Below are 54,617 nucleotides of genomic sequence, written 5' to 3' on the forward strand. Positions count from 1 at the left end.
GGGTCTCATCTGCGTTCCTTACGTCACTGCGACGAGACCCAATCCCTCCATTATCCGCAACCCCAGATCTGTGCCAAAGGCGCTGACGCCGAACATTGCGTTGCCGCCCATTCATTGATGGGGAAGATGGCTGGACTGTCGCAGGATGAACTCCGGCTCACGCTCGCGGGTGAAGCGACTGGGAATTCGCAACGTGACGCACTGATCCAGTTTTCGCGTCTATTGGTCAGCACGTCTGGAACCGTGGAGGCCTCTGCCGTCGAGGCCGTGCGGGCAGCCGGCTATTCGGATCGCCAATTGCTGGAGATCGCGTTGGCGATCACCGCCATCACCTTTACCAATCTCGTGAACCGGATCAACGACACGACAGTCGATTTCCCGAAGGTAGTCTGAAGCGAAGATCGGCTTGAACAATACTATTCGTCAGAGAAAGGCGATCCCTATCATGAACGACACAATTGATCCCCATCGGCGAAACGCTCTCAAGACGGCGGCAATGATCGGCGCCGCAAGTCTAGTTACTCTCGGCGCAGGATCCGCGAATGCCGAAAACCAGAGCGTCGCGACTTCCGCGAGACCGGAGCGATTCGATCCGAGAGTCACCGCTCTGGTGTTCACCGACCCGCAGAACGAGGTATTGACGGATAGCGGCGGTGCTTGGCCGCTTGTGCGCGAAGCGATCGAGGCGAACCGCACGGTTGAGAATCTCGAGCGTCTTTTCAAGACGGCGAAAGCTCATGGATACGAAGTCTTCGTCTCGCCGCATTATTACTACCCGACAGACCGAGGATGGCACTTCCATGACCCGCTCGGTCAGGTCATGCATGACGCTCATATGTTCGAGCGGAGCGGCGCACTAGATCTCAAAGGCTTTAAGGGATCGGGTGCCGATTGGGTGCCATCGCTGCAACCTTATATTGAGGACGGCAAGACAATCGTCGTTTCGCCCCACAAAGCATATGGGCCGGAAACGAACGACCTCGTCCTCCAGCTTCGTAAACGAGGGATCAGCCGCGTCATCCTCGGGGGAATGCTTGCGAATATGTGTGTGGAAGCGCACGCACGAGAGCTTATCGAGCAGGGTTTTGAACTTGTCATCGCGAAGGATGCGACTGCTGCGCCGGTTCATCCAGAATGGGGCGACGGCAATGTGGCTGCAGCCATAAACTTCCGCTTCTTGTCCAAGGATGTGCTCACAACGGATGAAATTATCGCGAGAATGGGTTGAGCAAGGCGTCGGAAGTGTGGGAACAACCCCTCAGTCGACTTCAGAGATCAGTAACTGTCTCTCGGCTCCACGCGATTTGGCCGTTTCATCTTCGTAAAAACTCGGCAAATTTCCAGTCATGGATTTCAGGTTCGCGCGCAACCCAGTGTTGCGTGCGAACTCGGAGTTTGTTTGGCTTTCAGCTTCTTGTCTGGACTTTTATACCGGAGCGCTCGTAGCGGCTTTGGTCTATGGAGGTCCCGAATTGCGCATGATTATTAGACTACACCTAATTGTTCGCAAAATTTGCATTATTGATGGTCTCGTTCATCATCTCTACGAACAGAGCAGTTAATCGCGGCTGAGTGGCCGAAGGGCTAACGCAGACGGCCGACGGCGCGCTGCTCGTTGCCGATGACGTCGGGAATATCATTTGGCGCGTGACGCGCGCGGGCTCGTAGCAGCATCCGCGCCGGCGATGCGGCGATCGCTCCGCGAGCCATCTGAGAAGAATGGGTTCGAGCGACGCCGTCGTTTGCGTTTGAGCGCTCCCCCTCGACTGGTCACCCGTTTTAGCCAGCCAGCGAATTCTTGCACCGAAGATCCAGGCGTAATCTGGGGGATTTCGGGTCGACCTACGCCACATCCTAAGCGAGCGCGCCTGCTGTCTTGTTTAGGACGGTCCGTCAAATCGAAAAGGAGATTTCGATGACTGTCGAGAACAGCAATGCGAGCCAAACAAAGGCTCTGCATTTTGCATGCACGGCGAGTTTGTTTGCGATCGCAGGCCCGCCAATAGGGACCGTGAGCGTGCTCCTTGCCATTCTAGCCTTTAGGCTTCCGAGCATATCCCCCGACTTGACCGCTATTCCAGCGCTCTCGGTGCTTGCCATGTCCTATGTGCTCGGTTTTGTTCCGGCGATCATCGCGGGCTTTCTGATCGCATCGCGCGGACTTTGGAATCGCGTCTCGTTTCGCTTCACCCTCGTCACTGCGAGCGTGGCGATTTTTCTTCCCATTTTGGTCTATGGACTGGTTGGGCCTCTTTTCGGTTCGGCGATCGCCATCAATCTGCATCTTCTGCTGCTGTTGGGGCTTGGGATCGGCGCCTATCCGGCCGCAACCATATGCTGGCTGATCGCCCGCCGCGCCGGTTGGCTGGGGCGCCACGCCGCGATGCAGGCGTCTGTGGTGGCCAGCTAGTCAACGGGCTGCGGCGGGATGTGCTGGTTCATCCAGCGAACACCGTCGCGAATGCCTCCGAACGGGTAGAGGTGGAACAGCACGTCACCGAGGTCCTCCCGCGCGAGATTCTCGGTGATGTGGTTCCAATAGCGATCCGGGCCGACACGCACGAGGAGGTTGGTGAGCGAAAGGCCGTAACGACGCACGATCCCTGCCGAGGTCGCGACACCGAACTGGCGGGCGAAGCGCAAGAGTTTTCCGACGTCTGCGGGACCTGGCACGCCGACCCGGATCGGCGCCTGCACCCCTTCCTCGCGCAGAAGCTTTATCCAACGAACAACCGCTTCAGCGTCGAACCCGTATTGCGCCGTGATTTCGACTGTGCATCCGGCCTCACGAAGGAAGTCGTGTTTCCATTTCAAGGCGCTCAGGAGGGCGTCTTCATCGATCTTAGGATGGCCCTCCGGATAGCCGACGATGCCGGCATGGCGAATCGCATGCTTTTCTATAACGCCCGCCTTCAGCAGCGCGATCGAATCCTGAAACGACCCGGCCGGCGTCGCGGGATCTCCCCCGACGAAAATGAACCGTTGGGGTGCCGCTGCGGCGATGAGCCCCTGCATCAGCGTTTCCAGATCCTGCGCGGATCGCAGGCGACGTGAAGAGATGATCGGCACGGGCTCAAACCCGAAGGATCGAATAGTCCGCGCGGCGTTGATCCGCTGCGCGTGATCTTCGTTCCCGAGAAATGCGATGTTAATCGGAGTGCCGGGGCGAAGTTCGTCACGGGCGGCTTCTATCTCCCCGATATCTTTTCCCGTCACCTCCAGGGCATAGGGTGCGGTGTGGAATATCTGCAAAATACGCGTGTCGGATTTGACCTCAGACATCGCCTTCTCCCGGCTGTTCGGATAAATAAAGACTCCGCTTGTCAGGCACGCCATCCATCGCCGCAGCGTCGGTCGGGGGCGGCTTTGCAACCGAAATGTTCGGCCACAGAGCGGCATAGCGCTCATTTAGGTTGATCCAGTCGCTGGCGGCGGGATCGCTGTCGGGCACGATCGCTTCGGCCGGACATTCCGGCTCGCAGACGCCGCAGTCGATACATTCGTCGGGATGAATAACGAGCATGTTCTCACCCTCGTAGAAGCAATCGACAGGGCAGACGTTCACGCAATCCATGTATTTGCAGCGGATGCAGTTTTCGGTGACGACATAAGTCATGCGCGGGTCCTGAGGCGTGTCGCCTTCAGCGGTGATGCACACTGAAGGCCCGAGCGGCGGAGGGCTGGGACCGGGCCTCGAAGACCTCAGGCCGTTGATCCAGTTTCAATCTGCACTTTCCATCGTTAGCCATACATGATAGATAAATTGTATGTCAATCGACCATACAGTTTGAGAGGGCCGCATGTGGAAGCCGAGGCTCGTTGAAACGGCCCGGATGAAATATCTGGGAATCGTAGAGGCGCTGGAGGCGGATATCCGTTCTGGCCGGGTCGCCCGTGGTGATCGCCTGCCCGCACAAAGGGCCATCGCCGAAGCGCTGGGCGTCGACCTGACGACCGTCACGCGCGCTTTCAACGAGGCGCGCCGGCGCGGGCTCGTCGCCGCCCAGGCCGGCCGCGGAACCTTCATCAGCGAGACCGTCGAGGGCGATGGCGGCGCGCAGCCGCACGCCCTGATCGACCTCAGCATGAACATCCCGTCGCAGCCGTCAGCGGTCGACTTCCGCAAGATCTTTCCTTCAGGAGTAGCGGGGGTGCTGGGCAGTCCGAAGGGCTTGCTTCATCTCCACTACCAGGAAAGCACAGGCTCGGAGCCGGACCGATTCGCGGCGGCGAGCTGGCTTGGGACGCGCATCGAAGGCGTAACGCCTGACCGTCTGGTCGTGACCGGCGGTGCCCAATGCGCCCTGTTCGGGGTTTGCGAGTTGCTGCTCGCTCGAGGCGACGTGGTGGCCGCCGGAGCGATGACCTATCCGGGCCTGAAGGCGGTGGCGATCCAGAAAGGGCTGGTGATCGAGCCCCTCGACATGGACGACCGCGGCATCATTCCCGAGGCCTTCGAAAAGGCCTGCCGCGAGCGTCGTCCGAAGGCACTCTATGTTATCCCGACCATCGACAACCCGACCACGGCGACCTTGCCTGAGGATCGCCGACGCGCGTTGAGCGCGATCGCGCGCAAGCACGATGTGACGATCATCGAGGACGATCCGTATGCGCCGCTCCGGCCCGATCGGGCGGCTGCGTTCGCCGAGCTGGCTCCGGACATCACCTGGCATATCGCCACGCTTTCGAAATGCGCGACGCCCGCCCTGCGGGTCGCCTATCTGATCGCACCGTCGTCAACGAAAGCGCTGCGGCTGGCGGGCGTCCTGCGCGCGACGATCCTGATGGCGCCGCCTCTCATGTCGGCGCTTGCCAGCCGCTGGATTGCCGAGGGTTCTCTCGACGAGGTCACCAAGTCGATCGCCGCCGAGAATGCTGAGCGCCAGAAGCTGGCGTCCTCGATCCTCGGTGGATTGACGTTCGCGGCGGACCCCTTCGGCCACCATCTCTGGCTGCCGCTGCCCGATCATTGGCGGGCTCCCGATTTTGCGGAGCATGCCGATCGCGCCGGCGTCTCGATCGTCCCGAGCGCCGCTTTCGCGACGGTGTCTCACCCGATTGAGGCGGTGCGCATTTCACTGGGAGTCGCGCCTGATCGCGGCGATCTCGAAGACGGTCTCACGCTCCTGGCCAACCTGATTTCACAACCCTCCCTCGGCGCGAAGGCCGTTGTGTAGTTTTTGAAGGATCTTCCGATGTCTACGACAATCAAGGCCGCCGTCATCCAGGCCGCTCCCATCCTCTTCGATACGCCGAAGACGCTTTCCAAACTGGCGGATCTTGCTCGCGACGCGGCGCAACAGGGCGCGGATCTGGTGGTCTTTCCCGAGGCGTTCGTGGGCGGCTATCCGAAGGGCCTCGATTTCGGCGCAAGGCTCGGGATGCGCAGCCCGGAAGGACGCGAGGAGTTTCGCCGCTACCATGAGAGCGCGATCGAGCTTTCGGGTCCCGAGGCGCTCCGGCTCGGCGAAATCGCGCGTGACAACAAGATCCATCTCGTTGTCGGCGTGATCGAAAGGGACGGCGGTACGCTCTACTGCACCGCCGTGACCTACGCCCCCTCGGGCAGGCTGCTCTCGAAGCACCGAAAGCTCATGCCGACAGCGCTTGAGCGGCTGGTCTGGGGATTTGGAGACGGCTCGACGATCAGCGTCGTGAACACGCCGCTCGGCCGGCTGGGAAGCGTGATCTGCTGGGAGAACTACATGCCGCTGCTACGGGCGGCAATGTACGCCCAGGGCATCGAGCTCTACTGCGCGCCGACCGTCGACGACCGCGACACGTGGCTGCCGACGATGCGGATGATCGCCCTGGAGGGGCGCTGCTTCGTCATTTCAGCGTGCCAGTACCTCACCCGCGGCGACGGGCCGGCGGACTATTCCCCGATTCAGGGCGACGACCCAGGGACCGTGCTGATCCGGGGCGGCTCCTGCATCATCGATCCCCTCGGCGTCGTTCTCGTCGAGCCGGACTTCAGCGGCGAGACCATCAAGGTCGCCGAGATCGATCGTCGCGTCATCGCGCGCGGCAAATACGACCTCGACGTGGTCGGTCATTATGCACGGCCGGACGTCTTCAGGCTTTTGGTGGATACGCAGTCGAAGGCGCCTGTCTCGTTCACGTCGCAGCCGGCGGAGGCGGACGAAGCGGGCCGGAATACCCCTGCGGCGCAGGAGGCTGCGGCATGTTTGGATTAACTGCGCTCGAACTGGCGCGGATCCAGTTCGGCTTTACCATCTCGTTTCACATCGTCTTTCCGGCCATCACCATCGGGCTCGCCAGTTATCTGGCCGTGCTGGAGGGTCTGTGGCTTTGGAAGAAGGACACGGTCTATCGCGATCTCTATCATTTCTGGTCGAAGATCTTCGCGGTCAACTTCGCGATGGGCGTCGTCTCCGGCCTGGTGATGGCCTACCAGTTCGGCACGAACTGGAGTTATTTCTCGGCCTTCGCCGGGTCGATCACAGGACCGCTGCTCGCCTACGAGGTGCTCACCGCCTTCTTCCTCGAGGCCGGATTTCTCGGGGTGATGCTGTTCGGCTGGAACAAGGTTGGCCCCGGTCTTCATCTCTTCGCCACTATCATGGTGGCGATCGGCACATTGATCTCGGCGACGTGGATTCTTGCCTCGAACAGTTGGATGCAGACCCCGCAGGGGCACGAGATCATCAACGGCGTCGTCGTGCCCGTCGACTGGTTCAAGGTCATCTTCAATCCGTCCTTTCCCTACCGGCTTGCGCATATGACTGTGGCCGCCTTTCTCGCGACCGCGCTTTTCGTTGGTGCGTCCGGAGCCTGGCACCTTCTGCGCGGCAACGACAATCCTCGCGTCAAGACGATGTTCTCGATGGCGATGTGGATGGTGTTGATCGTTGCGCCGCTGCAAATCGCTATCGGCGACGTGCATGGTCTGAACACGCTAAAGCACCAGCCGGCGAAGATCGCCGCGATGGAGGGCCACTGGCGCAACGAGCCCGGGGCCGGCGTGCCTCTTATCCTCTTCGGCGTGCCCGACATGCAGGCCGAGGAAACGCGCTACGCGATCGAGATCCCGCGGCTGGGAAGCGTCATTCTCACCCATAGCCTCGATGGGCAGTTCCCCGGCTTGAGCGAGTTCGCGCGGGAGGACCGGCCAAACTCCCTGGTGGTCTTCTGGTCGTTCCGCGTGATGGTCGGGCTCGGTCTTCTGATGCTCCTGCTGGGCGTGGGAAGCGTCTGGCTGCGGTGGCGCAAAGGCCTCTTCAGCAATCCTTGGTTCCTGCGGTTCGCCACATGTATGGGCCCGTCAGGCCTCATCGCCATTCTCGCCGGCTGGTACACGACAGAGATCGGACGCCAGCCTTGGGTGGTCTATGGCGTCATGCGGACAGAGCACGCGGTTTCGAACCACTCGGCGCTGGTCCTGTCGACGACGCTCATCGCGTTCATCGTAATGTATTTCGCGGTCTTCGGCACTGGCGTCAGCTACATGCTCAAGCTCGTCGCGAAGGGGCCGCATCAGATCGAGGAGGTAAACCCGCCGCAGGATCCGGGGCAGTCGCAGCGGCCGGCTCGACCCTTGTCGGCCGCTCCTGACGACATCGACCCGGCTCTCAACTGAGGAGGAACAACCATGGGTATCGATCTTCCTCTTCTGTGGGCGATCATCATCGGTTTCGGCTTGATGATGTACGTCATCATGGACGGCTTCGACCTCGGCATCGGCATCCTCTTCCCGTTCGTTCGCGACCGGGACGATCGCGATGTCATGGTCAACAGCGTGGCGCCGGTTTGGGACGGCAACGAGACCTGGCTCGTGCTCGGTGGCGCTGCGCTCCTCGCTGCCTTTCCGCTGGCCTACGCCATCATCCTCAGCGCTCTTTATCTGCCCTTGATGTTGATGCTGGCGGGCCTGATCTGGCGCGGGGTGGCTTTCGAGTTTCGCTTCAAGGCGGACGAGGGCCACAAGCCTTTCTGGGACAAGGCCTTCATGTGGGGCTCGTACATAGCGACCTTCTCGCAAGGCGTTGCGCTTGGAGCCTTTATCAACGGCTTCAAGGTCGAGAACGGCGCTTATGCCGGCGGATTCTTCGACTGGCTGACGCCGTTCAGCCTGTTCACGGGCTTCGCCCTTCTGGTGTCCTATGCGCTGCTCGGGTCGACCTGGCTGGTGATGAAGACGGAAGGACCGCTGCAGCAGCGGATGAAGGACCTTGCCAAGCCCGTGACTCTGGTGCTGCTCGGCATCATCGCCGTGGTTAGTCTGTGGACCCCGTTCGCCCATCCGGTCGTGGCGCAGCGCTGGTTCTCGATGCCGAACCTCGTCTTTTTCGCGCCCGTACCGATCTTCGTTGCGCTGGCGACGTTTGCGATCATCAAGACGTTGCAGCGCGAGACGGTCCATGCGGCTCCCTTCCTGCTGGCGCTCTTCATGCTCTTCATGGGCTACAGCGGGCTGGCGATCAGCCTTTGGCCGAATATCATTCCGCCGGACATTTCGATCTGGAGCGCTGCATCGCCGCCGCAAAGCATGGGATTCACGCTCGTCGGCGCGCTGTTCATCATCCCCTTCATCCTCGCCTACACGGCGTGGTCCTACTACGTCTTTCGCGGCAAGGTGAAGGTGGGGGAAGGCTATCACTGATGTCTTCGGGAAGACCTGATCGAAAGCTTTGGCTGCGCCGTGTTGGCTGGCTGGTGCTTATTTGGGCGGGCAGCATCGCGGCTCTCGCCGTGGTTGCCCTGCTCTTCCGACTGCTGATGAACCTCGCCGGCTTGACCGCCTGATCCGGCGAGGAACGCCCCCGCAACTTGCGTTCGCTTCTGAAAGGCGGACGTAGCGCTCTGGAACGCATCCCCAGCATCATGCGGCGACGTTCCAATAGGAACGACCATGACCGACGAAACCACCTCCACCAAAGCCACATCGGATTTTGACGACGCGGCGCTCTTCTATCACCGCCACCCGAAACCCGGGAAGCTCGCCATCCAGGCCACCAAGGCGCTCGGAAACCAGCGTGATCTTGCGCTCGCCTATTCGCCAGGCGTCGCGGCGCCGTGTCTGGCTATTCAGGCCGATCCGGCGTCCGCAGCCGACTATACGGCCCGGGCGAACCTCGTAGCCGTAATCTCCAACGGAACGGCCGTGCTTGGCCTTGGAGATATCGGCGCTCTCGCATCAAAGCCGGTCATGGAGGGCAAGGCTGTCCTGTTCAAGAAGTTCGCGGACATCGACGTGTTCGATATCGAGGTGAATGCCGACGATGCGGAGAAGATGATCGAGACGGTGGCGGCGCTGGAGCCGACATTCGGCGGCATCAATCTGGAAGACATCAAGGCGCCTGAGTGCTTCGAGATCGAGGATGCGCTGCGCCGCCGGATGAGCATTCCCGTCTTTCACGACGATCAGCACGGCACGGCAATTATTGTCGGCGCGGCCGTACTGAATGGCCTCGAACTCGCCGGCAAAGCCATTGAAGAGGTCAAGATCGTCACTTCCGGCGCTGGAGCCGCCGCCTTGGCGTGCCTCAATCTCCTGGTGAGTCTTGGGGCGCGCCGCGAGAATATCTGGGTCTGCGACATCGAAGGCGTGGTCTATCAGGGGCGAAACACCCTGATGGACAAATGGAAGGAGGTCTATGCTCAAGAGACGGATGCGCGCCGCCTCTCCGAGGTCATTGGCGGAGCGGATGTCTTTCTCGGACTGTCTGCGCCGGGGGTGCTCAAGTCTGAGATGCTGACGCAGATGGCCGACACGCCGCTCGTCCTGGCGCTCGCCAATCCCAGACCTGAGATCATGCCGTCAGAAGCCCGCGCTGCGCGACCTGACGCCATCATCTGCACTGGGCGTTCCGACGAGGCGAACCAGGTCAATAATGTCCTTTGTTTCCCCTTCATCTTCCGGGGCGCTCTGGATGTCGGGGCGACAACCATCAACGAGGAAATGAAGCTCGCAGCGGTCCGAGCGATCGCGTCGCTCGCACGAGAGGAACCGTCTGACATCGCGGCTCGGGCCTATTCCGGCGAAACGCCCATATTCGGACCGGCCTACATCATTCCTTCTCCGTTCGATCAGCGGCTGATCCTGCGCATCGCGCCAGCGGTTGCGGAAGCCGCAATGGCGACCGGCGTCGCCACGCGGCCGATTGTCGACATGGACGGCTACCATGATCGCCTGAATCGGTTCGTCTTCCGCTCCGGCCTTATCATGAAACCCGTGTTCGCAGCGGCTCGCGCCGAGCCCCGGCCGAAGCGAGTGATCTATGCCGACGGGGAGGATGAGCGCGTTCTTCGCGCCGCCCAGGTCGTGCGCGAGGAAGGCCTGGCGATGCCGATCCTGATCGGACGTCCGCATGTACTGGACGCCAAGATTAGGCGTCATGGCCTCAAGATTCGACAAGGCGTCGATTTCGAGGTGATCAACCCGGAAGACGATCCGCGTTATCGCGAGTATGTTGATCTCTACCTGTCGTTGGCGGGCCGGCATGGTGTAACGCCTGAAGCGGCTCGGACGATTGTTCGGACGGATACCACAGCCATTGCGGCGCTCGCCGTGAGAAGAGACGATGCGGACGCGATGATCTGCGGGTTGGTCGGTCGCTACGATCATCATCTCGATATCGTGCGTCAGGTGATCGGTGGGCCCAGCGTGGGCGGATACGCGGCGTTGAGTCTGCTGATTTCCGCGCGCGGACCGCTCTTCCTGGCCGACACCTATGTCAACGTCGATCCCGACGCCGAGCAGCTCGCAAACATCACAATTTTGGCGGCAGACGCGATTGCGCGTTTCGGCATTGCTCCGCAGGTTGCGCTGGTATCGCATTCCAGCTTCGGTTCGAAAACGTCTCAGAGCGCCGTCAAGATGCGCGATGCGGCGGCCATTATCGAGCGTCTGGCGCCGAATCTTGTCTTCGACGGAGAAATGCAGGGGGACGCGGCGCTGTCTCAGGGCCTTCGCGATCGAGTCCTGCCCGGCTCGCGACTGAAGGGGCAAGCGAACCTGCTGGTGTTTCCGACGCTGGACGCCGCCAACATCACCTTGAACGTCGTCAAGGAGATGACGGATGCGCTGCATGTCGGTCCGATCCTGCTCGGCGCGCAACGGGCTGTTCATATTCTAAGCGACTCGGTCACTTCGCGGGGCGTCGTCAACATGACTGCTCTGGCGGCCGTGGATTCCAGTGGCGCAACGGGCGGCCGAGGCCAATCCAACCTGACATTTGTCGATGGTCTCCTAGCGGAGTGAGTATCTTGGAGAAGCAAAGCCAGCAGAACTCGCCCTCACGGGCTCCGCGCTATCGAGGCGTCGTCTTCGATCTTGACAGAACGCTTGCGGATTCGGCGCTGGATCTCGCAGCCTCCGTTAACGTGATGCTGCTGCAGATGGGCCGAAAAGCGCTGACCATCGGTGAGGTTCGCGCGCTGTTAGGGGATGGCGTGCGCGAGTTGGTCCGCCGCGCACTGGCTGCGTCGGGGGGTTCTTCCGAAGAGTTGTTCAACGCCCATTTTCCGATTTTCCTGCATCACTACGAGAGCCACATCGCTGACAACAGTCGCGCTTGGCCAGGGGCGAACGAGGCCTTGCATGCGCTCCGATCAGGTGGCGTCGTGCTGGCCTTGTGCACGAACAAGCTGGAGCAACTCACGACGCCGTTGCTGAACAGCCTCGGCTGGACGGAGCTGTTTTCCGTGGTCATTTGCGGCGACACCCTATCGGCAAGGAAGCCGAATCCAGCGCCATTACTCGAGGCCGTGCGACGGGCGGGCGGGGGTCCGGCGCTTTTCGTTGATGACACGAGCGTTGACCTCGCGACCGCGGAAGGCGCCGGTTTGCCTGTCGTGATCATCGACATGATCGGCGGGTCTGCAGCCACGCAGGATCCGCGGGCCCGCACGATCATTTCGGACTTTTCGGTTTTGGTTGAGAGCGTCCTGGGCGTCGAGCCCACAGGGCGATAGACGGTCTTGGCGCCTAAGGCTGCAGCCGGAGGCCAATATCTACGAGGCGGCCGGGTCGCGCCTGGCTTTGGCGAAGCCGCGATCCGTTGCGATGAACCGCTCGAGCATCGGGACGATGAGCTTGATGGGATCGTCGATCTGTTGGCCCTGCTCCCGACCGAGGACGCTCGCATAGGTCGACAGATCGCGATGAAGGCTTGCCGGGAGCTCCAGTGTCACCTTCACGGGCTTGTCGTTGACGATCGGGCCGAGCTTGAGCTTCGCCATCAGGATCCTCCGTATGGTTCGAGGACGAGGTCGCGCGTGACGATCACGCGCACCGGAAATCCGGGGCGGATGGTCAACGTCGGCGCGATATTGAGCTGGCGTCGAATAATCTGCTGGCCGGCATCGTTGATGGTGTCCTGGGCGCCGTTCCGGATCGCCCGGAGCAGGCGGTCGTCGTTGTCAACGGCGAGCTCGGAGCCGATGCTGAGCAAGGTGGACAGTCCCGCAGCCTTGGCCAGGTCCCACCAGTGATAGTCGACGCCGTCCTGCAGACCTGCATAGCCTTCGGCGTCGGCGCCGGGCTGGCGCTCAAGCACGATGGATCGGCCGTTCGGGAAGATCAGGCGGTTCCAGACCAGGAGGACCCGGCTTTGCCCGAACTGGACGTTGTTGTCGTACTGGCCGATGACGCGTGTTCCCTGCGGGACAAGGAGAATGCGGCCGGTCGGGCTGTCGTAGATGTTCTCGGTGACCTGAGCGGTGATCTGTCCGGGCAGATCGGAGCGAATGCCGGTGATCAGCGCCGCCGAGATGACGGCCCCTGCCTGAAGAACGTAGGGCGAGGCTGGTGCGGCGACACGGTCGGGAGTCACGGTCCGGCGATCCGGCGCGGCATCCAGAAAAGCCGCCTGACGCTCCTGCGCCGTCGGGGTCGACGGCTGGGGCGCCAATCCCAGACCGGTCAGGTTCGGAATGGCGCCCGGCGCTTGCGTCGTCGGCGTCGCAGCCGGCTGGACGTTGCCGCGTGTTTCGGTCGAGGCGAAGAGGCGCGCTGTTCGCGCCGCCTCCAGCTCCTGGAGTCGCCGTTGCTCCTCGGGACTGACGCCGGGATTGGGCGTGGAGATCCCGGGCGCCGGAACCGGCTGGCCCCGTTGCTGCGCGTCAAGGATGGGACGTCCGAGGTCTCCGGGGAGCGGCGGTCCGAGTTGGGGGACGCCGCTATAATCGCGCGGGAGCCCGGCGATACCGTCCGCCGTCGGTCGGTTTTCCGTCGAGTAGAGCTCCTCGTTCGGCCGCCCGCCGTCGCGGGTCTGAAGCGCGTAGAGAAGCGCGCCGCCTATGCCGACGCTCGCGACCAGGCCGAGACCGGCGAGCACCTTGCGCGACAGCCGGGTCACACGGGGCGGCTCGGCGCGCAGGCGCATCGCCGCCGGGCCGGCCGGCTCGCCGGTCAGCGGCTGCGCAGCCTCCTCCCGCCGCTCCTCGTTCCGGGAGTCGATCTCGCTCACGATGTCGGCCTCCCGTCGGTGCGGACGATGCGCACGCGCTTCTGGTTGCGACCGGAGCCGAACCGCAGCTCGGCGGCGGCGAAAAGGCGGTCGACGATCATGTGGTGCCCGCGGACACGGTAGTTGACGAGTTCGGAGGTGTTTCCTTCGGGTCCGACGACGAACAAGGGCGGCATCTCTCCCTGGCCGATCCCGCGCGGGAATTCGATGAAGACCTGACGCCCGTCATCGAAGGCGCGCAGCGGGCGCCAGGGCGCTCGATCGCCTTCAATTGCATAGCGGAAATTGACATTCGAAAGATCGATGCCGCTCGCGACGGGCTGAGCCGCCTGCGCCTCCTGATTCTGTCGCCGCAGCGCGATGAGTTGATCTTGCGGATACTGCCAGGAGACCGAGGCCATATAGGTCCGTTCGGTGGAGCGCAGCTCCATATGATAAGTGCGCAGGTTTGTGTTGATGATGAGATTGGTCATCAGATCGGCGCGGGTCGGCTTGACCAGGATATGCACCTGTTGGCTCGCCCCCGTCCCGCTCAGCGTATCGCCGATGATCCAGCGGACGGTGTCGCCGGCGGCGACCGGGCCGGAACCGACGAGTTGCTCTCCCGGTTGAAGCGCGATGTCGGTGATCTGTCCGACGGCGGTGTAAACCTGATAGAGGGCGCCCTGGGTGAAGGGATAGACCTGCATCGAATTGATAAAGCCGTCCCGCACCGGCTGGACGCGCGCCGCCGCATTGGCCTGGTTCACGCGCGCCGCCGGGTCGGTCGGCTCCGGCGTTCGGCGTGACGGTTCCACCGGCTTCATCTGGCCGGGCAGCGGCAAGGGACGCGGCAGCTCGACCACGGTTACCGGGGCTGGCGGTTCGACGGTCTGCACGGCAGGCGCCGCGTTGTCGTAGGAGATTTCAGGCGGCGGGTTCGTCGTCGCGCAGCCGGCGAGAGCCGTGCCTGCAAGGAGCACGAGTGGTAGAGTTACCCTGCGCAGCGGCGGAATGGCGGGTATGTGAGAAGCCGGATTTCCGGCTTTACGGAAAAACGGCTTCATTGCCCAAGCTCCCGTGACCATGAAATTGCGTTGACGTAGATGCCCAGCGGATTCGCCCTGAGCCGATCGCTGTTGCGCGGAACCTGCACCACGATGGTGAGGATGGCGGTCCATCGCTCCGTTGTGGCGAGCTGGCCGTTTTCGTATCGGCGCTCGATCCAGGCGACGCGGAAGCTGTCCGGGGACGCACGGATGACACTCGACACCTCGACAGCCACCTGTTGGCGTCCGACCTTGGTGAAAGGATCATTCGCGCGCGCGTAGTCGTTGAGGGCGGCCGCGCCGCGGTCTGTCGTGAAGTCGTAGGCGCGCAACCAGTTCTGACGAACAATGATGGCGTCGGCCGGGATCGAACGGACCTGCTCGATGAAGCGCGCCAGATGGAAGGCGATCTGGGGATCGGTTGGTCGATAATCGGCGACCGCGGGCGCGACCGCCTGCGCCTGACCGAGGCGGTCGACCTGGACCACCCACGGCACGACTGTTCCCCGCGCAGACTGCCAGACGAGCGCAGCCGCGAAGGCTGCCGACAGGATCAGCGAGCCGAACGCCATGGTGCGCCAGTTCTTCGCCTGGACCCGAGAGGCTCCGATCCTTTCGTCCCAGACTTGCCCGGCACGCTGGTAAGGCGTCTCGGGTTCCGGGGTTTTGCCGTAGTGGGTGGAGGGTCTCTTGAACATCAGCGATCGCTTTCGGAGAGGTTTACGGAAGAGCCGCCGCCATGCGCGTCGCCGGAGCGGACGGCGTGCGCCGTGGTCTGGACGGCGTGAGTCATGTGTTGCGAGCGCCGCATGCGCTTGGCCCAATCGGGAGGGCTGCCGGCGGTCGAAGCGCTCGCCGGCGCGGCTGCCTCGCCAGCGGCTTCGCCGCCGACAGACCCCATGGTAGATGTCCCGCCCGTCGCTTCGAACGCGGCCTTGCCGCCGGCGTTGAAGCTCGACTTCATGCTTTCGGCGGCGCGCGAGGCGGCGCGTCTGAGCGGCGAGACGGCGGCGGCTCCGCCGGCACGGGCGACGCCGCCAAGCCCTGACGCCACGCCGGCCGCGCCGGACTGGCCGGCGGCGCCGAGGCTATAGGCTGTGGACGCACCACCGGCCACGGCTGCGCCGCCACGTGCTGCAGCCGCAGCGCCGCCTGCAAGGCTCGCTCCGCCCGATGCGATCGCTCCGGCGGCGCCGACGCCTGCGGCGACCATGCCGCCCGCCGCGAGACCTGTGCCGACCGCCGCGCCGGCGCTGAGCTGCGGCCCGCCCGAGACGATGCCGCTGGCGATGCCTGGGCCGAAAATGCCCAGGCCGAGTAAGCTCAGTGCGGCGAGCACGATCGCCATCGCCTGGTCGATGGTGGGTGTGGCGCCGCCGAAGCCTGCTGTGAATTCGGAGAAGAGCGTCGAGCCGATGCCGATGATGACGGCGAGGACGAGGACCTTGATGCCGGAAGAGATGACGTTGCCGAGGACGCGCTCGGCCATGAAGGCGGACTTGCCGAATAAGCCAAAGGGGATGAGTACGAAACCAGCGAGCGTGGTGAGCTTGAACTCAATCAACGTCACGAAAAGCTGGATGGCGAGAATGAAGAAGGCGAGCAACACCAGCGCCCAGGCGAGGAACATGCAGGCGATCTGGATGAAGTTCTCGAAGAAGGACCAATAGCCCATGAGGCCCGAGATCGACTCGAGCAGCGGACGCCCGGCGTCCAGTCCGGTCTGGGCCACCTTTCCGGGCCGCAGCAGGTCCGACGTCGAGAAGCCCGTGCCGCTTGCCTTCAGCCCAAGGCCGGCGAACGACTCGAAGACGATGCGCGCGAGATTGTTCCAGTTGCCGATGATGTAGGCAAACACGCCGACAAAAAGAGTTTTCTTCACCAAGCGCGCGATGATGTCGTCGTCGGCGCCCCAGGACCAGAAGAGGGCCGCCAGCGTCACATCGATGACGATCAAGGTCGTTGCGATGAACGCGACCTCGCCGCTCAGCAGTCCGAAACCCGAATCGATGTATCGGGTGAAGACTTCAAGAAAATGATCGATGACGCCGGTATTGCCCATGATGCTACTGCGCGTCTGGCGCCGGCGACGCCGGAGCGGGTTGCGGGGAAATGCCCAGATCCGTCGCCGAGCGGGGCGGCGTCGGCGATTGGGGAAGCTCCTCGGCGGGCCGGGCGCCGGGCGCGAGGAAGCGCTTGCGGTTTTCCGCCCAGATCCGAAGGCAGGAGGGATCTTTCGGCCCCGCTTCGCCAAGGGTCTGGCAGCGGAGCAGCTCGGCGCGGAGAGGATCGACCTGCGCGGTACTCGGTCGGGCGCCGCCCCAGCTCTCGGCCGGTTCGTCGGTACGGTTCATCTCGATCGCAGCGGCGGTGATCGCGACAGCGACGAACACCACGGCAGCCACCCGGGCGATCATTTTCCCATCCATGGCCTGCACTCAGTTCCCGCTGCCGGGGAACATCCGGGCGTTCCCCGCCTGGTAGCCGCTTCCCGGCGTCAGAAAGCGGCGGCGCTGCTCCCGACCTTGCTCGGCGGCGGCCGCCCGCTCCGCCTCGGACAGCGACTGAGCCCGCCCGTTGGCGGCGATGACGGCAGTAAGGTCGGCGAGCTGCTGGGCCTGGAGCGCCAGAAGCTGATTCCCCGCCTGGGTCGCCTGGAGAGCGCCCGTCGCGCCCTGACTTTGGCCGACCAGTGCGGACATCTGGGAGCGGTTGGTGTCGATGTTTCCGACGACGCCGGCCTGCACCCGCATGGCGTCCTGAAGGCCGCCGACCGTATTTTGCCAACGCTCGCGCGCCTGGGTGATGAGTTGCTGATCGGTCGCGGAGATCGAGGCGTTGCCATAGGTGGTCTGGAACGCTTTATCGATGTTCTGCACGTCGTAGGCGATGCGCTGGGCCTGCTGGAGGAGCTGCTGCGTGCGCTGCACGGATTGCTGAAGCTGTTGCAGCGACGAGTAAGGCAAGCTCGCCAGGTTGCGGGCCTGGTTGATCAGCATCGTCGCTTCATTCTGCAGCGAGGTGATCTGATTGTTGATCTGCTCAAGGGCACGCGCCGCCGACAGCACGTTCTGGACGTAGTTGGTGGGATCGTAGACGATCCATTGCGCGGCCGCGGGCGCGGCCAGCATCGGCGACATCGCGATGGGCGCGGTGAATAGAATTGCGGCAATGCGCGTCGCGCGCGAGCGGGAAGAAACAGGGCGGATCATGGTCGTGCCTCCGGATCGGTTTGGGGGATGACGTTGGTGAGATCGGCGACGAGGTCGGCCGCCCAGGCGAGCTGGTTCTCGGCCAGCCATTCAAGGAGGAAGCCGTCCGTGCCGCTGCGCGCGTGAACCTGGGCGATCAGCGCCTGATGCTGTTTTGACGAGGCGGCGCAGAGGGCCAGCGCGACATCGGACAGGCCGAGCTCGAACAGGCGATTGCCGCGCCTCGACTGGCAGTAGTAGTCACGCTTGGGCATGGCCCGCGCGAGGATCTCGATCTGGCGATCGTTCAGCCCGAAGCGGCGATAGATCGCCGTGATCTGCGGCTCGATCGCGCGTTCGTTCGGCAAGAGGATGCGGGTCTGGCAGCTCTCGATGATGGCAGGCGCGATCGCCGACCCGTCGATGTCCGAGAGCGACTGGGTGGCGAAGATGACGCTGGCGTTCTTTTTCCTCAGCGTCTTGAGCCATTCCCGGAGCTGGCCGGCGAAGCCTTCGTCATCGAGCGCGAGCCAGCCTTCGTCGACGATCAGCATCGTCGGACGGCCGTCGAGACGGTCCTCGATGCGATGGAAGAGATAGGCGAGGACGGCGGCGGCCGCGCCTGTTCCGATCAGACCTTCGGTCTCGAACGCCTGGACGGACGCTTCACCAAGATGTTCGGATTCGGCGTCAAGCAGACGGCCGTAAGCGCCGCCGACGCAGAACGGGCGAAGCGCCTGCTTCAGGTCGTTGGACTGGAGCAGAACGGAAAGGCCCGTTAGGGTCCGTTCGCCGATTGGCGCCGATGCGAGAGACGAGAGCGCTGACCAGAGATGTTCCTTGACCTCCGGGGTGATCGGCACGCTTTCCCGCGCAAGGATGGCCGCCAGCCAGTCGGCCGCCCACGCCCGTTCGGCGATGTCGTCGATCCGAGCCAGCGGCTGAAGCGAAACGCTGTCCTCGGAGCCCTCCGTCAGCCCGCCGCCGAGATCGTGCCAATCGCCGCGCATCGCGAGCGCTGCGGCGCGGATCGAACCGCCGAAATCGAATGCGAAGACTTGGGCGCGCTCATAGCGACGGAACTGCAGCGCCATGAGCGCAAGCAGGACGCTCTTGCCGGCGCCCGTCGGCCCGACGATCAGCGTATGGCCGACGTCGCCGACATGGATGGAAAGCCGGAACGGGGTCGAGCCTTCGGTTTTTCCGAAGAGCAGCGGGGGACCTGCCAGATGCTCGTCCCGTTCCGGTCCCGCCCACACCGCTGAAAGCGGGATCATATGGGCGAGATTCAACGTGCTGATCGGCGGCTGCCGCACGTTTGCGTAGACATGTCCGGGAAGGCTGCCGAGCCACGCGTCGACCGCGTTGATGCTCTCCGGCATGGCCGTGAAGTCGCGGCCCTGGACTACCTTCTCGACCAACCGAAGCTTTTCGGCTGCAATTCTTGGATCGTCGTCCCAGACCGTGACCGTCGCGGTGACATAGGCCTGCCCGGCGTAATCGGCGCCGAGCTCCTGCAGCGCCATGTCGGCGTCGGCGGCCTTGTTCGCTGCGTCCGTGTCGACCAGGACGCTGGCCTCGTTAGTCATTACCTCCTTGAGGATGGCCGCGATCGACTTGCGCTTGGCGAACCACTGACGGCGAATCTTGGTCAGCAGCTTGGTGGCGTCGGTCTTGTCGAGCAGGACGGCTCGCGTCGACCAGCGATAGGGAAAGGCCAGCCGGTTCAGCTCGTCGAGAATGCCGGGCGTCGTCGCAGTCGGAAAGCCGACGATGGTCAGAATGCGCAGATGCGTATCGCCAAGCCGTGGCTCGAGCCCGCCGGTGAGCGGCTGATCGGCAAGCAGCGCATCGAGGTACATCGGGGTTTCGGGGACCCGGACGCGATGCCGCTTGGTCGAGACCGCCGAGTGCAGGAACGTGAGCGTCTCGGCGTCATCGAGCCAGGCGCAGTCGGGCATGAAAGCGTCGATGAGCTGGAGGATGCGGTCCGTTCGGTCGACGAAGCCACGCAGGATCTCGTGGGCGTCGACGCCGGCGTGGTCACGCCCCTCATAAAGCCAGGTCTCGGCGCGAGCTGTATCCTCGGCCGGCGGCAGGTACAGGAAGGTCATGAAATAGCTCGACTCGAAATGCGCGCCGGCTTCCTCGAAGTCCGCCTTGCGTTCGGCGTCGACGAGCGCGGACGCGCTGTCGCCGAATTTGCTCGACGGATAGGTGGCCGCGCCATGGCGCTGCGCTTCGACGAAGATCGCCCATCCCGAGCCGAGGCGGCGGAAGGCGTTGTTGAGGCGAGCCGCGACCGCGATCAGCTCCGCCGGCACGGCGCTGTCGAGATCGGGACCACGGAATCGAGCGGTTCGCTGAAGGCTGCCGTCCTTGTTGAGAACGACGCCTTCGCCCACCAAAGCGACCCAAGGCAGGAAGTCGGCGAGCCGGGTGTTGCGATTGCGATATTCGGCGAGGTTCATCATGGCGCCGTCCCTTCAGACCGACAGGTGGCCGGGGATGCGCAGATGCCGGCGCACCACGTCGACGAATTGCGGATCGCGCTTCGCGGCCCACACGGCGGCGAAATGCCCAACGGCCCAAAGCGCCAGGCCGACGAGCCAGAGGCGAAGGCCGAGACCGAGCGCGGCCGCGAGCGTTCCGTTCAGAATGGCGATCGAGCGCGGTGCGCCGCCGAGCAGGATGTGCTCGGTCAGGGCCCGATGGACGGGGACCGAGAAGCCCGGCACCTCATTGGCGGTTTCCCCCGGGCCGGCCATCAGACGAGCGCCCCGCCGCCGAACGAGAAGAAGGACAAAAAGAAGCTGGAGGCTGCGAAGGCGATCGAAAGGCCGAAGACGATCTGGATCAGCCGGCGGAAACCGCCGCTCGTATCGCCGAAAGCCAAGGTCAGGCCGGTGACGATGATGATGATCACCGCCACGATCTTGGCGACCGGTCCTTCGATCGATTGCAGGATCTGCTGGAGTGGTTGCTCCCAGGGCATCGAGGAACCGGAGGCGTGCGCGGCGGGGGCAAGCGCCAGGCTGAGGAACGTGACGGATGCGACCGTCCCGACGTGACGGCGGATGCGCAAAGCATATCGGATCATGAGGGATCTCCTGAGGGGGGCTGGCTGGCGGGAAGGATGCGGTAATCGCCATCCGGACCGATCCCTTCGACGCGGGCGAGCTCAGCGAGACGGCGAGAAGCGCCGCGGCCTGACAGCACCGCCACTATGTCGATGGTTTCGCCGATCAGCGCTTTGGGGACTGTGACGACAGCCTCCTGAATGAGCTGTTCGAGGCGGCGCAGCGCGCCGATGCCGGAACCGGCATGGATGGTGCCGACACCGCCCGGATGGCCGGTCCCCCACAGCTTGAGCAGGTCGAGGGCTTCCGGGCCGCGCACCTCGCCGACGAGAATTCGGTCGGGCCGGAAGCGCATTGACGAGCGCGCCAGTTCAGTGAGGTCCGCCACGCCGTCCTTGGTGCGCATAGGCACCTTGTTTTCCGAGCGGCATTGAAGCTCGCGCGTGTCCTCGATGATGACGACGCGATCCGCGCTCTTTGCGATCTCCGACAGAAGAGCGTTGACGAGCGTAGTCTTGCCGGTCGAAGTGCCGCCCGCGACGAGGATGTTGGCGCGAGACGCGACCGCCTCGCGTAGCGTCGCAGCCTGATCGTCTGTCATGATGTCCGCTGCGACGTAGTCGTCGAGTGTGAACACCGCGACGGCGGGCTTCCTGATCGCGAAAGCCGGGCCGGCGACAATCGGGGGAAGCAAGGCTTCAAAGCGCTCGCCCGTCTCTGGCAGCTCGGCCGAAACCCGAGGCGCGGCAGGGTGAACTTCTGCGCCGACATGGTGCGCGACGAGGCGGACAATGCGTTCGCCATCGGCCGGCGAAAGCCGCTCTCCCGTATCGGCCAGCCCCTCTGAAAGTCGGTCGATCCAGAGCCGCCCATCAGGGTTGAGCATCACCTCGACGATCGCGGGATCTTCCAGAAACCGGGCGATCGCAGGTCCAAGCGCCGTGCGCAGCATGCGCGCGCCACGAAGGATCGCCTCAGATTTCGGATGAGTTGCCGCCACGTCGTCCCCGTTCTCTTGCGGGCCCGCTATGTGCGGCCCTGGATCGGGGATAAGTAGAAGAGGCAGAATTCAGGGCTTTACAACAACCGAAATGTGGTCGTCGTACTGTGGCGTACAAAGACAGGGAAACGGCGGAATTGCTCTGTACTTGTGAACGCGGGGATAATGACTATTCCGCGTCGCGCGCGGGTTCGAGGTCCTCCGGTATCTCTTGCCTGAGCTTTGGCCCCGTCGCGAGTCGACGGCCGAGGGCGGCGATGAAGGCCTCATAGCGCTCGGCCGATTTCGCGCGGGCGGCCTGGGCGACGTGCTCGGGAAGAGCCGGCGTCGTGTTGAACCAGAAGCGCACGAAGATGGCGAGCGTCTCAACCGAGATGCCAACGTCGCGCTCCATGCGGGTCATCCGGCGGTCGAGCTGGTCGAGCCTCTTGGTGATCGCCGCTTCCTGTCGTTCGGCTGCGTCCGGCGAGAGGAACGACGCAATACCGGCCTCTGCGACGAGGGACAGGGAAAGGCCGCGCCGCGCGGCATGCGTCGACAGGGCCTTCATGACATCGGGATCGAGATAGACTGACAGCCGCTGCTTCTTCGGAGCGTTCTTCATGGAGGCCTCCTAGAGCTCGATGCCGTCGCCAGGATCGAGCGCGGCCTGCCGGGCGACATGGCGCATCGTGTCCCGCAGCCGGGCGTTGCGCGCCGCATCGATGTCGGCGTCGTCGACCGGGTCGATCTCGAACTCGTTTTCGATCGACGGCTTCTTCTCGACGGCCCGAGCCCGATTGAGCTCGGGTTGCCGCCGGCGTTCCGAGCCGGTCGTGTCCTCGTCGGCGGGAGCGGCGTCGTCAGAATCCGTCGTGATCGCGGGCGCCTGAGGGATGGCGAGACCGCTCCAGTCGTCCGGGGAACCGCGCATCGCTTTGACGAGCGCCGGCGGCGGAAGGATACGTTCCTGTAACCGCGGGTCCTGGAAATAGCGGGCCTTCTTGGCGCGGATGGGGGGCGTGCCCGCGACCATCACGATCTCGTCGGCAGGCGGGAACTGCATGATCTCGCCGGGCGTCAGAAGCGGCCTCGCCGTCTCCGAGCGCGACACCATCAGGTGGCCGAGCCAAGGCGACAGCCGATGACCGGCGTAGTTCTTCATCGCCTTCATTTCGGTCGCGGTGCCGAGCGCGTCGGAGACTCGCTTGGCGGTCCGCTCGTCGTTGGTCGCGAAGCTCACGCGCACATGGCAGTTGTCGAGGATGGAATTGTTCGGACCGTAGGCCTTTTCGATCTGATTGAGAGACTGGGCGATCAGGAAGCTCTTGAGCCCGTAGCCCGCCATGAAGGCGAGCGCGCTCTCGAAAAAGTCGAGACGGCCGAGCGCTGGAAACTCGTCGAGCATCAGGAGCAGACGATGCCTGCCGGCCTTGGCCTCCAGGTCCTCCGTCAGCCGGCGGCCGACCTGGTTGAGGATCAGCCGGATGAGGGGCTTGGTCCTGTTGATGTCGGACGGTGGAACGACGAGGTAGAGTGTTGTCGGATGCTTGCCTCCGACGACGTCCGTGATGCGCCAGTCGCAGCGTCTCGTCACTTCCGCGACGACGGGATCACGATAGAGGCCGAGGAACGACATGGCGGTCGAGAGCACGCCGGACCGCTCGTTGTCGCTCTTGTTCAGCAGTTCGCGCGCCGCGCTGGCGATGACCGGGTGCGGCCCTGCCTCTCCGAGATGGGCGGTCTTCATCATGGCGGCGAGCGTCGACTCGATCGGGCGCTTCGGATCGGAAAGGAAGGCCGCGACGCCGGCGAGGGTCTTGTCCTTCCCTGCGTACAGGACGTGCAGAATCGCGCCGACAAGAAGCGCGTGGCTCGTCTTTTCCCAATGGTTCCGCTTTTCCAGCGATCCTTCCGGGTCGACCAGAATGTCGGCGATGTTTTGGACGTCACGGACTTCCCACTCGCCTTTGCGGACCTCGAGCAGGGGATTGTAGGCGGCCGATTTAGGATTGGTCGGGTCGAAGAGAAGAACGCGCCCATGCCGGGCTCTAAACCCCGCCGTCAGGGTCCAGTTCTCACCTTTGATATCGTGGACGATCGCCGAGCCCGGCCAGGTCAGGAGAGAGGGGACGACCAAGCCCACGCCCTTGCCGGATCGCGTCGGCGCGAAACATAGCACGTGCTCGGGCCCGTCGTGGCGGAGGTAGTCGCGGTCGAGCTTGCCCAGGACGACGCCGTCAGCCCCGAGCAGGCCCGCATCCTTGACCTCGCTGGGGGTGGCCCACCGCGCCGAGCCGTAAGTCTGGACATTCTTCGCCTCGCGGGCGCGCCAGACGGACATGCCTATGGCGACCGCGATCGAGATGAAGCCCCCGGAGGCCGCAATGTAGCCACCCTCGACGAAGATCGGCGGGGCATAGGCGTCATAGAAATACCACCACCAGAAAAAAGCCGGAGGATAGTAGATCGGCCAGCCGGCGACCTCGAACCAGGGCGCGCCGAGCTGCGGCTGAAAGCCGAGCCTGTAGGCTGTCCATTGGGTGGCGGCCCATGTCGTCAATAGAACGATGACGAAGACGGCGAGGATCTGACCCCAGAGGATTTTCGTCGCGGACATGGCAATGGTCCTTTCTTGATTTTGCTACAGGCCGAGGCCTCGTTTGCGTCCGAAGCTCCAGTCGACACCGCCATCGGACCGCGCGACGCCCGAGACGTGTTGCCCCAACTGGCGGTCGAGGGACGGCGTCCATGGGACGAGCTGAAATCCGAGGCCGTCGTCGATCATGGCGAAGCGCCCGCTCGCCAGAGCGAAGCGCTGGCGATAGGTGCCGGCGACGTATTCGCCGTTATCCGGCGTTACGAACGAACGGCCCGTTTCCGCCGCGAGCTTCTCGGCGAGGCTGTCCAGCTCCCGGCGTTGCAGCGTCCGCAGAAGATTGCGTGAGAAGATCACGCTCTGGCCGCGCCGTTCAGCGAGCTTCTCATCGATCAAATGCGCGGCGCGGCGATCCATCGCTTCACGCACCTCGGCGCCGAATCCTCCAGCGCCGAGCCCGACCGGCTCACGCGCGATCGCCTGGCGATCGAGCCACGTCGCGCCGCTCGCGTGAACCTGGGCGCCGACGTCGAGATCGGAGCGAACCGCCAGCGCCACGCGACGCTGGCCGCGGGCATCGTCAAAGCGGCGCAGCTCGACGATCGAGCCGGGGCGACTGTCGCCGGCGGCGTCGAGGTCGGAAAGCTTGATGTGATGCGTGCGACCGTCCACGCCGTCGACGATCGCAAATGCCGTTCCCTTCAGTTCGTCGTCGAGCCCGCGCGCCACGAGGCGGCCGACAATCGGATCGTCGATGTTTTCGGCGGCGAGCACGTAGCTCGACGCGCCGCGATCGATGCCGCTCTCGGTAAGGCCGCGATGGATGCGCTTGATGATGTCGCCTCGCTCACCGAGGTCGCGCAGGGTGGCTTCAGCCCTTTCGCCGATCGTCCACTGGCCCGGACCGATCTCTTCCGCCAGGCCGAGAGTTTCAAGCTTGCGTAACCGTCCGACCTTCAGAGCATGGAATTCATCGGGCTGCCGGTCCGCGCGAGGCGCGAGATCGATGACGCCGGTCCGATATGAATCGCGCGCAAGCTGCCGATCGAGCGTCGTCCACCGCTCAGCGCCGATCTGGCGTTCGAGGGTTTGTCGGATTTCGTGATCGGTCCGGGGCCCGAGCTCCTGAGTGATCAGATCGCGCGCCCGGTCGCGCATGCCCTCCTTGATGTAGTCTCGCGAAATGACGAGGTTCTCCCCATCATCACGAACGCCGCGAACGATCAGATGGACGTGCGGGTGCTCGGTGTTCCAATGATCGACGGCGACCCAGTCGAGCCGGGTGCCGAGGTCCTTCTCCATCTGGCCGACCAGCTCACGGGTAAAACCCTTCAGGTCGGCCATTTCCACGGCGTCGTCCGGCGAGACGATGAACCGGAAATGATGGCGGTCGTCTTCGCAGCGTTCGGCGAATGCCTTGACGTCAGCGTCGTCGACGCCAGGTCCGAACAGCCGGGCCTTTTCGCCATCGCGGGTGACGCCGTCGCGTCGCAGATAATTGAGGTGCGTGCCCAGAGGGGCGTTGCGTCCGCCGTGACGAACGACGCGCGCCTTCACGACGGCGCCCCGAGATCGGGCGGTGAGCAGCCTGTTGGCCTGGACCGCCGCGCGCTGGCCCCGGCCAAAGCGCGAGCGATTGCCGGGCCCGATCTTTCCCTTGCGTGAGACCGAGCCACCCGCCTTTTGAGCGGCGGCCAAAGCCTGGGCGATGAAGGGGCGCGCCTGCTGCGCCCGCGTCGAGCGAATGCGGCCCGGCCGGATACGGAAATCGTCCTCGGCGCTCATGATCCGAGCCCCGCACATCCCGCCAACGCGCGGAAATCACTGGAAAAGCGCCGCGCGCGCAGGCTGCGCCGCATGGGCGCACATCGCGCAAAAGCGCTATAACCCCTTGATAAACCACGACCGACCAAAGCCGCACATCGCGGCCCTTTATCCTGCCATCGTGCGGTTGTGGTGCCTGCTCCTCCTCCCGCTCCCGCCAATCCTTCGCCAGAGCCCGAGAACGCCGCATGGAGTGCGAATGTGCTCATCGCGGCCTCTCACCTGCGGTTCGGACGGCGAACAGGCCGCCGGTTTGCGGATCAGCCGGCGCGAAATCACGCCCCGGTCGCTGCGGTGATGCTGCAACCGGTTCGCTGTCCTCGTGCGGAGCCTCTGCACGCGACGCCCCTTCGGGCTGCACGATGAACAGTGGCGCGCGCCTCCAGGCGAGCGGGTCCGAGACCGCCACCGTGACGGGGGATACTACGAGATCGCCGCCGCCAATGGCCGGGGTCAACATCGCGACATACGCCCGCGTCTCGGCAGGCAAAGGGCGTCCTCGATCGCGATAGTCCTCGTAACGCCCGGGACCGGCGTTGTAGGCGGCCAGGAAGCCGGGCGAGCCGTAGCGATCGTGCATCTCGCGTAAGTATGCTGCGCCCGCCAGAATGTTGTCGCGCGGGTGAAAGGGATCCCTTCCGAGGCCGTATCGCGCGCGCAGCTCCGCCCAAGTGGCGGGCATGATCTGCATCAAGCCCATCGCACCCGCGGGCGACACCGCGCGCACATCGCCGCGGCTTTCGACGCGCATGACGGCGCGTATCCAGGCTTCCGGAACGCCGAAGCGCCGCGCCGCGTCGGCCACGTCGGCGGCATAGGGATCGGCGGACAAGCTGTGCTCGGCCGACGCCTGCTGTGCATGAGCGATCGTCGTCGACGGCATCGCGATGGCCAGGCCGGAAAGGAGAAGGAAGGCTGTGCGCCGGACGGTTTCCAACCGTCCGGCGGCAGCTCTTGGGCGACGGGCCGCCATCGCTCAGTCTCGATCGCCGCGTTTCGGCGGGCGTTTCAAATACAGGCCCCATGCCGACTTGTCGTCAGCGGACTGGAACAGGTTGGCATGGACCGGCTGCGCGAACGTGGGGTCGTCGAGCTGCACCGAAACATAGTCGCCGGCCTTCTCTCCGACGCGCTTCCAGCCTGCGCCGACTTCGGGACCGTCGTCTTCGGATCCGAGATGGACCCGGTAGTCGGGCGCGTTCTCGGCGTCGGACTGCTCTGCGGGAACGAGCACCAGGTCGACGTCGAGCGCGAGCGTTCTGACGCGCCCGACGTAGCCCGACTTTGTGTTCGTGAACTGACCGATCAGAAACATGGTGTTCTCCTTGGATGTGCGGTGAGTTGGGACCTGGGCGCACCCTCACCGCGTTGGGGCGCGCCAGACGAAGCGGCCATCGCCGTCCTCGTCGGTGTAGAGAGGGGTGGCCCGCCCGATCACTGCGGACGCGGGAAGCGGCCCGAAGTACCTGCCGTCGAGGCTGTCGCGGACCTGCCAGTTCATCAGGAACAGTTCGCCTGGCGCGACGACGCGACAGCCCTGCCAGACCGGCAGCGGGTTTCCGCGGCGATCGCGATCGAGCGCGTCGCCCATCGGCACGGCATCGACCGTGATAGCGAGGCCAGTCCGGCAAACCCGCTGACCGGGAAGCGCGGCGACGCGTTTGAGCAGCGGCACGCCGCGCGGCAGGTAGCCGCCATCGGCGAGGAAGCTGGCCAACGGTTCGGGGGCGCGCACGGCGACCAGATCGGTGACTTCCGGGGACCGCTCCGGCTCGATGCTGTAGAGGCCGATCGGTGTGCTCGCGGAGGCGTTCCAGATCAGCTTCGGTGCGAACGACACGATCGACAGGACGCTGAGCAGCGACACCGAGGCCGTCGTGGTGATGGCGTAGCTGAGCCGGGTCATGCGCCGATCTCGCGGCGCAGGAGGAAGGCGCGATGGCGCGCGGGCGTGTAGCTGCGCGGCGTCTCGCCGGCGGCCAGGCGATTGTGGACGTGGCGCCAATGGTCGGGCGAGACCTCGGCAGGATCGATGCCGGCGCCCTCAATCGCGTCGATGAGCTGGAGCAGCCGCTCCACCTTCGGCCAGCCATTGACGCGCAGCAGAATTTCCCCGCCAGGTGTGACGGTCGGCACGGTCTGGCAGGGCGCGCCTCGCGCGACCGTGCACACGATGTCGAGCCGGGAGAGCACCGTGCCGTGCTCGTTGGCGGCCCAGCGGACCAGCGCGAAGGTCGCCCCGGGAGGGAAGAAGAGGATGCGCCGGCGACGATCGAGGACTTGTTCGCGCAGCTCACGGCCGAAGCGGATCCAATGCTCGGTGTGCTTCTCGATCCAGACGAGTTCGACCTGGGTGAGCGTCTCGGGCGGCGCGGCGGCAGCACCGTCGGCGCCCGGCGGCGCGGCGACGAGGCCGGTCATTGTCCGTCTCCTGATGGCGGTGGGAATTCGCGTTCGAACAGCGCGCGCAGCATGTCGGCGACGGTCTGGCCGCGCTGGAAAGCCGCGATCTTGATCCGGCCGCGCATGTCGGAGGTGACGTCGATTGTCAGCCGCGCGGAGAAGTCCGCCTCGGGCTGGACGCGTTGCGCCTGGCGGTCGGGGGACTTGATCCAGCTCTCGGGATCAGCCGGCCGCGACGCGAAAGCTCTGCGTGGGGATCGCTCGCTCATCGACGAATCCCCGCGACTTCGGCCGCGAGCGCCGTGATCTCGCGCGCGCCAGGGCAATCCTCGTCCTGCTCGGCGGCGAGCCGGCCGGTCTGCACGACATCGGCGAAGACGATCCGCTGGCCGATCGTGGTCGAGAGCAGTGGCGGGTCGTGATCCGCCAGCGTCTCGGCGGTCTCTCGCGCCAACACCGTGCGGGCCGCGCAGCGGTTCAGCACGAAGCGCGCCGCAATCTCCGGGCGGTAGATCCGCGCCTCGCCAAGCAAGGCGAGCATCTCGGCCGAGGCCCAGCCGTCGAGCGGCGACGGCTGCACAGGGATCAGCACGAGGTCGGCCGCGAGCAGCGCCGAGCGCATCAGGCCGGCGACGCGCGGCGGACCGTCGATGACGACATGGTCGGCGTCGCGGGCAAGCTCCGGCGCTTCACGGTGGAGCGTGTCGCGGGCCAGGCCGACGACACCGAACAGCCGCTCCAGCCCCTCCCGGCTTCGTTGCTGCGACCAGTCGAGCGCCGAGCCTTGCGGATCGGCGTCGATGAGCGTGACCCGCTTGCCGTTGCGCGCCCACTCACCGGCCAGGTGCAGCGCGAGCGTCGTCTTGCCGACGCCGCCCTTTTGGTTGAGCAGCGCGACGATCATGGCGCGCTCCCGGCGATCGGGGACTCGTCCACAACGGCGGAAAAGCGCAGCTCCGTTAGAAAGATTCCGAAGGAATCTAGGTTAGATAAGTTAAGGGGCTCGCAAACTGCTGATTCAGCGCGAAGATTTGACGATTCCGGTCCCCGATAGCACGAGAGTCCGGTCCCCGATGGCACGATAGCGTTGGTCCCCGATAGCACGAGACTATTCACAGCTTATCCCCAGGGCGAGTTGTCGAGCGCCGACGGCGGCGCGGCGGGCCGAGCGCGGCGGGATCGGTTGGTGCGAAGGACAGAATTTCGGGTCCGCCGAGGCTTTGCTCGATGGTCAGCCGGTAGCCCGGAAGTGGCTGCCGGCGGACGATGTCCCGCAGGTCGTAGGCGAAGTGTTTGAGCGGCGAGAGGCTGCCGGACTTGGCGTGCAGGTGCGGCAGGTCGAAGCTCCAGCCGAACTCCTGTTTGCCGCCGTGCTTTCGGACCAGACGGTAGAGCCAGCGCTCAAGACCACCGGTCAGACCGAAATAGTTTCGGTCGATGGTGAGCACGAGCGCGTCATCGAGGACCGCGCCGTAGAACCAATCGGGCACGATCAACTCGAGGCCGAGCGGCCGTCCGCGATGATCGGCGCGCTCCTTCCATTCGTTGATCCAGGAGAAGCGGTGCAGCCGTCGTTCGGTCGGTTGGCGGATCGAGGTCGCGATGGTGGTCGACTGAAGGCGATCCAGCGCGGCTTTCAGACGGTCGTAATCGCGCAGGCTGACGCCGCGCCCGATGAAGTTGAGGATTTCGTAGGGCGTCGTCGCCATGAGGCGGGACGGACGAAGCCCGACGTCCCGCGCCTCGACGATCTGCGACGCAGCCCAGATCAGGATGTCCGCGTCCCAGATGGTCGCCATGCCGTGCTCGGCGACAGCCTCGACGCGAATAACGATCTGGCCGGCCCTGAAATCGATCGGCGCCAGCCGCTTGGATTTGGCGAGCGAAAAGAACGGGTAGGCCATGAGGTCCTGCGCATCGCGCGGCGCGAGATCGCCGGGCAGAGCCCGGAACAGATCGAGCTGGGCGCGTTCTTCGCGATGCGGGTGAGCGGACGACATGGACCGACCGCCTCAGCGCGCGAAGCGGCCGCCGGCGGGGGCGGGCGTTGCGGCCTGGCGTTTGGCCGGCAATACGGTGCCGCCTCGCGGATCGGACGTCGAGGTGACCAGTCCGCGATCCGCCCAGGTCTGGAGATCTTCGACGGTATAGACGACGCGTCCGCCGAGCTTGCGATAGGACGGCCCGGTTCCGTAGGTGCGGTGCTTCTCCAGCGTCCGTTCGGAGAGGCCGAGGAAGCGCGCGGCTTCCTGCGTTCTCAGGTAGCGGGTCGGTATGGTGGCGGCTGTCTCGGCCATGAGCGAACCTCCGTGCTCTCGTGGGCGGCCGCTGCGAACCAGCGGCGAATTGCGAGCACGGTGGCGCGAAGACGGCGCCTTGGACGATGTCGAAGTAAGGGAATTAAGATCGACACCGTCGCGGGTTAGCGCCGGCGGCGTGGTAGCCGAAGGAGAGTGAGGTAGCCGCCCTCGACCAGTTTGAGGCCATCGCGGGCCAGCCGGATCGTCGTTTCGCGGATGGCGCTGCCGACCCAGGTGGCGGGTTCAGTCTCGTGTTGCGGGAAGAGATATTTGGCGACGGCGCGGTAAGTGGCCCCCGCCTGCCGCGCATCGATGGCCCGCAACATCAGTCGGGCGCGCTCGCGCTTCTGCGGCGTCAGCCGGTCATCCGGTGAGACCCGCCGGCTTTTCATGGCCTGCCAGAACCGACCGATCGTCGTCAGCCGGTCGGGCGTGTGCTCGTCCAGAATGACCACGGCCGCGTAGGCGCCTACAGGGTCGCCGCCGTCGATGGCAAGATCGAAGCGCTCGCCGCGCAGGTCGATGCGGACGACGTCTCCATCATTCAGAATGATGTGCGGCCGCAGGTCAGCCGTTGTTATGCGGAAGCCGCCGAGCGGGTCCGGCCCGTGTTTGAGCGGGACGGCGGTCGGATTTTTTTCCGGGATCCAGAAGATCGGCCGATCGAGCGCCGTGACCATCGGGTCCACGGCGAAATCGCAACCCCCAATGGCGCGCGAAACGGCTGGCTTCCTCTTCGTTCAACCGGCCCGTCGCCACCAGTTCCGCATAGGATTTGCGATAATCGGGGTTACGCCGAAGAAATTCCCACGCAAGATCATCCGGCGTGAGTTCGTCGACGTAACTGTATGCGGCGTCAGAGCGCCAATTATCGTCCTCGGACATCCTCCATACCCTCCCGCAATACTTTGCAACGCGAGTTATGAAGTCGAGACGATTCCAAGTTGTAATTGACGCGGGAAGCACGGAGTGGAAGCAAGGTGATGCATAAATCGCATCACCTCAATGCAGACGGGATCCGAGAAGCTCGCAGAAACCGTTCTGGGTCATCCATTTTGCGCGAGCGAGATGCGTCGCGTGGACGCGCGCGGCGCGATCGGGTTCGGCGCTGGGCGAGATGCCGAACAGCGTCTCGACGACCTCCTCCCAATGAGCTCCGGCCGCGTCGGCGTCGAGCAGACGCAGATAGAGCTTCAGATGGGACCGATCGTAAGCGGTCAGTGCTGCGCCGCCGGGCGGCTGATCGAGAAAGTCAAACTTGGTCACGGCATCCCCCGATGCTCGATCTATCCATTCTGGAGGATTTTGTTAACGCTGATTTGACCAAGGAAAAGCGAAAAGAAGCAACCACGGACGGAGCTGTGCATAAGGCCCGATTTCGAAGGTCAGTCCGTCTGATTTCCATGGACCAGCACTACTCCCACGCTCTGGTCGGAGCGCATGAAGACGATGCCGGCTCGTTCGAATGCCCGTCTGACCTCGTCGCGCGTGCTCTCATAGACCTCGAGTCCGCTTGCGGATTCGAGGCGCTTCAGCGCGGTCAGCGATACTCGAGCCTTGTCAGCGAGCGTCTCCTGCGTCCAACCCAGTAGCGCGCGTGCGGCCCGCGATTGTCGGGCGGTGATCATGCATGATCACCTCCCACCCGGACCTAAGCGCACGCCAGAACTACGACTATAATAGTCGTTCTTGTGCCGGCTGGCCACTTATTTGCCGCTTTGGCCAGGCGGTGATCGCAGAATTACCGGCAACTGATTCGGTCGTTCTGGCGCTAGAAGACCCCGGCCTTCCGGCCGGGGTCTTGCGCGGCGCTTCAGTCGCGTCGGCGACCGTTGGGCCGGGACCAGATCAGCGAGAAGGTCTCGCCGTCCTCGTCGTCGAAGAGCTTGGCGTAGATGGGGGCGTTGAAGCTCGGATCGTCGAGCTTGAGGCCCAGATAGTCGCGGCCCTCGTTGGAGCGCTTGGACCAGGCGGCGCCGATCTCGGCGCGGCCGACCAGGACCCGGTGGCTGGGGGCATTCTCGCCGGTGGCGCGGGTGTCCAGAACCATCCGCACGTTCTTGGCCTGGACGCTGAGGGTGACGATTTCGCCGGTGAACTCGTTCGATCCGGTCTTCTTGAAGGTGCCGATGGTCGCCATTTTAAATCTCCGTTTTCCGTATTCGAGCCCGCACCATTGCGGCCTCGATGGCGATCGGTTGGCCGGAGGCGATCGACGGCGCACCCCGCAGGGGCTTGACGGCTAAGGAGGGCTTTCTTGTCCCGCGAGGAATGGCGGCGCAGCCGACAGGGGAAGAAAGTTTGACGCGGCTGTTGCGTCATAGGCGATCGAGGCGCAGCCGGCCTTCGGCCAGATCAGGCCATTGAAGAGGCCGTTTGGAGCGGTTGATGCACGGAGAAAAAAGGGAGATGTGGCGACCCCCTCGACCTTCGGGACGGCATCGCATCGGGTCTCGCACGGATCGTCGGGATCCTCTGTCCCGGCAGGTGCGTGCTCGTCGCTCCTCTTCCGCCAACCGGAGAAACGCACCCTTCCGAGTGGCCTGTCGCGTGCGTTCGACAGCGCTATTTGCTCGACGCTCCAATGAGGGCCGCGCCTGTCTGTGCCCGCCACGATGTTCCCTGCGCCGACGCCATGCCTCGGACCCGCTCTTCAGCGCAGGACAAGATGCGGTCACTGGTCTGGTCCTGCCTACACGTCCTCCATGCCGTCAGGCCCGCGCGAGATCCCGGCCGGACGGACCGGTGGCCGCCGCCATGCCCACGACCCGGACAAAGGCGGTAATGCCGACTGTGACGGCGCCGAGGACCGAGAAGCTGATCTGCCAGGCTTCCGACGGCATGAGGTGCTTTACGACGCCATGGGTCGCGTGGAAGCCTGCGATTGCGGCCGGCGCGACGAAAACGACGGCGACCAGGAGCTTGAGCCAGATCGGGCGCGCGAAGGCGATCATGAGCTGGCCGAAGGCGAGCGTGGCGATCGCCGCGGCGATGCCGGTCAGGAGCGCGCCGGCGACGCCGGCGCCGGTGTCGTGCGCCCAGGAGCCGGCTGCGATACCGAGAAACACAGGCAATGCGAAGACAGCAAGCGCGAACAACAGCCAGCAGAGCAGGCCGATGGAAGCCAGGGAAGCAAGTATAGCGAGGATGATCATGGTGGTCGTCTCCGTGACGAGAAGGTCTGACGGTCGCGCCTTCCACCACCACCACGGCGCGAACGCAGTGTAGCGCAAGATCGGCGGCTCCGGGAGCGGAAATCGTGGTGATTTCCGCCCGGCGCGTCGATCCTTCGCCGTTCAGGCGGCGAAGGGGTCGATCTCATGGACGATCTCCGCGATGTCGCCGTCATACTCACTGGTGGGCATCACCGCGTGCGTGCCGTCGCCGGCGCGGAAGATGACGATTGCGGCCATGAGCGTGGTGGCGAGGCTGAAGGCGAAGGCTTGTGCGTCAATGAGGGACATCGATCCGGCTCCTGTTCGGGGCGGAGGACCATCCCCCGCTGACAGGCGCCCGATGGGTCCGGCCGGGGCCGCGATCACCGCGCGGGCGAAGCCCACGCGGCGGCACGCTTCGCGTAGTCCGACCCTTTACGGGTTGATGGCGTCAGGCCCCGGCCGGACCGAGGATCAGCGCAGGTAAGCGGGGGTGGTTGTCGCTGCAGAACCGATCCGGCGGCCTCTCTGACGCGGGCCGGCTGCGTTTTGCTCTCACAGTAAGTGCCGCCTCGGGTTATCATTACTTCGACGGCGAGGAGCGGTATGAGGACTGGCGATGACTGAGTTTGCGGGCCGTGATCTGCATCTGGTGAAGAAGGCGCTGGCGATCGCCGTGCTTGCGATCGAACGCATGCCGGGCCCGTTCCAGTCGAGCTCCGACCAGAGCGATATGAAGGCGCTGCTGGACAGCCTGATCGAGAACGACACGGAATTGGCGCACTATACGCGATCGGCGCGGATTGCGGTGACGGGCGAGGCCGACTGAAAGGCGCAAATACGGAATGGCGACGAGACGCCTTTCCGCAACTGCAGAAATGCGTGTGGGAAGGGCGGCGCTTACGCGCCGCCGAATGCCCAGACCGGGATGCCGAGCTTCTTCGCCTTGTCAGCGAGGTTGTCGTTGATGCCCGTGCCGGGGAAGTGCATCACGCCCTTCGGCAGGATTTCCAGCATCTGATCGTTGCGCTTGAAGGGCGCCGCGCGGCCGTGTTTCGTCCAGTCCGGAGCGAAGCCGATTTGCGGGACGTTGCGGTTCTTCGCCCAGAGCGAGGCGATCTTTTCGGCTCCCTTCGGGGACTTGCCGTGAACCAGCACCATATCGGGGTGCTTTTCATGCACCTGGTCGAGTTTGGCCCAGATCAGCCGATGATCATTGAAGTCGAGCCCGCCGGTGACGACGATCTTCGGACCGGGAGGAAGGAGCACCTCCTGCTCTGCGCGCTTCTTCGCCATGAGGAAGTCACGGCTGTCGATCATGGCCGAGGTGAGATGGCGATGGTTGACCTTCGATCCGCTGCGCGGCAGCCAGGGCTTTCCGGCGTGGCGCTCGTAATGCTCGGCGGCCTGGTCGCGCATCAGTTCGAAGGCGTTCTGGCGTTCGATGAGCGTCTTGCCTTCCGCGATCTGACGCTCGAGTTCGACTGACTTGACCTCGCTGCCGTCCTGTTCCCGCTGCGAGCGCTTCTGCGCCTGCTCATTGTCGTCGAGTTCGCGTGCGATCCGTTCGGTGGCGCGATGGAAGACATTGACGGTCGACCAGAGGAGATCGTCGAGGTCGGGTTCGAGGCGCGTGTCCTCCAGCGTCACGATCAGGGCGTCGAAGATGTCGGCGACGGCGCCTGCGACCGCGTTGCCGTCCGGAAGAAGCCGCTGGTCCGGTTCGTCGGAAAAAGGCCGGTAGCCGTGGAGCTGCAGTTCGTTGAGGACGTGGTCGGTGGGGGAGGATTCGTGGTGGGGTTCGAAGTCGTCGTGCTCGTTCATGGGATGCTCCGTCGATTGGACCGCGACCGTCGCGGCCTTCATGGCGACGAAGCCCACCGGCGGGACGGCCCTGCACCCGGAGCGCAGCGCAGGGCCTGATGGCTAAGGCCGGCTATTTTGCCTCGCGATGGAAAGCGGCCGTCAGGCCGCGCCGGAAAATAGCCGGGCGGCGCCATTGCGGGACTGGCCCGACTGTGGGCCGATCGCCCTCTAGAAGGCCGAGGCGCGGTCCTCTCAGACGGTTGGCGCATCGCGACGGCACGGCGACCATCACCACCACCTTCCTCCTTGCCGGCTATGCCGCCAGCGCCATGAAACGCGCCACATCCTGCGGCCCGATCTGCATGCGGGTCTGGCTTCGCAGGGCGTCGATGCCGAGGGTGCGCAGATCCTCGTTGAAATCGCCGAGCTGGGGCGAGATGACGATCGCCTCGATCCCGACCGCATTGGCTCTTTCGACCAGACTGTCACGTGCGCCGTCACCGGCCGGGTCGTTGTCGCGTAGGATGTAGAGCCTGCGCAGCGTATCCGGGAACAGGACGGCAGCGAGATGTGCGGCCGAGAGCGCCGCCAGCATCGGCATTTCAGGCAAGATCTGCCTGATCGACAGCACGGTCTCGATGCCTTCTCCAGCCGCCATCACTTCGGCCCCGACCCCGAAGCGGACCGCATTGCCGAGAAGATCGCCCATCGCCCGTCTTGGCGTGTCGATCGGCGCCTTGTCGCGTCGGTGCGGATCGAGCCAGGTGCGATGCGCCCCGGTGATACGTCCGTCGAGGTCGGTGACCGCCGCGATCATGGCCGGCCAGGTTTCGGTGACAGAGTGCTCGTCCGGGCGATAATAGCAGCGGGGGTGATAATGCAGGCTTCCGGTTCCGCGTAAATCCGTAATGCCGCGCTCCCGGAGATACGTCTGTACGAGCGTGCCATGGATCGGCTGAGACATCCGTACCAGGCGTCGGGCGGCTTCGGGAGAACCTTGCGGCGCCGGATTCTGGCGCGGCTGCTGCCGGATCTCCGGCTGAGGCGGAGGCATTTTGAGAAAAGCGCGCGCCTCGTCGGCGACATCCTTGAAATCGACGAGACCGCAGCTTTCGCGGATCACATCGAGAAGGTCGCCGTGCTCGCCGGTGGCGGCATCGGTCCACTTTCCGGCACGGCCCTTCGGAGAGTCCTGAAGGCGGACATACAGCGAGCGGCCGCGCGCGTTGCGCGCATCGCCCACCAGCCAGTAGCGGCCCTCGCGCCGTCCGTTCGAGAGGTAGTGGCGGCAGACCGCCTCGGCCTGCCGGCCGAGGCGCTGCGCAAGATCGGAAGCATCATGACGGGACATCACGCCGCCTCCCGCTCGGATATGCGCGCCACCGGGAAGGTGTCGAGCAACTTGGCGAGGATGCCCGGGCCGGCGGCGTCGACCGGAACGAAGAAGCGGAGCTTCCACGAGATAATCTCGCTGAAGAGGCCATAGGCCCGCAGCCGGTCCCGCATGGCCTCGGTGAAGCCGGTCAGTTCCAGACGTTGGGCGCTCATGACGCGAGCGCGGCGGAGCTGGAGCCCATCGGCGAGATCGAGGATGGTCGTGCCGTCCATCAGAGCGGCGAAGGCCTCCTCCGGCGTCAGCGAAGCGGCGCCCGTGGTGACGGCATTCGCGGCCCAGGCTGGCGACACGCGGCGGCCGATGATGCGCTCGCCGGCATCGGTCTGGAGACGATAGACCCGCGTCGAGTCGTCGGGCAGGCGCTTCCAGATCGGCAAAAGCAGTCCGAAGACGATGTGGATCGTGCTGTCGGAGAATTCCGGGATGTCGCCGAGTTCGACCTCCCATGCGGCGGCGAAGCGATCGCGGTCGGCGTCCTCCCAATGGCTCTCAATCATCATGCGCAGCGGCGCATAATGCTGCTCCATGGGCCGGACCAGGCAGACGCGCCGCTCGATCTCGCCATCGTCGAGCATCATCGACGGAGCCGGAATCTGTACGGCGGCGCGTCCGGACCGGCCGTTGACGAGCAGCCGCGCGCGGGGATCGGAGAGATGGTTGAGCGCATCGGACAGCCCCATCGGGCGGTTGCGCTCCCGGCGCGTGATGGTCAGCAGCCGCGTCTCCGCCCCGGTGCCGGGATGGACATGGATGACCTGGCTGTCGGTCACCACGAAGCTCTCGGCCTGCAGCGTCTCCAGCCCGACGTCATAGTGGCCGCTGCGCATCGCACCCTCGATCTTCGCCGTGAGAAGCTGTTCGAAGGCGGTGAACAGGATGCCCTGCAGCTCGATCGTCAGCGCCAGCAGGCGATTGAGGAAGGTCGTGATGGCCGGAAGCTCGTCCTTGATGCCGCTGTCGTCCATGAGCTTCAGTCCGGTAGCCGTCTCGAAGCGGTCAAGCGAGCAGCCCTCGACCTTGCCGCGAACGAGCAGCAGATAGAGCTGGCGCAGGGCATCGCGGGCATAGTGGGACTCAAGGTTGTCCTCGGCGCGGAAGAGGCCCTGGCCGCCGGTCTGGCGCTGGCCGCGCGTAATGGCGCCGAGCGTGTCGAGCCGGCGCGCGATGGTGGAGAGGAAGCGCTTCTCGGCCTTCACGTCGGTGGTGATCGGCCGGAAGAGCGGCGGCTGCGCCTGGTTGGTGCGGTTGGTACGGCCGAGCCCCTGGATTGCAGCGTCCGCCTTCCAGCCCGGCTCCAGCAAATAATGAATGCGCAGGCGCTGGTTCCGGACGCCGAGATCCGCGTGGTAGCTGCGGCCCGTGCCGCCGGCGTCCGAGAAGACGAGAATGCGCTTCTGGTCGTCCATGAACGCGGCCGCCTCGGCGAGATTGGCGGATGCTGCCCGGTTCTCGACAACGAGGCGCTCGCCCTTGCGGACCACACGTCGCGACCGGCCGGTGACCTCGGCGACGACATCGACGCCGAAGCGCTGAACGATCTGATCGAGCGCTCCCGGGACGGGCGGCAGCGATGCGAGGCGCTCGACCAGCTCGTCCCGGCGGGCGACGGCCTCGCGGCTTTCGACGGGCTGGCCGTCGCGATAGACCGGTCGCGACGACAGATTGCCTTCACTGTCGGAGAACGGCTCATAGAGCTGCACCGGGAAGGAGTGGGCCAGATAGTCCAGCACATATTCGCGCGGCGTGATGTCGACCCGCACGTCGTTCCATTCTTCGGTGGGGATTTCGGCAAGGCGCCGTTCCATCAGCGCTTCGCCCGTCGATACGATCTGGACGACGGCGGAATGACCCTCGGCCAGATCCTGCTCGATGGAGCGGATCAACGTCGGCGTTTTCATGCTGGTCAGGAGATGACCGAAGAAGCGCTGCTTGGCGCTCTCGAAGGCCGAGCGCGCGGCCGACTTCGCCTGCCGGTTCAGCGTGCCGCTGTCACCGGTGATGTTGGCGGCCTGCATCGCCGCGTCGAGATGATTATGGATGATGGCGAAGGCGCCCGCATAGGCGTCATAGATGCGCGTCTGCTCGGAGGTGAGTTTGTGCTCCACGAGCTCATATTCGACGCCGTCATAGGAAAGCGACCGGGCCGTGTAGAGGCCGAGCGCCCGCAGATCCCGGGCCAGAACCTCCATCGCCGCCACGCCGCCGTTATCGACCGCCTCGACGAATTCGGCGCGGTTGGCAAAGGGAAAATCCTCGCCGCCCCACAGGCCAAGCCGCTGGGCATACGCGAGATTGTGAACGGTGGTGGCGCCGGTCGCCGACACGTAGACGACACGGGCGCTCGGAAGCGCGTGCTGGAGCCGAAGCCCCGCGCGGCCTTGCTGCGACGGGGCGACATCGCCGCGTTCTCCCTTGCCGCCTGCGGCGTTCTGCATGGCATGGCTTTCGTCGAAAATGATCACTCCGTCGAAATCGGAGCCCAACCATTCAACGATCTGCTTGACGCGCGAAAGCTTCTCCCCGCGGTCGTCGGACCGCAGCGTGGAATAGGTGGCGAAAAGGATGCCTTCGTTCAGCCGTATCGAAGTCCCCTGCGGGAAACGGGACAGCGGCGTGACGAGCAGCCGTTCCATTCCGAGCGCCGACCAGTCGCGCTGGGCGTCTTCCAGAAGCTTGTCGGACTTCGAAATCCAGATGGCCTTGCGGCGTCCCTTGAGCCAGTTGTCGAGGATGATGCCCGCCGACTGACGGCCCTTGCCGGCGCCGGTGCCATCGCCCAGCATGAAGCCGCGTCGGAAGCGGACCGCGCTTGGCGCATCGTCCGGGGCCGCGGTGAGGATGTCCGCGGTTTCGTCCACGGTCCAAGCGCCGGCGAGAAATTCGCTGTGGGCCTCGCCCGCATAGATCACCGTCTCGATCTGGGCGTCGGACAGGACGCCGTCTGTCACGATCGCGGCCGGAAGCGTCGGGCGATAGCTCGGCTTCGGCGGCGCGACCGATGCCATGGCGGCCGATTGCACCAACTTGGTCGGATGGGGCTGCGCGTCTGGGATGCGGATCGACTGGAGGGCATAGGCCTCGTAGATCGAGTCCGACAGCCGGCCGCCCTCGGGCGGCGTCCAGTCCACGGTTTCATACTCGACCGGCGCGCCCTCGACATGGATCGTGCCGCGGGCGGGCATGGCGGCTGCGGCGCGCGCGAGATAGCCCCGCACGGTGCGGGGCGAGGAGGCCGGGGCTGTGGCGGCACGCGCGATCGAAACCGGAAGGCGTGCGGGTAGCCGTGCGTCGATCCAGCCGAGAAGCGTCGCGACGTCCGGAGCGATCCCGGCCGATTCCGGGAAGGCTCCCGGATCGTCGGCCGGCCTCTTGTCGATCACCGTCAGGCGGGTTTCGAAGGTCGTCCCGTGCTTGGCGTAGACCGAGCCGGCGATCGCTGCGGTGAAGACGACACGGCCGCGCACCTGCAGCCGGACGAAGGCGTCGCGCCAGGCCGGCGTTTCGGGGGAAAAATTCGCGCCGGTGATCGCGACCAGGCGTCCGCCCTCGGCGAGCCGGACGAGCGCAGAGGCGATATGCCGATAGGCGGCGTCGGCGACGCGCCCGGTGACGTTCGCCATCACCGAGAACGGCGGGTTCATGATGACCACGCTCGGGACCGCGGCCGGATCGAGATGGTCGTCGATCTGGGCGGCGTCGAAGCGCGTGACGGCCGCTGCCGGAAAGAGAGATGACAGCAGTTGGGCCCGGGTCTCGGCCAGCTCGTTGAGGATGATGGCGGCGCCCGCGGTCTCGGCGAGGATCGCGAGCAGGCCGGTGCCGGCGGACGGTTCGAGCACGCGGTCGATCGGAGTCAACCGCGCCGCCGTCAGCGCGGCAAGACCCAGCGGGACTGGCGTCGAGAATTGCTGGAAGGCCTGGGTTTCTTCGGATCGACGCGTGTGCGTCGGCAGGAGCGCGACGATCCTGGCCAGCGCCGACAGGCGTGAAGCCGGGGAAGCGGCTTTACGGAAAAGCGGCTTTCCGAATTTGCGCAGAAACATGACGGTGGCGGTTTCGCAGGCCTCGTAGGCCGCTTTCCAGTCCCAGGCGCCGGCGGCGTCGGATGCGCCGAAGGCGTCCTCCATGGCGCTGCGCAGCATCGCGGCGTCGACGGCGCGGCCCTGTTCGAGATGAAAGAGGATCCGCTCGGCGGCGGCGAGGATACCGGCGGCGGTCGGCGTTTGCGGGACAAGCGGCAGCGAGGCCGCGGGCGGGATAAGGGCATGTAGCATGAGGAACACCTCGGAGAGCTGGAGACGGACGAGCCGGCCCGGCGCTCTCTCTCTCGACCGGACGGGCTCAAACCCGTCCCGGCCCCCCTCTGGCTCTGGCGAGCGCCCCGGATTGCTCCGCCTTCCGGAGGCGTGGATGGAACGCTAGGCTCTCTGAGGAAAAAACCGCAGCGGGCGTCAGGGTCCGCCGCGCGGACGTTGAAGAGGAGAGACGACGTGAAGGGCAGCGCGATCAGCATGTTCGGAGCGGCTTGCCTGGCGGTCGGATTCGGGGCGGGGTTCGTGCTCAGGCCCGTCATCTCGCCCATCGCCGCATCTGCGACGGTTGCCGCCGACTTCGCGCAGCCGAGCGAAGAACAGGCCACTGCCGCCGTCCGGCGTCACCGCCTGTTCGCAGGCCCGTCGCTTGCGAACGCGACATTGAAGCTTGGCGACTGTTCGCCGGGCGGCGTCGGCCCCGGCGTCACCTGCATGACGCAAGTCGTGCTGGATCCGACCAGGCCGAACGCCGTTCCGCTGAACAGGCCGGTCGGTTTTGCGCAGGTGGACGGACAGTGGGAGGTGGCCGTCTGGTAGAGGGGGTGCCGCAATCGCGTGCGCGGCCGGTCCGGGTCTCGCGGGTTCGCGGTGCGGCCGCGGCCCTCGCCGGCAGAGTTGGTCGCTAGGTCGAGGTCTCCGGCGGGCGGTAGATCTCGAACGGATTGCCGTCGGCCAGATGGCCAAACGGCGTGAAGACGAATTCGCCATGATCCCGTCCGACCGCGCAGATGACATATCGGGGCTCGCCGGTGGCGATGTCAGTGCATTCCATGAGCGCCAGGTCACCGCTCGTCGCGGCGCGCAGGAGCGTCTGGAAATTGGCCCGGGCATGATCGGGGATGCTCATCGCGCGCCTCCCGCCGGAGAAAGGTCGGCGAGCCAGCGGCCTGTGCTCATCCATGCGATCGTCTGACCCGAGGCCAGATCGAGGATATGGGCTCCGCCGGAGAAGCCGTCGACGACGGGCCGGGAGGCGACGCCGGCCCATTGCATGCTCCAGGCGCCTGTGAGGCCGAGCGCGCGGGCGCAGCGCGTCACGAAGGTGATGACCAGTTGCGGATCGCCGCCGCCGGCGTCGTAGAGCCAAAGCCGTGTAGCTCCGTATTCGGGCGATACCGAAAGCTGAAAGGTCTCGGCCGGCGGATCCTCGCCGGCGTTCTCGGCCATCAGCGCCTTGTAGATGGCGAATGCACGTCCGACGTTGTCCGGCCTGCCGACATCAAGCAGTTCGGAAAAGTGAATGCGGTGTTGCGTCATTTCGGGCTCCTGAAACGAAAAAAGCCCGGTGCGATGGCCGGGCTGGGAACGGGGATCTGATGGCTGGGCTAGTAGCCGAATTGCCAGGATGGCCAGGATTGGCCGTCGTCGGCGGCTCGCACGGCCTCGTCGAGATAGGCGGTGTCGCCTTCGACGACGGTGGCGTGGCGAACCGGGTTTCGTCGATGATCGTTACCCGGGCGACCTCGCCATCCTCGACCTCGACATGAACAGGCACGAGGTACTGGAAGACGACGCGCCTTGGTGGCGGATTGCATTGGATCATGGCGATGCTCCATCGGTTTGAGGAATGGGCGGGGCGGCCGTCGCCGCCCCGCGCGGTGTCATTCGGCGGCGACGAGGTGGTTTTCGTCGTCTTCAGGGTCGGCGGGGGTCTCCTCGTCATCGCCCGCGAGGAAAGCGGGGAGCGCGGCGCCCTCATCCTCGCCGGCGCCAGCATCGACGCCGGCTGCGGGCGCCTCGTCGTCGACCAGGCGCAGAGGCTCGGGAAGCCAGCCCGTGTCGGCCAGAAGCCGTTCGGCCTCCTTGGCCATGTCGCCCTTCTTCAGGTGGTCGATGAGCTGGGCGGCCTGTTCGCCCGCACCTTCGCGAACCGCCTGGAGGATGCGAGGCTTGGTGACGCGGCCGAGATAGTTGCCCACCGTCGGGCGCCATCCGACCTCGATCATGTCGAGGCCGGTCGCACGCGCCAGCCGGTCGGCCTGGCCGAGCCGCATGTCCAGACCATGCTGGGAGACGCCGTTCCCGCCGTAGGGGTTGGGCTTCTCATAAAGCGCGTTGACGCCGTAGCTGACGCAATGCGCCAGCAGCGCCATGCGGCTGGCGTCGTCGAGCGCTGCCAGCCAGTTCCAGAGCGCGTCGTCCTCTTCCGGGATATCGCCGGCCCAGCCTTCGTGCCGCTCATGCACGGCCCGAGCGGAGGGACTGTCCTTCAGGGCCTCGTCCTGGACGAGGAAGAAGACATGGCGGACGGTAGCCTCCAGCGCCCCGCCATGCATGCGGTGCTGGAACGTGTCGGAGACCAGCTTGTGCAGCAGCGCGGTCATGGCGACGTGCGGGTTCTCGGCAAGCGCGTTGCGCAACGCGAGCGTGCGATGTGCGGTCAGCTCCGTCACGAGGCGATCCGGCAAGGGCTTGATGACCTCGTCCTCGTCGTCCTCCGCGTCGACGGGCTGGCCGCCGATGGTGATGACAGCGCGCTGGACCGCAGGCTGGGCCGAATCGGCCTCGGTGTCCGACGCGTCGCCGCCGTCCGGCGCAGATGGGGCTTCATCCTCGGGCCGGACATAACCGCGATCGATGTCCAGGCGGCCGTCATGGGCGAGGCTGATGAAGACACCGCCGCGGGCGATATCCTCGGCCTCATAGCGGACAGGCCGGGTCTCGAAAGCCCCCAGGGCGGTCTCGATCTCGCCAAGGCGTTGATCGACATCGTCCGGGAGTTCGTCGGCGTCCTCATATTCGGCTTCGAGCTTCTGGTGTTCCGCGTTCAGCGCGTCGATCGTGGCCTGTTCTTCGGCGGTCAGGTCGAGGGGCTCGCCGCGAAGCTCCCGAAGGCCACGCGTCGCGTCGTAGGGAAAGCCCACCGCGACTTCGACCCACTTCCAGCCTTCGGCCGCGACGGACTCTGCCGCGGCCTTGAGCTTCTCGCCGACGAGACGGTCGAGCAGCGCTGCATCCTGCAGCCAGCCGCCATCGTCGGACTGGAACAGATCGCGCGTGATGACGCCGCCCGCCGCCTCATAGGCTCCGGGCGTGACGAAGACGGCGCGCTTGTCGGAGGCCCGGACCGTGGTTTCGGTCAGCATGCGCCGGATCTGATAAGGCTCCTTGGACCACGAATCCTTGATCGCGTCCCACACCTGGTGCTGACGCTCATGGTCGTGCGAGACGGTGAAGGCCATGAGCTGCTCCAGCGTCATGCCGTCCTCGGCGTAGATGTCGAGCAGCGCCGGCGCGACTGAAACGAGGCGGAGCCGCTGCTTCACGACCTGGGCCGACACGAAGAAGGCGGCCGCGATCTCTTCCTCGGTCATGCCCTTGGTCAACATGTCGTGGAAGGCGCGGAACTGGTCGAGCGGATGGAGCGGTGCGCGCTCGATATTCTCGGCGAGCGACACCTCCTCGGGGAGGATGGTCCCGTCGCGATCGCGGACCACGCACGGCACGGGCGCGACCTTGGCGAGACGCTTCTGCTTCACCAGCAGTTCGAGCGCACGGAAGCGGCGGCCGCCGGCGGGCACCTCGAACATGCCGGTCTCAACGCCCTCGGCGTCAACGACGGGGAAGACGCTGAGACTCTGGATCAGGCCGCGCCGGGCGATCGAGGCCGCCAGGTCCTCGATCGAGACGCCGGCCTTCACGCGGCGGACGTTCGACTGGCTGAGCACCAGCTTGTTGAAGGGAATGTCGCGCGAGGACGACAGGGTGATCTTCTGAACGGCAGTAGCCATCGGGATTTACTCCGCGACGGGCGGCCGAAAGCCTCTCTCTCGACCTCCAACCCGTCACGAAATTCCGGCCCTCCTCTTCCTCTCTTCTGCCGGGGCGGCCACGCCTGGCGCCGGGCTCCAGCGCCACGGATGTTCAGGAACAGATTCCTGTGCCATAGGACGAAAGCCGCAGGCGGCTTGAACACCGCTCCGGCCGCATCGTGCGATTGAACACTGGGCCTCCGACCATGTCGGGCGGCCCACGGAATAGAAGACCCTTGAGCGTCGGGCTTGGCCCGGCGCGGGAAATACGTGGGGCGCGGTTCCCAGTGTTCACGCGTGTTCAACCGTCCCGGCGCCAGGCCGCGGCGGTCGGGAGGAGGCTATGGACACTAACGTCGCAGGCGAGAGGAAGCCGGTGCCGTGGCGCTGGATCAGCCGACAGAAAGATCGGGGAAGGACTCGCCCGTATCGGCTGACGCGGACCGAACGTGCCATGATCACCGCACAGGGCAAGGCGCTGACGATGCTGGTGACGGCGCTGCAAGCGAGAGGCCATCTGCAGACCAGGGAATTCGCCGATATGATGGGCGTGTTCAGCGTCGTCGTCGCCGAGGACGACGATCTTGAGGGCACGATCCTCGCCGCATGGGCCGGTATCATGAAGGATAGCCTCTGACAGGCGGTAATACGGATCGAGACGCCGTCTTGGATTTCCAGACCTCGCTCATTGCGCGCCTGGAGCATGTGCGACGGGTCGGACGCGCCGGACCACGACGGGACGCGTGTCCGCGGCCTGTGCGAGCCGCTGGATCAGGGAAAGATCCGGAACGGAGCAATTTCCGCGCACGTCGATATCGACCCGATGTTCCGTCCGTCCGTCATCCGTGGCGCGATGATCGGGCAAGATGTCGAAGCCTGCGTTCGGATCGATGGCGCGGACCCGCGACGTCAGGAGGAGGATGCCCGAGCCGAGATTGCCGCAGAACAGCACTTCCTCTGTTGGAGCCGCACTTGGCCCGCCACCGACCGACTTTCGCCCGATCTGGCGAAAGGCCTCGTCGAAGGTCGCCGGGTTCGTGGTGATCCGCGCCTGCGTCTTCTGATGAAAGACCCAGGGCGGGCGGTCCGGGTCGAGCCGGCCGACAGCGATCTGATGGAGGAAATCGGCGAAACTCGCCGGATCGGCGGGATAGGGGCAGGTGCGCCAGAGCGTGCGGACCTTGCGCCGAATGGAATCGTGAAGCACGAAGAGCTTGGCGCGCGCCTCGCGCCAGCGAGCCGCGCGCTGACGGCGCAGCTCACGTTCACGGTCAATCCACCAGACCTGGCGGTGGGCCATTTCCTCGTCGACATCCCGCTGCCTGGCGGCAATCGCTTCGGCGAAGAGCGGCAGCGCCTCTCGCTCGAGGCGCTGCTTGCGGAGAAACGCCGCGCGTTTGCGCGGCGTCTCCCGATAGGCGGTTGGGCGAGGCCATCGCCGGAAGCGCATCACACTTCCTCCCGTTTGGCGCGGTAAGCTGCGTAGAGCAGGCGCTCGGCGGCCCGGATGCTTCCGGTCCGGCGCGCCGCCTCCGCCCAGACCGAGATCGGGAACAGGCCCTCGAACAGGATGTCGCGCTCGATGCCGAGGCCGAATGGCAGGCGCACCTCCGCCATGTCCGCGAGGCTGAACGAACCGAGTTCGGGTTCGCCGAGATCGGCGAGACCGAACAGGGTGTCCCCATCGGCGTCGAGTTCGGTGGCGAGCCAGACGCCTTCGCCCAGAGGATTGAAGAACTTGACCACGGGCACATGATCGGCGTCGGGCTGGCGGCCGTTGACGAGCAGGCGCTCGCGAAGATCCGACGTGAGGAGGATCATGCCGCCCTCCTGTCGATCGAGGGTTCGGCCTGCTCGTCGGCTGGCAGGAATCTAAGCAGCCAGTCGGCCGCCTTGCTTGCCTGCGAGGCGGCGCGGACGATGGCGCGATTGTCCTCGCGCAGCACCTCGAGCCAGGAGCCGATGTAATCGGCATGCCGCACCGTCGGCACGATACCGATCGTCGCGCAGCAGAAGGCCGCGTTCATCTCGGCGACCAGCTCCTCGAACGCGTACTTTTTTGTTCCAAAGGAACCGGAGAAGTCACGGTTGAGCCGCGAGGGATGGCCCGTCGCATGACCGAGCTCATGCAGCGCGGTCCTGTGCCAGTTGATCGGCTCGAAATAGGCCTGTGGAGGCGGGACCTGCACATAGTCGAGCGCCGGCACGTAGAAGGCGCGGTTTCCGCCGATGCGGAAGTCGATGCCCGTCGCGCCGATCAGGGCCTCGACCTGCGGTTCGATGAGCCCGGCAGGCGGCGGCGGCGCGACGATGGCGACATCCTCCGGCAGGCCCTCGCACTGGGCCGCGTTGAAGACGGTGAAGCGCTTCAGGAACGGGATGGCCTGGGCTTCCTCGCCGGTTTCGCGTGCCCGGCGCTTTTCGTCGTCCGGCACGAAGCGGTCGGCATAGACGACGGTCGTGCCGCGCTCGCCTTTGCGGACATTGCCGCCGAGCGCGAGCGCCTGGCGGAAGGTCAGCCAGCCCTGGCCGGGGAAGCCGTGCTCGATCACGGCGCCCCAGAGGATCAGCACATTGATCCCTGAATAATGCCGGCCGGTCGCTGCGTTTCTGGGCATAGCGAGCGGCGCCTTCGCCGCCGCCGTTCCCCAAGGCTGGACCCAGGGCACGCGGCCCGCTTCCAGCTCGGCGATGATCTTGCCGGTGATTTCGTCGTAAAGGCTCGTCCGGTCCTGGCCGGCGCGAGCGGATGCTGTCTTTCTGGACATCGCGGTTCTCCGCGACGGGCGCCGGAAGCCTCTCTCCCAGCCCTCAACCCGTCACGGCAAAGCCGGTCCGCACTCTCACTCTCGGGGGCGTTGCGGGGTCTCCCCGCAGAAGGGGTCGCCCGAGACGAACGGCTCGGGCGCAGGGGAAGGCGTTCCCCAACAATTTTGTTGATCTATGCCTATGAAAACTGAAAAAGTTGCGATCAGCGGAGAACGAAGAGCTTATGATGTCTGAACGGCCAACCCACGATTACGATGCTTTATTCGCTTGGTGACAAATACTAACACTGCGCCGGTCGTGATTAACTCGAAGTTTAGTATTCCGGAACACCGGGAGTTTACCTCCGGCGACTATTATAGTCGGCATTGGTCTCGTCCGCCGCGTGGACGCAATTCCGGGTGGGCGGCCCATTTGCCTTGCTACAGTTTGAGAACCGTATCCTCCGATTAATTGCGAGCGGCGCTTCTGTCGAAGAAACGGCGCGCCAGCTTTGCGTCGAGGTCGAAGCGCTGCTTCCCACGGTCGCCTGCACGGTCATGAGCGTGGATGCTGCAGGGATGCTTCGGCCGCTTGCGATGCCAAGCCTTCCCGACGCGTTCGTGCTCGGACTGGACGGTCTCATGATCGGCCCGGAGGTTGGGTCGTCGGGATCCGCAGCCTATCTTCGCGCGACGGTCGGGGTGACCGATATCGCGACCGATCCCAGATGGGCGAAGTTCAAGCATCGCGCCCTCGGCGTCGGTCTGAAGGCGTCCTGGTCATACCCTATTCTCTCGGAAGGCGACGACGCCCTTGGCGCGCTGGCCCTGTATTTTCGGGAAAGCCGAGCACCGACCGAAGCCGAGATCGCCTTGATCTCGTCCTGTCTCGAGCTGTGCCAGATGGCGCTGCGACGCGACAAGCGGGTTCAGGACCGTGAGCGGCGCGCCAATGTCGACGCCTTGACCGGCCTGCCGAACCGCGCGGCGTTCAACGCCGCGCTGGAGCGGATGCCGAAGGAGGAGCCAGGCGGGTGGGCCTTGCTGATGATCGACCTCGACAATCTGAAGATCGTGAACGACACCTTCGGCCACCGCGCGGGCGACGCACTGATCCAGGTCGCGGCCGGCCGGGTCTCCCGCGCGCTCTCGCCCGACATGGCCTTTCGGCTGGGCGGTGACGAATTCGCCGTCCTCGTCCAGGCGCCGGACGTCCTTGCCGATCTCGACGGCGCGACGAAGCGCGTCTTCGAGCAGCTCGAGGTGGCCGTGTCCTGTGCCGGGCATATGGTGGTGCCTCGCGCGACGATCGGCGGCGCAGTGTTCGGTCAGTCGGAGCTCACGGCCGCTGCGGTGCTGGAGGCCGCGGACTTCGCCCTGTATCACGCGAAGGAAACCGGCCGTGGCGGTTTCGTGCGCTATTGGCCGGGCATCGGGACGCGGATCACAGATCGCCGCGATGCGATCCGGGACGTGACGAGCGCATTGGCCGATGACCGGATCGACGCTCACTATCAGCCCATCGTCAGGCTGGACACGGGCCACATCCTCGGGGTCGAGGCGCTTTGCCGGATGCGGGAGCCTGGAGGGCGCCTCGTCCCGGCGCGTGCGTTCCGCGAGGCGACCTCGGACGCGACCGTCGCGGCCGAGCTGACCGAGCGGATGCTGTCATTGATCGTCGCTGACCTGCGCCGGTGGTTGGACCATGGCGTGCCGGTCGGGCATGTCGGTCTCAACGTCTCGACGGCCGATTTCTATACCGGGAGCCTGTCCGAGAAGATCAAGCGCGCCTTCGGCGATGCAGAAGTGCCCATGCAGCGCCTTATTCTGGAGGTGAGCGAGGACGTCTATCTCGGTCGCGGAGAGCGGGTCGTCGCGCGCGAGATCGAAGCCCTGCGAGCCGCCGGCGTCATGGTGGCGCTGGATGATTTCGGCACCGGTTACGCGTCCCTTACGCATCTGCTCGATGTGCCGGTCGACATCATCAAGATCGATCAGGCGTTCATCTCGCGGCTCTGCCCGGAAGATCCGAGCCGGATCATCATCAACGGTCTGATCGGCATCGCGGAAGGCCTCGACATCCGTATCATGGCGGAGGGCGTCGAAACCCAAGCGCAGGCTGATCAGCTCTGGGCGATGGGGTGTCGGTACGGCCAGGGTTACGTGTTCGCGCGGCCCGCCGACCGATGGGCGACGGAATTGCTCCTGCGTCATCATGGGCAGGGGACGGAGGGAGCAAGACCGCTTCGCCCATGCTTGTCATCAGCAAGCGAGGATCATAATGCAAACATGCGAGCGGTCGTCAGAGATGGGTCTCCGACACAAAGGCTGGCCGCCCGTTGAGAGGCGATGGCGGGATGGCCCATGGCTCACCCCGCCGGGCTGTGGTTCACTGACTGCCAAGGGGACGGGCCGCTGGAATCCGGTAGCTATCGGCCCAGGGCTGCACACGCTCGAACGCCGCGCTCGCCGACAAGACCGTCAGGTCATCGCGCCGCGGACCGATCAGCATCAGTCCGACGGGAAGGCCGTCCGCCAGGCCGGCAGGGAGCGATGCGGCCGGATTGCCAGTGAAATTCGTCAGGAATGTCGGACAGAAACCGATCAGGCGATTTATGGGCGTTCCGGCTATCTCGGAGGGACCGACGGTCATGCCTCGCTCACCGTTGGGAGTTGGCAGACAGGTCGTGGTCGGGCCCGCTATCAGGTCGACTTGGCTGAAAGCAGCGTTCAGGACGTCATAGACCTTGGTGCGCATCACTTGATCGCGGTGCAGGTCGAGAGGGGTGGCGTTCTTGGCTTTCTGCGCCCATTCCATCACCGGGGCCGGAAAGTCGGGTTCGAGATGCAACCCGTTTTCGGCAAAGCTATCGACGACTGCGATCGTGCCTTGAGAGATCATTCGGCACCAGAGCTGACTGAGCTCGTCATGTGTATAACCGAAATCGAGTTTGAGCGGGACGATTTTGGCGCCGGCCTGTTCGAACGCTCGCACGGCATGAGCGATCGTCGCGGCAACTGCGGGTTCGACTGGGAACCCGCCGAAATCCGGGGTGAAACCGATGCGCAGGCTCGTGATCGGCTGATCAACGGCGCCGAGCCAATCAAGCCTGTCATTGAGACTGAACGGATCCGCTGGATCCGATCCAGCCAAGACGCTCATCGCGAGAGCCGCGTCTTCGACGGTGCGTGTGATTGGTCCCTCGTAAATGAACGGCGCAGCGGCGCCAAACGCGTTGGGCCGTATCGCCAAAGGGATTCTGCCGGGCGAGGCCTGGAAGCCAAACACATGGCACCAGGCCGCCGGAATCCGGATAGAACCTCCGCCATCCGTGCCATCGCCGATCGGCAAAAGGCCGTCGGCGACAGCAGCGGAGGTCCCGCCCGACGATCCTCCGCTGTTGCGGGAGAGGTCGAATGGATTTCGTGTCGGACCATACAAGTCGTTGTCGGTGGTTCCTCGGAACCCCAACACGGGACTATTGGTGATCCCGAGCACGACCGCGCCGGCTTCTTCCATCTTGGTCGCGTAGCGCGATTTCACGTCGAGCTTGAAGTCTCTCAGGCACCGAATGCCGCCGAGGGTCGAAGGCCAGCCTGGATAGAAGTTGAAGAGATCCTTGATCGCGGTTGGCACGCCAGCCAGAGGACCGACGTCCTCTCCTGCGCTGATCCGCGTATCGAGGTCTTTCGCGCGGCTTCTGGCTTGTTCGAAATCCGTGTAAACGAAAGCGTTGAGCGAACCGTTGCGCGCCTCGATACGTGAAATCGCATGTTCGGTGACATCCGCCGCAGAAATTTGACGCGTCCTGACGAGACGGGCGATCTCTGTTGCGGAGGCATAGTCCAAGTCTGATCTTTCCAATTGTCCATCCTCCCGGGTTGGTCTTCTGTTGTTTTCTGGATTTGCCGGAAGGGGAGCAGATCGGCGCGCCTGCTCCCCTCTCGCTGTTATCGATGGGTGCGGAAGCGCATCTCGTCAGGCATGAACGTCTTTTCCGGGAACGCTGCTTCATTTGAGCCAAAGGGCATCTGTGCGCGGAGCTTCCACGAAGAGGGGACATCCCATGTTTCGCTCACCTTCGCGTCCACAATCGGATTGTAATGCTGGAGGCTTGCGCCAACGCCAGCGTTAGCAAGCGTGGTCCACACAGCGTATTGTGCCATGCCGCCGGACTGTTCGGACCACACCGGAAAATGATCCGCGTAGAGCGGCCATTGCTTCTGTAGGTCATGGACGGTTTGCTGGTCTTCGAAGAACAGAATCGTTCCGACGCCCGCGGCGAAGCCATTGATCTTGTCCAGCGAGGCTTCCAACATGTCTGCTGCCAGGATCGTGCGGAGTTCTTCGCGCACGATGCTCCAGAATCTCTGACTTGCGTCGCCCAACAGGATGACGGCGCGGGAGCTCTGGGAATTGAAAGGCGACGGCGAGTGGCGAATTGCTTCTCGGATCAGCGCCTCAAGCGCGTCTTCGGTGAAATTCAGATTGCGGCCGAGCGCATATTGCGTGCGGCGTTTCTTGAGTAGTTCGAGCATACGCTTCCTCATTCAGATTCGATCGTTTGACCGAGGCGGCGCTGAGTGTCGCGCCGCGTCGGCCGCGCTGCGCCGATCCTTGGTGAGGCCGAACAGGACGGGTTTGACGTCACGTCCGAAGCGATTTGCGCGAGTCGCAAACCTTCAGTACACATAATGCATAAGTTACATCAAATGCACTATTGGAGCTGGAATGGAAAAATGGCCGGATAGCAGGCTGGTGGCTGGCGTAGGCCGGTTTGTCGAATTGGTCGACGGTCCCTGGGCGACGTTGATTCTGAGCCAGTTATGCGGGGGGCCTAAGCGATTCAGCGAGCTGCGGGAAGCGCTACCGGGCATCAGCTCCCACACTCTGACCCGCAGGCTGCGTCAATTCGAGGAGATAGGGATCGTGGCGCGGGCTTGTTATGCGGAAGTCCCGCCGCGGGTCGAGTACTCGCTGACCCCTTTGGGCCGGACGATGCGGCCTGTCCTGGAGGGGATGGGCGAATGGGCCTTGAAGATGCCCTCGGGGAAAGATGCTGCATCGTAAGCAGATACGGCGGATGGTCGCTGTGTAGATAGAGGTGGTGATCAGTTCTGATCGCCACATCGCCGTACCCGCCATATCTCACCTGAGGCAGGCGACATTTCACGGACCCAGCCCGCTTCGTTTTCCGAAGACGGGTGCGGATCTTCGATTTCGGTTCCAAGACCGAAATAGAAGGCCCCATCGTGGATCTCAAAAGACCGCGCGAACGAAGAGGCGTTGAACGCGCATTGAATGCGCCAGTCGGAGCGAGCGTCGTCGCGCGGGCGGGCGACAGCCACTTCGAAACCGCGATCCGTTTGCCGATTGAGAAGGAGATAGATGACATCGCCGCGCTGAACCATGTCGTAGGGCAGGTATCCGGTCGGCAGCATCGCCCTCCGGATCCGGTCGACGGCGTCGGCGACGAAAAGGCCGATAGGCTTCCATTGATGATCGTTGTGAGGCCACGCCGCGATATAGAGGGTCTGGGTCCTGGTCGTTAATGGCCGGACAGCGATCGGGGTCTGGCCGAGGCGCTTCTCATCTTCCGCAAGTGGGATAAGGTCTAGGTTTGAAGTTTCCATTGCAGTCCGACGATCCAAGGGCATCGTCCTGAGATCGAAGCCGACTGGTTTGAAGCCGCCGCGATCATCCCATTCAAACAGCGTGGCCGTGAGAGGAGACGCTTTGGCGTCCGCGACTTCCGGCGCGCGGACCAAAGGCGCCCTTGCGCTTGCGAACAAGCGATCGCCGATGGCGAACATTTCAAACAACCGCCCGAACTGGCCGCCGCCCACGCGGCGCACGAAAGCGCCGGAGGGATTTTCGGCATCCGCGAAAGCGGGGTTTGCGATCAGCTCAGCCGATCGCCAGAATTCGCCCCCGTCGTCCGAGGTCCAGGCGTCGATGGGCTGGTCGTAGCTGCCGCCGGTTGCGATCAGTTGGTCGCCGCGCGCGAACAGGTCGTAGACATGCAGACCGCGCGGGATGTCGCGTCGCTTGATCCATCCCTCTCGTTCGAGGCTGTAGGTTTCGCCGAACGACCAGTCTTCGCGTGAATCATGGCCAGGAACCCAAAGCCTACCCTTGATGACCCGAAATACGGCGACCTGTTCCTCATCGATTACGGTTTCTTGCCGGAATCCGTCGTCCCCGAATGAGATGATGGGCGTCGGACCTGCGTTCGGGGATGGACCTGTGTTTGCGGAGTTGCCGGCGCCGAGATAGAGGCGGTCGCCGTAGGTCTGCATATCCCAGACGTTGCGCGGATAGGGCTCCTCCGGCCAACGTGCTGAGAAGGGTGTTCCAATGGTCTCGGTCTGAGCCTGCGGCGGAGCATTCTCATGCTCCGCCCAAGCCGATGATGCGAACGATCCGACAGCCAGGCCCAAAAGGCCCGCCTTCCAAAGGTCCCTAAAAGGCATCAGCATGCTTTTCGCCCTCGCTCAAAAGCGCGCCGTGACGCCGAGGCTGTAGAAGCGCCCCACGTTGTCGTACCGCGCCGCATTCGACTGGCCGCCGCCGCCGCCGAGATAGGTGAAGGCCGTGAACGGCGGCTTGG

General features: G+C 64.7%; 60 protein-coding genes (1 of these 60 running past the window's edge). 16 read left to right on the forward strand and 44 right to left on the reverse strand.

The window, feature by feature from the left end; genetic code table 11:
* The 3 genes from ABID37_RS22560 to ABID37_RS22570 form a co-directional block, all read left to right on the forward strand.
* On the forward strand, window positions 1–393 hold a 393-nt coding region (locus ABID37_RS22560; RefSeq protein ID WP_435521623.1), incomplete at its 5' end, for a carboxymuconolactone decarboxylase family protein.
* A gap of 52 nt (window positions 394–445) precedes the next feature.
* Window positions 446–1,228: a cysteine hydrolase family protein gene (locus tag ABID37_RS22565; protein WP_354198929.1), complete on the forward strand. Its 783-nt coding sequence runs from the start codon at window positions 446–448 to the stop codon at window positions 1,226–1,228.
* A 687-nt stretch (window positions 1,229–1,915) separates the two neighbouring features.
* A complete protein-coding gene (locus ABID37_RS22570) occupies window positions 1,916–2,410 on the forward strand; it encodes a hypothetical protein (protein WP_354198930.1) in 495 nt (164 codons plus the stop codon).
* On the opposite strand, the gene ABID37_RS22575 is transcribed toward ABID37_RS22570, so the two are convergent.
* Both ABID37_RS22575 and fdxA read right to left on the reverse strand, forming a co-directional pair.
* Complete coding sequence (locus ABID37_RS22575) at window positions 2,407–3,282, reverse strand: methylenetetrahydrofolate reductase (protein WP_354198932.1); 876 nt, start codon at window positions 3,280–3,282, stop codon at window positions 2,407–2,409. The genes ABID37_RS22570 and ABID37_RS22575 overlap by 4 nt on opposite strands.
* Window positions 3,275–3,616: a ferredoxin FdxA gene (fdxA, locus tag ABID37_RS22580; RefSeq protein WP_354198933.1), complete on the reverse strand. Its 342-nt coding sequence runs from the start codon at window positions 3,614–3,616 to the stop codon at window positions 3,275–3,277. Before fdxA ends, ABID37_RS22575 begins: the two co-directional genes overlap by 8 nt.
* Window positions 3,617–3,833: 217 nt before the next feature.
* Here fdxA and ABID37_RS22585 point away from each other — a divergent pair, with 217 nt between their 5' ends.
* From ABID37_RS22585 to ABID37_RS22615, 7 genes are all read left to right on the forward strand, one after another.
* Entirely contained in the window at window positions 3,834–5,177 is a 1,344-nt protein-coding gene (locus ABID37_RS22585; protein ID WP_354198935.1) for an aminotransferase-like domain-containing protein, read from the forward strand.
* A gap of 18 nt (window positions 5,178–5,195) precedes the next feature.
* Window positions 5,196–6,197, forward strand: a complete 1,002-nt coding sequence (locus tag ABID37_RS22590; protein WP_354198937.1) for a carbon-nitrogen hydrolase family protein — start codon at window positions 5,196–5,198, stop codon at window positions 6,195–6,197.
* The gene (locus tag ABID37_RS22595; protein WP_354198939.1) at window positions 6,185–7,600 is read left to right on the forward strand and encodes a cytochrome ubiquinol oxidase subunit I; all 1,416 of its coding nucleotides are present in this window, start codon (window positions 6,185–6,187) and stop codon (window positions 7,598–7,600) included. Before ABID37_RS22590 ends, ABID37_RS22595 begins: the two co-directional genes overlap by 13 nt.
* Window positions 7,601–7,612: 12 nt before the next feature.
* Window positions 7,613–8,623, forward strand: coding sequence for a cytochrome d ubiquinol oxidase subunit II (cydB, locus tag ABID37_RS22600; RefSeq protein WP_354198941.1), 1,011 nt, complete (start codon window positions 7,613–7,615; stop codon window positions 8,621–8,623).
* Entirely contained in the window at window positions 8,623–8,766 is a 144-nt protein-coding gene (locus ABID37_RS22605) for a DUF2474 domain-containing protein (protein WP_354198943.1), read from the forward strand. Before cydB ends, ABID37_RS22605 begins: the two co-directional genes overlap by 1 nt.
* Before the next feature lie 106 nt (window positions 8,767–8,872).
* Window positions 8,873–11,224 carry an NADP-dependent malic enzyme gene (locus tag ABID37_RS22610; protein ID WP_354198945.1) on the forward strand — a complete coding sequence of 784 codons (2,352 nt, stop codon included), beginning with the start codon at window positions 8,873–8,875 and terminating at the stop codon, window positions 11,222–11,224.
* Window positions 11,225–11,229: 5 nt separating this feature from the next.
* A complete protein-coding gene (locus ABID37_RS22615) occupies window positions 11,230–11,937 on the forward strand; it encodes an HAD-IA family hydrolase (RefSeq protein WP_354198947.1) in 708 nt (235 codons plus the stop codon).
* Window positions 11,938–11,976: 39 nt separating this feature from the next.
* On the opposite strand, the gene ABID37_RS22620 is transcribed toward ABID37_RS22615, so the two are convergent.
* The 29 genes from ABID37_RS22620 to ABID37_RS22760 form a co-directional block, all read right to left on the reverse strand.
* Entirely contained in the window at window positions 11,977–12,204 is a 228-nt protein-coding gene (locus ABID37_RS22620) for a DUF2274 domain-containing protein (protein ID WP_354198949.1), read from the reverse strand.
* Window positions 12,204–13,433, reverse strand: coding sequence for a TraB/TrbI/VirB10 family type IV secretion system protein (locus tag ABID37_RS22625; protein WP_354198951.1), 1,230 nt, complete (start codon window positions 13,431–13,433; stop codon window positions 12,204–12,206). The genes ABID37_RS22620 and ABID37_RS22625 overlap by 1 nt, the downstream gene beginning before the upstream one ends.
* The gene (gene trbG, locus ABID37_RS22630; RefSeq protein WP_354198953.1) at window positions 13,430–14,479 is read right to left on the reverse strand and encodes a P-type conjugative transfer protein TrbG; all 1,050 of its coding nucleotides are present in this window, start codon (window positions 14,477–14,479) and stop codon (window positions 13,430–13,432) included. The genes ABID37_RS22625 and trbG overlap by 4 nt, the downstream gene beginning before the upstream one ends.
* Window positions 14,476–15,159, reverse strand: coding sequence for a conjugal transfer protein TrbF (trbF, locus tag ABID37_RS22635; protein ID WP_354198955.1), 684 nt, complete (start codon window positions 15,157–15,159; stop codon window positions 14,476–14,478). The genes trbG and trbF overlap by 4 nt, the downstream gene beginning before the upstream one ends.
* Window positions 15,159–16,523 carry a P-type conjugative transfer protein TrbL gene (gene trbL, locus ABID37_RS22640; RefSeq protein WP_354198957.1) on the reverse strand — a complete coding sequence of 455 codons (1,365 nt, stop codon included), beginning with the start codon at window positions 16,521–16,523 and terminating at the stop codon, window positions 15,159–15,161. Before trbL ends, trbF begins: the two co-directional genes overlap by 1 nt.
* A gap of 4 nt (window positions 16,524–16,527) precedes the next feature.
* Complete coding sequence (gene trbK-alt / locus ABID37_RS22645) at window positions 16,528–16,878, reverse strand: putative entry exclusion protein TrbK-alt (RefSeq protein ID WP_354198959.1); 351 nt, start codon at window positions 16,876–16,878, stop codon at window positions 16,528–16,530.
* A gap of 21 nt (window positions 16,879–16,899) precedes the next feature.
* A complete protein-coding gene (gene trbJ, locus ABID37_RS22650; protein ID WP_354198961.1) occupies window positions 16,900–17,673 on the reverse strand; it encodes a P-type conjugative transfer protein TrbJ in 774 nt (257 codons plus the stop codon).
* Window positions 17,670–20,126, reverse strand: coding sequence for a conjugal transfer protein TrbE (gene trbE, locus ABID37_RS22655; RefSeq protein WP_354198963.1), 2,457 nt, complete (start codon window positions 20,124–20,126; stop codon window positions 17,670–17,672). Before trbE ends, trbJ begins: the two co-directional genes overlap by 4 nt.
* Before the next feature lie 12 nt (window positions 20,127–20,138).
* Entirely contained in the window at window positions 20,139–20,420 is a 282-nt protein-coding gene (locus tag ABID37_RS22660) for a VirB3 family type IV secretion system protein (RefSeq protein ID WP_354198965.1), read from the reverse strand.
* Entirely contained in the window at window positions 20,420–20,752 is a 333-nt protein-coding gene (locus ABID37_RS22665) for a TrbC/VirB2 family type IV secretion system protein (protein ID WP_354198967.1), read from the reverse strand. The genes ABID37_RS22660 and ABID37_RS22665 overlap by 1 nt, the downstream gene beginning before the upstream one ends.
* Window positions 20,749–21,684 (reverse strand): P-type conjugative transfer ATPase TrbB, encoded by a 936-nt coding sequence (gene trbB, locus ABID37_RS22670; protein ID WP_435521624.1) that lies wholly within the window; start codon window positions 21,682–21,684, stop codon window positions 20,749–20,751. Before trbB ends, ABID37_RS22665 begins: the two co-directional genes overlap by 4 nt.
* 217 nt (window positions 21,685–21,901) lie before the next feature.
* Window positions 21,902–22,336, reverse strand: a complete 435-nt coding sequence (locus ABID37_RS22675; protein WP_354198970.1) for a CopG family transcriptional regulator — start codon at window positions 22,334–22,336, stop codon at window positions 21,902–21,904.
* Window positions 22,337–22,345: 9 nt separating this feature from the next.
* Complete coding sequence (locus ABID37_RS22680; RefSeq protein WP_354198972.1) at window positions 22,346–24,331, reverse strand: conjugal transfer protein TraG; 1,986 nt, start codon at window positions 24,329–24,331, stop codon at window positions 22,346–22,348.
* Window positions 24,332–24,355: 24 nt separating this feature from the next.
* Window positions 24,356–26,095: a relaxase/mobilization nuclease domain-containing protein gene (locus ABID37_RS22685; protein ID WP_354198974.1), complete on the reverse strand. Its 1,740-nt coding sequence runs from the start codon at window positions 26,093–26,095 to the stop codon at window positions 24,356–24,358.
* 244 nt (window positions 26,096–26,339) lie between these two features.
* Entirely contained in the window at window positions 26,340–27,107 is a 768-nt protein-coding gene (locus ABID37_RS22690) for a lytic transglycosylase domain-containing protein (RefSeq protein ID WP_354198976.1), read from the reverse strand.
* A 3-nt stretch (window positions 27,108–27,110) separates the two neighbouring features.
* Window positions 27,111–27,449 (reverse strand): DUF736 domain-containing protein, encoded by a 339-nt coding sequence (locus ABID37_RS22695; protein ID WP_354198978.1) that lies wholly within the window; start codon window positions 27,447–27,449, stop codon window positions 27,111–27,113.
* A gap of 45 nt (window positions 27,450–27,494) precedes the next feature.
* Window positions 27,495–28,040, reverse strand: coding sequence for a S26 family signal peptidase (locus ABID37_RS22700; protein WP_354198980.1), 546 nt, complete (start codon window positions 28,038–28,040; stop codon window positions 27,495–27,497).
* A complete protein-coding gene (locus ABID37_RS22705; RefSeq protein WP_354198982.1) occupies window positions 28,037–28,555 on the reverse strand; it encodes a DUF2840 domain-containing protein in 519 nt (172 codons plus the stop codon). The genes ABID37_RS22700 and ABID37_RS22705 overlap by 4 nt, the downstream gene beginning before the upstream one ends.
* Window positions 28,552–28,806, reverse strand: a complete 255-nt coding sequence (locus tag ABID37_RS22710; protein WP_354198984.1) for a hypothetical protein — start codon at window positions 28,804–28,806, stop codon at window positions 28,552–28,554. The genes ABID37_RS22705 and ABID37_RS22710 overlap by 4 nt, the downstream gene beginning before the upstream one ends.
* The gene (gene parA, locus ABID37_RS22715) at window positions 28,803–29,441 is read right to left on the reverse strand and encodes a ParA family partition ATPase (RefSeq protein ID WP_354198986.1); all 639 of its coding nucleotides are present in this window, start codon (window positions 29,439–29,441) and stop codon (window positions 28,803–28,805) included. Before parA ends, ABID37_RS22710 begins: the two co-directional genes overlap by 4 nt.
* Window positions 29,442–29,649: 208 nt before the next feature.
* Entirely contained in the window at window positions 29,650–30,537 is an 888-nt protein-coding gene (locus tag ABID37_RS22720; protein ID WP_354198988.1) for a replication initiator protein A, read from the reverse strand.
* 12 nt (window positions 30,538–30,549) lie between these two features.
* Entirely contained in the window at window positions 30,550–30,834 is a 285-nt protein-coding gene (locus ABID37_RS22725) for a helix-turn-helix transcriptional regulator (RefSeq protein ID WP_354198990.1), read from the reverse strand.
* A gap of 125 nt (window positions 30,835–30,959) precedes the next feature.
* Window positions 30,960–31,517 carry a DUF2285 domain-containing protein gene (locus tag ABID37_RS22730; protein ID WP_354198992.1) on the reverse strand — a complete coding sequence of 186 codons (558 nt, stop codon included), beginning with the start codon at window positions 31,515–31,517 and terminating at the stop codon, window positions 30,960–30,962.
* Window positions 31,405–31,722, reverse strand: coding sequence for a transcriptional regulator domain-containing protein (locus ABID37_RS22735; protein ID WP_354198994.1), 318 nt, complete (start codon window positions 31,720–31,722; stop codon window positions 31,405–31,407). The genes ABID37_RS22730 and ABID37_RS22735 overlap by 113 nt, the downstream gene beginning before the upstream one ends.
* A 117-nt stretch (window positions 31,723–31,839) precedes the next feature.
* On the reverse strand, window positions 31,840–32,103 hold the full coding sequence (locus ABID37_RS22740; protein ID WP_354198996.1) for a DNA -binding domain-containing protein: 264 nt from the start codon (window positions 32,101–32,103) through the stop codon (window positions 31,840–31,842).
* A 119-nt stretch (window positions 32,104–32,222) separates the two neighbouring features.
* Entirely contained in the window at window positions 32,223–32,465 is a 243-nt protein-coding gene (locus ABID37_RS22745; protein WP_354198998.1) for a helix-turn-helix domain-containing protein, read from the reverse strand.
* 185 nt (window positions 32,466–32,650) lie between these two features.
* The gene (locus ABID37_RS22750) at window positions 32,651–32,977 is read right to left on the reverse strand and encodes a DUF736 domain-containing protein (protein WP_354199000.1); all 327 of its coding nucleotides are present in this window, start codon (window positions 32,975–32,977) and stop codon (window positions 32,651–32,653) included.
* A 571-nt stretch (window positions 32,978–33,548) separates the two neighbouring features.
* A complete protein-coding gene (locus ABID37_RS22755; protein ID WP_354199129.1) occupies window positions 33,549–33,992 on the reverse strand; it encodes a hypothetical protein in 444 nt (147 codons plus the stop codon).
* 141 nt (window positions 33,993–34,133) lie between these two features.
* Entirely contained in the window at window positions 34,134–34,301 is a 168-nt protein-coding gene (locus ABID37_RS22760; RefSeq protein ID WP_354199002.1) for a hypothetical protein, read from the reverse strand.
* 310 nt (window positions 34,302–34,611) lie between these two features.
* Between ABID37_RS22760 and ABID37_RS22765 the strand changes: the two genes are divergently transcribed.
* Entirely contained in the window at window positions 34,612–34,821 is a 210-nt protein-coding gene (locus tag ABID37_RS22765; RefSeq protein ID WP_354199004.1) for a hypothetical protein, read from the forward strand.
* A gap of 71 nt (window positions 34,822–34,892) precedes the next feature.
* Here ABID37_RS22765 and ABID37_RS22770 read toward each other — a convergent pair whose 3' ends face one another.
* The 3 genes from ABID37_RS22770 to ABID37_RS22780 all read right to left on the reverse strand — a co-directional run bounded on the left by ABID37_RS22770 (window position 34,893) and on the right by ABID37_RS22780 (window position 41,468).
* Window positions 34,893–35,816 (reverse strand): DUF2493 domain-containing protein, encoded by a 924-nt coding sequence (locus tag ABID37_RS22770; protein ID WP_354199006.1) that lies wholly within the window; start codon window positions 35,814–35,816, stop codon window positions 34,893–34,895.
* Between the two features lie 295 nt (window positions 35,817–36,111).
* Window positions 36,112–37,149: a DUF7146 domain-containing protein gene (locus tag ABID37_RS22775; protein ID WP_354199008.1), complete on the reverse strand. Its 1,038-nt coding sequence runs from the start codon at window positions 37,147–37,149 to the stop codon at window positions 36,112–36,114.
* A complete protein-coding gene (locus ABID37_RS22780; RefSeq protein ID WP_354199010.1) occupies window positions 37,149–41,468 on the reverse strand; it encodes a strawberry notch-like NTP hydrolase domain-containing protein in 4,320 nt (1,439 codons plus the stop codon). The genes ABID37_RS22775 and ABID37_RS22780 overlap by 1 nt, the downstream gene beginning before the upstream one ends.
* A gap of 216 nt (window positions 41,469–41,684) precedes the next feature.
* On the opposite strand from ABID37_RS22780, the gene ABID37_RS22785 reads away from it, so the two are divergent.
* The gene (locus ABID37_RS22785) at window positions 41,685–42,044 is read left to right on the forward strand and encodes a hypothetical protein (RefSeq protein WP_354199012.1); all 360 of its coding nucleotides are present in this window, start codon (window positions 41,685–41,687) and stop codon (window positions 42,042–42,044) included.
* 85 nt (window positions 42,045–42,129) lie between these two features.
* On the opposite strand, the gene ABID37_RS22790 is transcribed toward ABID37_RS22785, so the two are convergent.
* Window positions 42,130–42,354, reverse strand: a complete 225-nt coding sequence (locus ABID37_RS22790; protein WP_354199014.1) for a DUF6117 family protein — start codon at window positions 42,352–42,354, stop codon at window positions 42,130–42,132.
* The gene (locus tag ABID37_RS22795) at window positions 42,351–42,764 is read right to left on the reverse strand and encodes a hypothetical protein (RefSeq protein ID WP_354199016.1); all 414 of its coding nucleotides are present in this window, start codon (window positions 42,762–42,764) and stop codon (window positions 42,351–42,353) included. Before ABID37_RS22795 ends, ABID37_RS22790 begins: the two co-directional genes overlap by 4 nt.
* Before the next feature lie 59 nt (window positions 42,765–42,823).
* Here ABID37_RS22795 and ABID37_RS22800 point away from each other — a divergent pair, with 59 nt between their 5' ends.
* Window positions 42,824–42,994 carry a hypothetical protein gene (locus ABID37_RS22800; RefSeq protein ID WP_354199018.1) on the forward strand — a complete coding sequence of 57 codons (171 nt, stop codon included), beginning with the start codon at window positions 42,824–42,826 and terminating at the stop codon, window positions 42,992–42,994.
* 114 nt (window positions 42,995–43,108) lie between these two features.
* Here the strand turns inward: ABID37_RS22800 and ABID37_RS22805 are convergent, their stop codons facing one another.
* On the reverse strand, window positions 43,109–45,238 hold the full coding sequence (locus ABID37_RS22805) for a ParB/RepB/Spo0J family partition protein (RefSeq protein ID WP_354199020.1): 2,130 nt from the start codon (window positions 45,236–45,238) through the stop codon (window positions 43,109–43,111).
* A 475-nt stretch (window positions 45,239–45,713) separates the two neighbouring features.
* On the opposite strand from ABID37_RS22805, the gene ABID37_RS22810 reads away from it, so the two are divergent.
* The gene (locus tag ABID37_RS22810) at window positions 45,714–45,896 is read left to right on the forward strand and encodes a hypothetical protein (RefSeq protein ID WP_354199022.1); all 183 of its coding nucleotides are present in this window, start codon (window positions 45,714–45,716) and stop codon (window positions 45,894–45,896) included.
* A gap of 48 nt (window positions 45,897–45,944) precedes the next feature.
* Here the strand turns inward: ABID37_RS22810 and ABID37_RS22815 are convergent, their stop codons facing one another.
* Genes ABID37_RS22815 through ABID37_RS22825 form a run of 3 tightly spaced genes read right to left on the reverse strand, consistent with a single transcriptional unit; the run spans window position 45,945 to window position 48,027 of the window.
* On the reverse strand, window positions 45,945–46,709 hold the full coding sequence (locus ABID37_RS22815; RefSeq protein WP_354199024.1) for a hypothetical protein: 765 nt from the start codon (window positions 46,707–46,709) through the stop codon (window positions 45,945–45,947).
* Window positions 46,709–47,080: a DUF2958 domain-containing protein gene (locus tag ABID37_RS22820; protein ID WP_354199026.1), complete on the reverse strand. Its 372-nt coding sequence runs from the start codon at window positions 47,078–47,080 to the stop codon at window positions 46,709–46,711. The genes ABID37_RS22815 and ABID37_RS22820 overlap by 1 nt, the downstream gene beginning before the upstream one ends.
* A complete protein-coding gene (locus ABID37_RS22825; protein WP_354199028.1) occupies window positions 47,077–48,027 on the reverse strand; it encodes an ArdC family protein in 951 nt (316 codons plus the stop codon). Before ABID37_RS22825 ends, ABID37_RS22820 begins: the two co-directional genes overlap by 4 nt.
* Before the next feature lie 417 nt (window positions 48,028–48,444).
* Between ABID37_RS22825 and ABID37_RS22830 the strand changes: the two genes are divergently transcribed.
* Window positions 48,445–50,349: a putative bifunctional diguanylate cyclase/phosphodiesterase gene (locus tag ABID37_RS22830; RefSeq protein ID WP_354199029.1), complete on the forward strand. Its 1,905-nt coding sequence runs from the start codon at window positions 48,445–48,447 to the stop codon at window positions 50,347–50,349.
* Between the two features lie 46 nt (window positions 50,350–50,395).
* Here the strand turns inward: ABID37_RS22830 and ABID37_RS22835 are convergent, their stop codons facing one another.
* Both ABID37_RS22835 and ABID37_RS22840 read right to left on the reverse strand, forming a co-directional pair.
* The gene (locus ABID37_RS22835; RefSeq protein WP_354199031.1) at window positions 50,396–51,856 is read right to left on the reverse strand and encodes an amidase; all 1,461 of its coding nucleotides are present in this window, start codon (window positions 51,854–51,856) and stop codon (window positions 50,396–50,398) included.
* Window positions 51,857–51,957: 101 nt separating this feature from the next.
* Window positions 51,958–52,557 (reverse strand): nitroreductase family protein, encoded by a 600-nt coding sequence (locus tag ABID37_RS22840; protein WP_354199033.1) that lies wholly within the window; start codon window positions 52,555–52,557, stop codon window positions 51,958–51,960.
* A 181-nt stretch (window positions 52,558–52,738) separates the two neighbouring features.
* Between ABID37_RS22840 and ABID37_RS22845 the strand changes: the two genes are divergently transcribed.
* The gene (locus ABID37_RS22845; RefSeq protein WP_354199035.1) at window positions 52,739–53,077 is read left to right on the forward strand and encodes a winged helix-turn-helix transcriptional regulator; all 339 of its coding nucleotides are present in this window, start codon (window positions 52,739–52,741) and stop codon (window positions 53,075–53,077) included.
* Window positions 53,078–53,118: 41 nt separating this feature from the next.
* On the opposite strand, the gene ABID37_RS22850 is transcribed toward ABID37_RS22845, so the two are convergent.
* Together ABID37_RS22850 and ABID37_RS22855 are read right to left on the reverse strand one after the other, a co-directional pair.
* Window positions 53,119–54,486 carry a hypothetical protein gene (locus ABID37_RS22850; protein ID WP_354199037.1) on the reverse strand — a complete coding sequence of 456 codons (1,368 nt, stop codon included), beginning with the start codon at window positions 54,484–54,486 and terminating at the stop codon, window positions 53,119–53,121.
* A gap of 15 nt (window positions 54,487–54,501) precedes the next feature.
* Window positions 54,502–54,617: the final stretch of a TonB-dependent receptor gene (locus tag ABID37_RS22855; protein WP_354199039.1), read on the reverse strand. The gene runs 2,986 nt beyond the window's last position; 116 of the gene's 3,102 nt are visible here — the last part of the coding sequence; its start codon lies beyond the right edge, outside the window; the stop codon is at window positions 54,502–54,504.

Origin of the sequence: Aquamicrobium terrae (assembly GCF_040545735.1) — a bacterium.
Lineage (GTDB): Bacteria > Pseudomonadota > Alphaproteobacteria > Rhizobiales > Rhizobiaceae > Mesorhizobium > Mesorhizobium terrae_A.

Excerpts from the sequence above, each read along its gene's own strand:
- ABID37_RS22565 (WP_354198929.1), top strand. The coding sequence starts at position 446 with ATGAACGACACAATTGATCCCCATCGGCGAAACGCTCTCAAGACGGCG.
- ABID37_RS22570 (WP_354198930.1), top strand. The coding sequence starts at position 1,916 with ATGACTGTCGAGAACAGCAATGCGAGCCAAACAAAGGCTCTGCATTTT.
- ABID37_RS22575 (WP_354198932.1), bottom strand. The coding sequence starts at position 3,282 with ATGTCTGAGGTCAAATCCGACACGCGTATTTTGCAGATATTCCACACC.
- fdxA (WP_354198933.1), bottom strand. The coding sequence starts at position 3,616 with ATGACTTATGTCGTCACCGAAAACTGCATCCGCTGCAAATACATGGAT.
- ABID37_RS22585 (WP_354198935.1), top strand. The coding sequence starts at position 3,834 with ATGAAATATCTGGGAATCGTAGAGGCGCTGGAGGCGGATATCCGTTCT.
- ABID37_RS22590 (WP_354198937.1), top strand. The coding sequence starts at position 5,196 with ATGTCTACGACAATCAAGGCCGCCGTCATCCAGGCCGCTCCCATCCTC.
- ABID37_RS22595 (WP_354198939.1), top strand. The coding sequence starts at position 6,185 with ATGTTTGGATTAACTGCGCTCGAACTGGCGCGGATCCAGTTCGGCTTT.
- cydB (WP_354198941.1), top strand. The coding sequence starts at position 7,613 with ATGGGTATCGATCTTCCTCTTCTGTGGGCGATCATCATCGGTTTCGGC.
- ABID37_RS22605 (WP_354198943.1), top strand. The coding sequence starts at position 8,623 with ATGTCTTCGGGAAGACCTGATCGAAAGCTTTGGCTGCGCCGTGTTGGC.
- ABID37_RS22610 (WP_354198945.1), top strand. The coding sequence starts at position 8,873 with ATGACCGACGAAACCACCTCCACCAAAGCCACATCGGATTTTGACGAC.
- ABID37_RS22620 (WP_354198949.1), bottom strand. The coding sequence starts at position 12,204 with ATGGCGAAGCTCAAGCTCGGCCCGATCGTCAACGACAAGCCCGTGAAG.
- trbG (WP_354198953.1), bottom strand. The coding sequence starts at position 14,479 with ATGAAGCCGTTTTTCCGTAAAGCCGGAAATCCGGCTTCTCACATACCC.
- trbF (WP_354198955.1), bottom strand. The coding sequence starts at position 15,159 with ATGTTCAAGAGACCCTCCACCCACTACGGCAAAACCCCGGAACCCGAG.
- trbL (WP_354198957.1), bottom strand. The coding sequence starts at position 16,523 with ATGGGCAATACCGGCGTCATCGATCATTTTCTTGAAGTCTTCACCCGA.
- trbK-alt (WP_354198959.1), bottom strand. The coding sequence starts at position 16,878 with ATGATCGCCCGGGTGGCTGCCGTGGTGTTCGTCGCTGTCGCGATCACC.
- trbJ (WP_354198961.1), bottom strand. The coding sequence starts at position 17,673 with ATGATCCGCCCTGTTTCTTCCCGCTCGCGCGCGACGCGCATTGCCGCA.
- trbE (WP_354198963.1), bottom strand. The coding sequence starts at position 20,126 with ATGATGAACCTCGCCGAATATCGCAATCGCAACACCCGGCTCGCCGAC.
- ABID37_RS22660 (WP_354198965.1), bottom strand. The coding sequence starts at position 20,420 with ATGGCCGGCCCGGGGGAAACCGCCAATGAGGTGCCGGGCTTCTCGGTC.
- ABID37_RS22665 (WP_354198967.1), bottom strand. The coding sequence starts at position 20,752 with ATGATCCGATATGCTTTGCGCATCCGCCGTCACGTCGGGACGGTCGCA.
- trbB (WP_435521624.1), bottom strand. The coding sequence starts at position 21,684 with ATGCTGCGCACGGCGCTTGGACCTGCGATCGCCCGGTTTCTGGAAGAT.
- ABID37_RS22675 (WP_354198970.1), bottom strand. The coding sequence starts at position 22,336 with ATGAAGAACGCTCCGAAGAAGCAGCGGCTGTCAGTCTATCTCGATCCC.
- ABID37_RS22680 (WP_354198972.1), bottom strand. The coding sequence starts at position 24,331 with ATGTCCGCGACGAAAATCCTCTGGGGTCAGATCCTCGCCGTCTTCGTC.
- ABID37_RS22685 (WP_354198974.1), bottom strand. The coding sequence starts at position 26,095 with ATGAGCGCCGAGGACGATTTCCGTATCCGGCCGGGCCGCATTCGCTCG.
- ABID37_RS22690 (WP_354198976.1), bottom strand. The coding sequence starts at position 27,107 with ATGGCGGCCCGTCGCCCAAGAGCTGCCGCCGGACGGTTGGAAACCGTC.
- ABID37_RS22695 (WP_354198978.1), bottom strand. The coding sequence starts at position 27,449 with ATGTTTCTGATCGGTCAGTTCACGAACACAAAGTCGGGCTACGTCGGG.
- ABID37_RS22700 (WP_354198980.1), bottom strand. The coding sequence starts at position 28,040 with ATGACCCGGCTCAGCTACGCCATCACCACGACGGCCTCGGTGTCGCTG.
- ABID37_RS22705 (WP_354198982.1), bottom strand. The coding sequence starts at position 28,555 with ATGACCGGCCTCGTCGCCGCGCCGCCGGGCGCCGACGGTGCTGCCGCC.
- ABID37_RS22710 (WP_354198984.1), bottom strand. The coding sequence starts at position 28,806 with ATGAGCGAGCGATCCCCACGCAGAGCTTTCGCGTCGCGGCCGGCTGAT.
- parA (WP_354198986.1), bottom strand. The coding sequence starts at position 29,441 with ATGATCGTCGCGCTGCTCAACCAAAAGGGCGGCGTCGGCAAGACGACG.
- ABID37_RS22720 (WP_354198988.1), bottom strand. The coding sequence starts at position 30,537 with ATGTCGTCCGCTCACCCGCATCGCGAAGAACGCGCCCAGCTCGATCTG.
- ABID37_RS22725 (WP_354198990.1), bottom strand. The coding sequence starts at position 30,834 with ATGGCCGAGACAGCCGCCACCATACCGACCCGCTACCTGAGAACGCAG.
- ABID37_RS22730 (WP_354198992.1), bottom strand. The coding sequence starts at position 31,517 with ATGGTCACGGCGCTCGATCGGCCGATCTTCTGGATCCCGGAAAAAAAT.
- ABID37_RS22735 (WP_354198994.1), bottom strand. The coding sequence starts at position 31,722 with ATGTCCGAGGACGATAATTGGCGCTCTGACGCCGCATACAGTTACGTC.
- ABID37_RS22745 (WP_354198998.1), bottom strand. The coding sequence starts at position 32,465 with ATGATCACCGCCCGACAATCGCGGGCCGCACGCGCGCTACTGGGTTGG.
- ABID37_RS22750 (WP_354199000.1), bottom strand. The coding sequence starts at position 32,977 with ATGGCGACCATCGGCACCTTCAAGAAGACCGGATCGAACGAGTTCACC.
- ABID37_RS22755 (WP_354199129.1), bottom strand. The coding sequence starts at position 33,992 with ATGATCATCCTCGCTATACTTGCTTCCCTGGCTTCCATCGGCCTGCTC.
- ABID37_RS22760 (WP_354199002.1), bottom strand. The coding sequence starts at position 34,301 with ATGTCCCTCATTGACGCACAAGCCTTCGCCTTCAGCCTCGCCACCACG.
- ABID37_RS22765 (WP_354199004.1), top strand. The coding sequence starts at position 34,612 with ATGACTGAGTTTGCGGGCCGTGATCTGCATCTGGTGAAGAAGGCGCTG.
- ABID37_RS22770 (WP_354199006.1), bottom strand. The coding sequence starts at position 35,816 with ATGAACGAGCACGACGACTTCGAACCCCACCACGAATCCTCCCCCACC.
- ABID37_RS22775 (WP_354199008.1), bottom strand. The coding sequence starts at position 37,149 with ATGTCCCGTCATGATGCTTCCGATCTTGCGCAGCGCCTCGGCCGGCAG.
- ABID37_RS22780 (WP_354199010.1), bottom strand. The coding sequence starts at position 41,468 with ATGCTACATGCCCTTATCCCGCCCGCGGCCTCGCTGCCGCTTGTCCCG.
- ABID37_RS22790 (WP_354199014.1), bottom strand. The coding sequence starts at position 42,354 with ATGAGCATCCCCGATCATGCCCGGGCCAATTTCCAGACGCTCCTGCGC.
- ABID37_RS22795 (WP_354199016.1), bottom strand. The coding sequence starts at position 42,764 with ATGACGCAACACCGCATTCACTTTTCCGAACTGCTTGATGTCGGCAGG.
- ABID37_RS22800 (WP_354199018.1), top strand. The coding sequence starts at position 42,824 with ATGGCTGGGCTAGTAGCCGAATTGCCAGGATGGCCAGGATTGGCCGTC.
- ABID37_RS22805 (WP_354199020.1), bottom strand. The coding sequence starts at position 45,238 with ATGGCTACTGCCGTTCAGAAGATCACCCTGTCGTCCTCGCGCGACATT.
- ABID37_RS22810 (WP_354199022.1), top strand. The coding sequence starts at position 45,714 with ATGATCACCGCACAGGGCAAGGCGCTGACGATGCTGGTGACGGCGCTG.
- ABID37_RS22815 (WP_354199024.1), bottom strand. The coding sequence starts at position 46,709 with ATGCGCTTCCGGCGATGGCCTCGCCCAACCGCCTATCGGGAGACGCCG.
- ABID37_RS22820 (WP_354199026.1), bottom strand. The coding sequence starts at position 47,080 with ATGATCCTCCTCACGTCGGATCTTCGCGAGCGCCTGCTCGTCAACGGC.
- ABID37_RS22825 (WP_354199028.1), bottom strand. The coding sequence starts at position 48,027 with ATGTCCAGAAAGACAGCATCCGCTCGCGCCGGCCAGGACCGGACGAGC.
- ABID37_RS22840 (WP_354199033.1), bottom strand. The coding sequence starts at position 52,557 with ATGAGGAAGCGTATGCTCGAACTACTCAAGAAACGCCGCACGCAATAT.
- ABID37_RS22845 (WP_354199035.1), top strand. The coding sequence starts at position 52,739 with ATGGAAAAATGGCCGGATAGCAGGCTGGTGGCTGGCGTAGGCCGGTTT.
- ABID37_RS22850 (WP_354199037.1), bottom strand. The coding sequence starts at position 54,486 with ATGCTGATGCCTTTTAGGGACCTTTGGAAGGCGGGCCTTTTGGGCCTG.